Origin of the sequence: Exilibacterium tricleocarpae (assembly GCF_007004655.1) — a bacterium.
GTDB lineage: Bacteria > Pseudomonadota > Gammaproteobacteria > Pseudomonadales > Cellvibrionaceae > Exilibacterium > Exilibacterium tricleocarpae.
Genome location: NZ_ML660116.1, coordinates 1 through 57,671 on the forward strand (window position 1 = coordinate 1; position 57,671 = coordinate 57,671).

43 protein-coding genes (1 of these 43 running past the window's edge) are annotated in these 57,671 nt (G+C 55.6%); 28 read left to right on the forward strand and 15 right to left on the reverse strand.

Going from position 1 to position 57,671, the window contains the following annotated elements:
- The 7 genes from FKG94_RS26985 to FKG94_RS27015 form a co-directional block, all read left to right on the forward strand.
- Nucleotides 1-640: RHS repeat-associated core domain-containing protein (locus tag FKG94_RS26985; RefSeq protein WP_142930067.1), on the forward strand; the 640-nt coding region annotated here is incomplete at its 5' end.
- Nucleotides 641-651: 11 nt separating this feature from the next.
- Nucleotides 652-1,107 (forward strand): hypothetical protein, encoded by a 456-nt coding sequence (locus FKG94_RS26990; protein ID WP_142930068.1) that lies wholly within the window; start codon nucleotides 652-654, stop codon nucleotides 1,105-1,107.
- Nucleotides 1,108-1,622: 515 nt separating this feature from the next.
- Nucleotides 1,623-3,230: an ethylbenzene dehydrogenase-related protein gene (locus FKG94_RS26995; RefSeq protein WP_179957832.1), complete on the forward strand. Its 1,608-nt coding sequence runs from the start codon at nucleotides 1,623-1,625 to the stop codon at nucleotides 3,228-3,230.
- A 27-nt stretch (nucleotides 3,231-3,257) separates the two neighbouring features.
- Nucleotides 3,258-3,938 carry an Lcl C-terminal domain-containing protein gene (locus FKG94_RS27000; protein WP_142930070.1) on the forward strand — a complete coding sequence of 227 codons (681 nt, stop codon included), beginning with the start codon at nucleotides 3,258-3,260 and terminating at the stop codon, nucleotides 3,936-3,938.
- Nucleotides 3,939-6,215, forward strand: a complete 2,277-nt coding sequence (locus FKG94_RS27005; RefSeq protein WP_246125436.1) for a DNRLRE domain-containing protein — start codon at nucleotides 3,939-3,941, stop codon at nucleotides 6,213-6,215.
- A gap of 617 nt (nucleotides 6,216-6,832) precedes the next feature.
- Entirely contained in the window at nucleotides 6,833-7,747 is a 915-nt protein-coding gene (locus FKG94_RS27010; RefSeq protein WP_142930071.1) for a class I SAM-dependent methyltransferase, read from the forward strand.
- Nucleotides 7,748-8,418: 671 nt separating this feature from the next.
- Nucleotides 8,419-11,358 carry a ricin-type beta-trefoil lectin domain protein gene (locus FKG94_RS27015; protein ID WP_142930072.1) on the forward strand — a complete coding sequence of 980 codons (2,940 nt, stop codon included), beginning with the start codon at nucleotides 8,419-8,421 and terminating at the stop codon, nucleotides 11,356-11,358.
- A gap of 147 nt (nucleotides 11,359-11,505) precedes the next feature.
- Here the strand turns inward: FKG94_RS27015 and FKG94_RS27020 are convergent, their stop codons facing one another.
- Complete coding sequence (locus FKG94_RS27020; RefSeq protein ID WP_142930073.1) at nucleotides 11,506-11,784, reverse strand: hypothetical protein; 279 nt, start codon at nucleotides 11,782-11,784, stop codon at nucleotides 11,506-11,508.
- A 245-nt stretch (nucleotides 11,785-12,029) separates the two neighbouring features.
- Nucleotides 12,030-12,824: a type IV pili methyl-accepting chemotaxis transducer N-terminal domain-containing protein gene (locus tag FKG94_RS27025; protein ID WP_142930074.1), complete on the reverse strand. Its 795-nt coding sequence runs from the start codon at nucleotides 12,822-12,824 to the stop codon at nucleotides 12,030-12,032.
- A gap of 545 nt (nucleotides 12,825-13,369) precedes the next feature.
- Between FKG94_RS27025 and FKG94_RS27030 the strand changes: the two genes are divergently transcribed.
- The 10 genes from FKG94_RS27030 to FKG94_RS27075 all read left to right on the forward strand — a co-directional run bounded on the left by FKG94_RS27030 (nucleotide 13,370) and on the right by FKG94_RS27075 (nucleotide 21,085).
- Nucleotides 13,370-14,782, forward strand: a complete 1,413-nt coding sequence (locus FKG94_RS27030; protein ID WP_142930075.1) for a hypothetical protein — start codon at nucleotides 13,370-13,372, stop codon at nucleotides 14,780-14,782.
- 28 nt (nucleotides 14,783-14,810) lie between these two features.
- Nucleotides 14,811-15,611 carry a hypothetical protein gene (locus FKG94_RS27035; RefSeq protein ID WP_142930076.1) on the forward strand — a complete coding sequence of 267 codons (801 nt, stop codon included), beginning with the start codon at nucleotides 14,811-14,813 and terminating at the stop codon, nucleotides 15,609-15,611.
- A complete protein-coding gene (locus tag FKG94_RS27040; RefSeq protein WP_142930077.1) occupies nucleotides 15,608-16,402 on the forward strand; it encodes a lytic transglycosylase domain-containing protein in 795 nt (264 codons plus the stop codon). The genes FKG94_RS27035 and FKG94_RS27040 overlap by 4 nt, the downstream gene beginning before the upstream one ends.
- Nucleotides 16,403-16,465: 63 nt before the next feature.
- Nucleotides 16,466-17,302 carry a hypothetical protein gene (locus tag FKG94_RS27045; RefSeq protein WP_142930078.1) on the forward strand — a complete coding sequence of 279 codons (837 nt, stop codon included), beginning with the start codon at nucleotides 16,466-16,468 and terminating at the stop codon, nucleotides 17,300-17,302.
- A 13-nt stretch (nucleotides 17,303-17,315) separates the two neighbouring features.
- Nucleotides 17,316-17,894: a hypothetical protein gene (locus tag FKG94_RS27050; protein ID WP_142930079.1), complete on the forward strand. Its 579-nt coding sequence runs from the start codon at nucleotides 17,316-17,318 to the stop codon at nucleotides 17,892-17,894.
- Between the two features lie 14 nt (nucleotides 17,895-17,908).
- On the forward strand, nucleotides 17,909-18,679 hold the full coding sequence (locus FKG94_RS27055) for a hypothetical protein (RefSeq protein ID WP_142930080.1): 771 nt from the start codon (nucleotides 17,909-17,911) through the stop codon (nucleotides 18,677-18,679).
- A 1-nt stretch (nucleotide 18,680) separates the two neighbouring features.
- Nucleotides 18,681-19,628 (forward strand): hypothetical protein, encoded by a 948-nt coding sequence (locus tag FKG94_RS27060; protein ID WP_142930081.1) that lies wholly within the window; start codon nucleotides 18,681-18,683, stop codon nucleotides 19,626-19,628.
- 71 nt (nucleotides 19,629-19,699) lie between these two features.
- A complete protein-coding gene (locus FKG94_RS27065) occupies nucleotides 19,700-20,140 on the forward strand; it encodes a glycine zipper 2TM domain-containing protein (protein WP_142930082.1) in 441 nt (146 codons plus the stop codon).
- 44 nt (nucleotides 20,141-20,184) lie between these two features.
- Complete coding sequence (locus FKG94_RS27070) at nucleotides 20,185-20,505, forward strand: winged helix-turn-helix domain-containing protein (protein ID WP_179957833.1); 321 nt, start codon at nucleotides 20,185-20,187, stop codon at nucleotides 20,503-20,505.
- Between the two features lie 283 nt (nucleotides 20,506-20,788).
- Nucleotides 20,789-21,085: a hypothetical protein gene (locus tag FKG94_RS27075; RefSeq protein WP_142930084.1), complete on the forward strand. Its 297-nt coding sequence runs from the start codon at nucleotides 20,789-20,791 to the stop codon at nucleotides 21,083-21,085.
- Between the two features lie 72 nt (nucleotides 21,086-21,157).
- Here FKG94_RS27075 and FKG94_RS27080 read toward each other — a convergent pair whose 3' ends face one another.
- Entirely contained in the window at nucleotides 21,158-23,032 is a 1,875-nt protein-coding gene (locus tag FKG94_RS27080; RefSeq protein ID WP_142930085.1) for an alpha/beta hydrolase family protein, read from the reverse strand.
- Nucleotides 23,033-23,257: 225 nt separating this feature from the next.
- A complete protein-coding gene (locus FKG94_RS27085; RefSeq protein ID WP_142930086.1) occupies nucleotides 23,258-25,312 on the reverse strand; it encodes a S8 family peptidase in 2,055 nt (684 codons plus the stop codon).
- An 832-nt stretch (nucleotides 25,313-26,144) separates the two neighbouring features.
- On the opposite strand from FKG94_RS27085, the gene FKG94_RS27090 reads away from it, so the two are divergent.
- The 4 genes from FKG94_RS27090 (at nucleotide 26,145) to FKG94_RS27105 (ending at nucleotide 36,339) form a co-directional block, all read left to right on the forward strand.
- A complete protein-coding gene (locus tag FKG94_RS27090; RefSeq protein WP_142930087.1) occupies nucleotides 26,145-26,327 on the forward strand; it encodes a hypothetical protein in 183 nt (60 codons plus the stop codon).
- A 352-nt stretch (nucleotides 26,328-26,679) separates the two neighbouring features.
- Entirely contained in the window at nucleotides 26,680-28,095 is a 1,416-nt protein-coding gene (locus FKG94_RS27095) for an aminoacyl-tRNA deacylase and HDOD domain-containing protein (RefSeq protein ID WP_246125438.1), read from the forward strand.
- A 178-nt stretch (nucleotides 28,096-28,273) separates the two neighbouring features.
- Nucleotides 28,274-34,174: an alpha-2-macroglobulin family protein gene (locus FKG94_RS27100; protein WP_142930088.1), complete on the forward strand. Its 5,901-nt coding sequence runs from the start codon at nucleotides 28,274-28,276 to the stop codon at nucleotides 34,172-34,174.
- A complete protein-coding gene (locus FKG94_RS27105; protein WP_142930089.1) occupies nucleotides 34,174-36,339 on the forward strand; it encodes a transglycosylase domain-containing protein in 2,166 nt (721 codons plus the stop codon). The genes FKG94_RS27100 and FKG94_RS27105 overlap by 1 nt, the downstream gene beginning before the upstream one ends.
- Nucleotides 36,340-36,373: 34 nt before the next feature.
- Here FKG94_RS27105 and FKG94_RS27110 read toward each other — a convergent pair whose 3' ends face one another.
- The 6 genes from FKG94_RS27110 to FKG94_RS27135 form a co-directional block, all read right to left on the reverse strand.
- Nucleotides 36,374-39,670, reverse strand: coding sequence for an efflux RND transporter permease subunit (locus FKG94_RS27110; protein ID WP_179957834.1), 3,297 nt, complete (start codon nucleotides 39,668-39,670; stop codon nucleotides 36,374-36,376).
- Between the two features lie 31 nt (nucleotides 39,671-39,701).
- Nucleotides 39,702-41,441 (reverse strand): efflux RND transporter periplasmic adaptor subunit, encoded by a 1,740-nt coding sequence (locus FKG94_RS27115; protein WP_142930091.1) that lies wholly within the window; start codon nucleotides 41,439-41,441, stop codon nucleotides 39,702-39,704.
- 62 nt (nucleotides 41,442-41,503) lie between these two features.
- Nucleotides 41,504-42,565, reverse strand: a complete 1,062-nt coding sequence (locus FKG94_RS27120) for a hypothetical protein (protein WP_142930092.1) — start codon at nucleotides 42,563-42,565, stop codon at nucleotides 41,504-41,506.
- A gap of 65 nt (nucleotides 42,566-42,630) precedes the next feature.
- A complete protein-coding gene (locus tag FKG94_RS27125; protein ID WP_142930093.1) occupies nucleotides 42,631-43,731 on the reverse strand; it encodes a hypothetical protein in 1,101 nt (366 codons plus the stop codon).
- Between the two features lie 5 nt (nucleotides 43,732-43,736).
- Nucleotides 43,737-45,404: a GH3 family acyl-acid amido synthetase gene (locus FKG94_RS27130; protein WP_142930108.1), complete on the reverse strand. Its 1,668-nt coding sequence runs from the start codon at nucleotides 45,402-45,404 to the stop codon at nucleotides 43,737-43,739.
- Between the two features lie 30 nt (nucleotides 45,405-45,434).
- The gene (locus FKG94_RS27135; protein ID WP_142930094.1) at nucleotides 45,435-46,247 is read right to left on the reverse strand and encodes a hypothetical protein; all 813 of its coding nucleotides are present in this window, start codon (nucleotides 46,245-46,247) and stop codon (nucleotides 45,435-45,437) included.
- Between the two features lie 505 nt (nucleotides 46,248-46,752).
- Here FKG94_RS27135 and FKG94_RS27140 point away from each other — a divergent pair.
- The 3 genes from FKG94_RS27140 to FKG94_RS27150 all read left to right on the forward strand — a co-directional run bounded on the left by FKG94_RS27140 (nucleotide 46,753) and on the right by FKG94_RS27150 (nucleotide 49,860).
- Nucleotides 46,753-47,757: an AraC family transcriptional regulator gene (locus FKG94_RS27140; RefSeq protein WP_142930095.1), complete on the forward strand. Its 1,005-nt coding sequence runs from the start codon at nucleotides 46,753-46,755 to the stop codon at nucleotides 47,755-47,757.
- 100 nt (nucleotides 47,758-47,857) lie between these two features.
- Nucleotides 47,858-49,171, forward strand: coding sequence for a glycosyltransferase (locus FKG94_RS27145; protein ID WP_142930096.1), 1,314 nt, complete (start codon nucleotides 47,858-47,860; stop codon nucleotides 49,169-49,171).
- A gap of 350 nt (nucleotides 49,172-49,521) precedes the next feature.
- Entirely contained in the window at nucleotides 49,522-49,860 is a 339-nt protein-coding gene (locus tag FKG94_RS27150) for a hypothetical protein (RefSeq protein ID WP_142930097.1), read from the forward strand.
- Nucleotides 49,861-49,873: 13 nt separating this feature from the next.
- On the opposite strand, the gene FKG94_RS27155 is transcribed toward FKG94_RS27150, so the two are convergent.
- On the reverse strand, nucleotides 49,874-50,557 hold the full coding sequence (locus tag FKG94_RS27155; RefSeq protein ID WP_142930098.1) for an RHS repeat-associated core domain-containing protein: 684 nt from the start codon (nucleotides 50,555-50,557) through the stop codon (nucleotides 49,874-49,876).
- A 512-nt stretch (nucleotides 50,558-51,069) separates the two neighbouring features.
- Between FKG94_RS27155 and FKG94_RS27160 the strand changes: the two genes are divergently transcribed.
- From FKG94_RS27160 to FKG94_RS27170, 3 genes are all read left to right on the forward strand, one after another.
- On the forward strand, nucleotides 51,070-52,458 hold the full coding sequence (locus FKG94_RS27160; RefSeq protein WP_142930099.1) for a pyridoxal-phosphate dependent enzyme: 1,389 nt from the start codon (nucleotides 51,070-51,072) through the stop codon (nucleotides 52,456-52,458).
- A 16-nt stretch (nucleotides 52,459-52,474) separates the two neighbouring features.
- Nucleotides 52,475-53,650 (forward strand): trans-sulfuration enzyme family protein, encoded by a 1,176-nt coding sequence (locus tag FKG94_RS27165; RefSeq protein WP_142930100.1) that lies wholly within the window; start codon nucleotides 52,475-52,477, stop codon nucleotides 53,648-53,650.
- Nucleotides 53,651-53,768: 118 nt separating this feature from the next.
- Complete coding sequence (locus tag FKG94_RS27170; protein ID WP_142930101.1) at nucleotides 53,769-54,236, forward strand: GNAT family N-acetyltransferase; 468 nt, start codon at nucleotides 53,769-53,771, stop codon at nucleotides 54,234-54,236.
- 12 nt (nucleotides 54,237-54,248) lie between these two features.
- Here the strand turns inward: FKG94_RS27170 and FKG94_RS27175 are convergent, their stop codons facing one another.
- From FKG94_RS27175 to FKG94_RS27190, 4 genes are all read right to left on the reverse strand, one after another.
- The gene (locus tag FKG94_RS27175) at nucleotides 54,249-54,857 is read right to left on the reverse strand and encodes a trimeric intracellular cation channel family protein (protein WP_246125440.1); all 609 of its coding nucleotides are present in this window, start codon (nucleotides 54,855-54,857) and stop codon (nucleotides 54,249-54,251) included.
- Nucleotides 54,858-55,208: 351 nt separating this feature from the next.
- Entirely contained in the window at nucleotides 55,209-55,418 is a 210-nt protein-coding gene (locus FKG94_RS27180; RefSeq protein ID WP_142930102.1) for a type II toxin-antitoxin system antitoxin, read from the reverse strand.
- Nucleotides 55,419-55,438: 20 nt separating this feature from the next.
- Nucleotides 55,439-56,296: an SPFH domain-containing protein gene (locus tag FKG94_RS27185; protein ID WP_142930103.1), complete on the reverse strand. Its 858-nt coding sequence runs from the start codon at nucleotides 56,294-56,296 to the stop codon at nucleotides 55,439-55,441.
- A 309-nt stretch (nucleotides 56,297-56,605) separates the two neighbouring features.
- Nucleotides 56,606-56,815, reverse strand: a complete 210-nt coding sequence (locus tag FKG94_RS27190) for a cold-shock protein (RefSeq protein WP_142930104.1) — start codon at nucleotides 56,813-56,815, stop codon at nucleotides 56,606-56,608.
- Between the two features lie 647 nt (nucleotides 56,816-57,462).
- On the opposite strand from FKG94_RS27190, the gene FKG94_RS27195 reads away from it, so the two are divergent.
- Nucleotides 57,463-57,671: the 5' portion of a zinc-dependent metalloprotease gene (locus FKG94_RS27195; protein ID WP_142930105.1), read on the forward strand. The gene runs 2,188 nt beyond the window's last position; the window shows 209 of its 2,397 coding nt (coding positions 1-209); the start codon lies at nucleotides 57,463-57,465; its stop codon lies off the right edge, out of view.

Genomic DNA, 57,671 nt, shown 5'->3' on the forward strand with positions numbered 1-57,671 from the left:
GCCCTTCGGCGAGACGCTTTCAGCGCCGACAGACGAGATTGGCTATACCGGCCACAAGTTTGATGCTGATCTCGGGTTGAGTTATATGCAGGCCCGATATTATGATCCGGTGATTGGGCGGTTTTATAGTAATGATCCCGTAGGTCCTTTAGGGCACCTAGAAAATGGAAATATACAAGGTTTTAACCGTTACGCTTACGCAAACAATAACCCTTATAAGTACACTGACCCTACCGGTGAAGTTCCTGCTATTCCAATCGCTATTGCTGCTGCTAGAGCCTGTGCGTCCAATGCTGCTTGTAGAGGCGCTGTTGTAAAAGTTACAAAAAACTTAGCAGATAAAGCTCGAAAAGCTAAACAGCGAGAGCGTAGAAATGAACGACGGCAGCGTAATTCAAGAGATAATAACGACCCGAATAAACAGAATCAAACAGGAACTAATAAAGAGCGGTTTGAAGGCAAGCAAAATGCTAAAAAGCAATCGAGCGGTAAAAAAGAGAAAAGCGATAGTAGGCAAGGGAGTGATACCAAAACTCAGCGTGGGCGCAACAATCAAAAGAGAGATGACGGAAAAAAAACAAATGCGACAGAAAAACAGGCAGGCAACAGAGGGAGTCGAGATCCTGATGACAAATTTTAAAGGTATCAGAAATGCCTAAGAGACGTTCTGGTCGAGAAATTCCCAGCTCAAAAAATAAATTTATTGATGATTTTTTGCATAGCATTAAGAAGAGAGGTAAATCTTTAAAACACAAAACCTCATTTATGAGTTGTGATAAAGTTTTTACCGAAGAAGAAGGTGTTAGGCTTGAAAAAGTCGAATTGAAGCTTTCTCCTGGCCATTCAGCTAGTGCTAGTTGTACGCTGGAAATTCATGTATGGGAAGACCGATGGATAAGATTATTATTTTCAGAGTGGAAAGATAACGCTTGGGACTGGTCGTGGAATATTGAAGGTTCAATATTGCCGGTATATGACGGAAAATCAATAATTGAGGCGATTGAATCCACTCTGCTCCAATCATTTGAAATGTCAGCATCAAGCACTAACAGATTTGATCAGGTATGGAGGCCAATATTGGCGAGAGAGCCAGAATTGGTTAGGTAGAGGCCTTGAGTGACGCCTGGGAGAAAAGCAGAAAAGGGAACGGAGTTAGACTTTTTGTCAAGCTATTGAAAAAAGTACAGGGTTACATTGGGTAACATGAACCACCGATCTTGAGGGACGCCTGCAACTTAGCAACTGATTAAAATTTTCTGCGTTGTGTCAGCCTTGCGGTATTGGCTTAAGTTGCACAGTTGCAGGCGTCCCTCAAGGCGCAGGCGTCCCTCAAGGCGGGAAGCAACGCCTGTCTGCCGACCTGCCAACAGAGAAAATTATCTGTAAAACCTTACCCGATTCCACTTCTTAACCAAGCCGGATCAAATGCGGATACATACCCTTTATTCCGTGATATGCTCTCGCACCCTGTGGGCTCCTAAGATCACCTGTCACATAAAACACCATTTAAAGCCGCGAAAACTTCATGCGCCACAACTCAGTTTCTCATTGCTCTCATGTCAACACTTCCTAAAAAAGCGCCAACCAGCTCACCGGATACCATTCGAGCAGTTTGGACCATCATGCATTTGGTACTTTCAACAAGTGTAATAATCAGTCTATTAACGGGCTTTAGAATTGCAGCCCACCACCATGAATTTTTACATTGGTTAAAGCCTGTATTGCCCCAAGGCGACGTATTTTCTCTACATATGCTAGCGGCCAGCATTATGTGCTCTACCGTGCTGGCCTACGTATGTTTGCAGATTTATTGCTATCGAAAAAAAGTCACCTACCGCTTGATAAAACCGTCCAAAACCAAAGTCTGGGATTATCATCGCCCAGTACAAACGTTTGGCCTGACACTATGTGGGCTGGCCGTTGCAACCGGTATATTGATCCATCTTGTTCAAGATACCTTGCCGATTGTAAATCCAATAACATACAAAGCATACCTCGCAATGGGATTGCGTTATGCACACCTGATCGTTGCCGCGTTGTTTATCGCCTATATTTTCATGCATGCGGCCAGCTATTTTGTCCTGGGGGGAATCAGCTTTGTAAAGCGTTTTTTCATACCACAAGTAAAGCAACTTCGCTCCCTCAAGGTACTCATATTCGTCAACGCCTCTCTTGTATGCCTGGGCACCTTCATCGTACTACTGGACTACGGTTTTAATGGCGCACGCTGGTTTGCCCATAAACTGAAAGCTGCCAGAATCGACGACTCACAGTGGATCGAAATTGACGGCGTTGCGAATGACGAAGCCTGGCAAACTGCGAAGAGTATCAAGCTTTTTACCTTTGGTGGCACAGGTTTTTATGAAGGCACCACCGAGATTCAGCTCAAATCCCTGCATAATTCACAAGAGATATACTTCCATGTTACCTGGGAAGACCCCAGTGAAAGCATCGCTCACTTGCCTATTGTAAAAACCGCCAACGGCTGGACAGTCAAACACGACGGATTTCAATATTTCAATGAAACCAAGCACTACGAAGATAAACTGGCCATACTCATCTCCCGCTCCTGCAGCATTGCGGCCGCAGGAACCGCGCATCTCGGGCGAAAACCATTAAGAGCCAAACCTGCGAACTGGCATGGCAAGGGCTACCACTATAGCAAGAGCGCAATCAAACACGATTTGTGGCATTGGAAGGCCGTGCGCACCAACGGCAAAGGCCAGGCGGACGACAACTACATTGGACCGCCAGAACCGTCAACCCTGTTTTCACGCCGCTACACAGCCGGCTATCAACAGGATACCAAGCAAAGTGGCGCCTATATAATGAACTGGCAATTATTCAGGCCAGAGGGCGTGCAGCCAAAAAGATTGCCCAGGGACCATTTATTCAGACCTGAGAGTAAAAGCCAATTGTCACAACCGCCAAGTTATGGGACGTGGTTCGACTACGCGGCATATCGACAGCAACTCGATAATTTCCCGGCCGGCCTGGTAATTCCCTCCGTCCTCTACCGATCAAACCAGTTTGAAGGCGACCGCGGAGACGTGCGCGCCAGGGGTGTCTGGAGTAAAGGCTTTTGGTCGCTCGAGCTGGTGCGTAGAAAAAACACACAATCTGACAATGACGTGGCGGTAACGGATGGCACATGTATTTGGGTTTCAGCATTTGATCACGCCCAGATTGGGCACACTCGCCACTTGCGCCCGATTGAAATTAATTTTTGATGAATCAATTGTGAATATTTTCACACTATGCAAACTAATCTGACAAAAAGGCAAAAGGCACGTCTCAGCGGCGTTTTTGTGGCAGTAGTCATGGTATCGCTATTTTTACTTTGGCAGAATTATTGCGCTTATAAAAATAGTGGCGCCTGTAACGTCTGGAAAGATAAATACGCCCACAAAGACGAGCTTGAAGGAGAGCACATTGACACGGATTTATTGCCCAGATTCACAAAAATTTCAAAGACGGGTGAGAAGATTCATCCCTGGTCGGGACCCTGGGCCTGCGTATGGGACAACGTCAACCGAATCTACTGGGAAGTAAAGACCGATGACGAGACAATCCATGACGGTTACTGGAGTTTTTCATGGATGGTGAACGGTGAAGGTGTAGGCGATATGGGAGACTGCTACATATTGGAGCGCCGATGCGACACCCAGGATCTGATAGCAATCAGCAACCGCGAGCAACATTGCGGCAGAACCCATTGGCGCCTCCCCTCGGCAAAGGAGTTGCGATCCCTCTTATATCGTCCTGACAGGCTGGGAGCGGTGAAGGTAAATTCGGCACTTTTCCCCAATATCAAGCGCGGCGATTACTGGACTGTGGAGAGCACCTCACAAAAAGCAAGAGCTTATAACTTTCTACATAACCATCTGCTGGATCTACCCAAGGCCAATGCGGCCTTTACCATCCTGGTAAGCGAGTAAATGGTCCGGATAGCGCTTTTTCGCAGCATTGAGGTACCCGTACTTACACTCTCAGATACTGGAGTATCTACATTTATGAAAGAACTAAAACCCGGTGTAAAGTCAATTTGCCTACTACTCTTGCTGGGCTGCGCGACAACGGTCTTTAGTGCGACAAAGTACCATCGCCTGACCTGGGATGGTAACGCAAGCAGCGAAGCCGTGGTGGGTTTTTCACCATCGGGCGACAGCCGCTCGCCCTATGTGACGTACGGCACATCGACCGACGAATCCCAGTGGGCTCAGGTCTATGCCGATGTTCAACGAACCTTTTCTTCATCGCTTTCAAGTTATTTTGTCCGTTTAGAGAACTTACCGTCCAACTCCTCGATTTACTATCGGGTATGCGATCAAGACGGGTGCGGCCAGAGATTTTGGTTTAGAACCGCACCGGCCGACAATTCACCCTATACCGTCATAGCCGGTGGGGACACACGCTCCGGTTGGACGACACGCAGGAAAGGTAACCAGTTAGTCGCTAAAATCCGGCCGTTGTTTATCATGCATGGTGGCGACTTTACCAATGCCAACAGCGCCTATGAAATGGGGGAGTTTTTAAAAGACTGGCAACTGACATTTTCTTCCGATCAAATCGACGGCAAGAGTTACAAGCGCATTTACCCGATTGTTCCAACCCACGGCAATCACGAAGACGGCAACTTCTCGACACTGTGCCAGGTCTTTGGCGTCGACTATTATCGTGATGGGAACTGTAACGCGAGAGACACCGTCGGTGCAGTCCAAATTTCACCACTACTGCGGGTGTACACACTGAATTCGCAGTTTCGAAGAAGCGGCTGGTCTTCCTATGCCAACTGGATGAACAACTGGCTGGACGACGATTTGCGAACCGCAGGGACCTCGGTCAACTGGCGGTTCGCCCAATACCACAAGCCGATGTTTCCACACTACTCCGGCAAAAGCGAAGCGGAAATCTTGCATAGCTGGTGGGGAGACATGTTTTACGATCGCAGTGTGAATCTCGTGATTGAATCGGATACGCATATTAATAAAATAACCAAAATTGTTCGCCCTACCAGCAGTTCATTTGCAACAGCGAGCGCCGGCACTGTTTATGCGGGCGAAGGCAGTTGGGGCGCACCGGCACGTTCGGCCAATGATCCGAAATCCTGGACCCAGGACCTGGCAAGCATTCAGCAATTCAAAGTGTTACAAGTGAAAACAGACAAACTACAATTGCGCACAGCCCAGTTCAACAGCTCGGCACAGGCCCTGAGTCGGGCTGAGCGCACTAATGATCCGCTGGCGCTACCGAATGGCGTAGACTGGTGGTCGGCAAATGGCGTGGGGGAGGTTATGCAGTTGGGCCTCGACAGCAGCGCGCGAACCATCGCTTACGGCGATGGTGGTGGAGGTGGTGGCCCTGATGGTGGCTCGGGTACCACGGTAAAACTCAACGCCAATGAAGATACTTTTGTCGCGCAATCACGCCCTTCTTCTAATTACAACGGCAGCAGCGAAGGCTTGCTCGCCGACGGCAGCGACTCTACTTACGGCAGTTTAATGTCGTTGCTTAAATTCGACGTATCGAGCCTGCCCGAGTGTTCCGAGGTCACCGCAGCCACTTTGCGACTGCGTGTAACCAATCGCTCACAAGGGAATTACCTGGTGCACAACAGCACCATCAACTGGAGTGCCGACTCAGCGACATGGACCGCTGTGTCCGGTGCCGATGTCAAAGGTGAGATCGCCGCTGAATTCCTACCATCCTCCACGGGATACCGGAATATCCCATTGAACCAAACCGGTGTAGCAGCGACTAACCACTGGTTAGAGGGCAGCAACAACGGTTTCGTTATCGCCTCGGGCGGCACCGGGGACGGCCTGGATTTTTATTCCAGCGAACAGGGCTACGGACCCGAACTACAGCTCGTCTATAAACAGAGATCGAACTGCAACGGCAACCCGGATGACAACACCAGCACGACAGTTTATCAAGGTTCATTGGAGAACAGCAGCGCTTCCGATGTACAACCCGGCGGGCAGTGGTTTGAGTTCGCTGGCGGAAAGCTGCAGGCAAAACTAAGCGGCCCGATAGATAGCGACTTCGATTTGTACTTTTATCGCTGGAACGGCTCAGCCTGGATCATGGTTGCAAAATCTGAAAGTTCGAACGCCAATGAGGCCATAAATCAAACCGTCGAGCCCGGTTACTATTACTTCCGCGTCTATTCCTACTCCGGCAGCGGCGACTACCATTTCAGTCTGACGAGATAGCCGGCGAAACCAGCAGCCTTGTCAATGAGGCTGCTGCTTCCACGACCCTTGAGTTATCGCACACTAATACAGATAGACACTACCGACGTCATCCGCATCAGTGTTGTCCCGATCGCCGCCAATACCTGTGGCGTTGCTGTCTTCCGAGCTACAGGAATAAGGGTCAAATCTTGACTAATAACATTTAGGTTCGAAACAATATCTTTTTCCATACCAAATCGGCGGTGGGTCTCTTCGAGACGTAGCAGAAGCACTTGACATACCTATCACCGTGAGATGTCCACTTACGACTCTGGTTATGATTTTACGTAGTAATACGCTCTCTAATGTTTCACTCGCAACGAACGAGCCATCTTGGGAACGGCCTGCTTCAAAAAGTAGAGGAAAGAGGAATATATCTCATATTTAAGCAATTACTATTAGTCAAGATTTGACCCCCCACCCCGGCCCCCCCACCCCGGCAGGTGAAAATCCAACAGCACTCTGGTAGCATTGCGACGGCGCAATCTCCCTGTAACGCATTTGAGTTCGTTAGTTTTCACGGTTTTTCGCCACGCCTTAAGACCCTTTTGACACGCTAGCATGACTAACGACACCTTATATGGAGGTTCACAATAATGTTGAAGGTTCTAATCCCTATTCTCACCCTGACACTGGTTGCCTGCTCGCAAGAGCCGGAAACAACAACCACACCGGCACCCGCCGAACCCGCCGCTGCGGCACCGACCGCAACCCCGCCGGCACCAGAGGCCGACCCCCTGGAAGCAACGCTGGCAGCACAAAGCACCGAACACAAGGCCCGATACGCCCACCGCAACCCGCGGGAGACCCTGGAATTTTTCGGTATCGAACCGGGCATGACCGTGGTGGAGGCACTGCCCGGCGGCGGTTGGTATACAAAGATACTCTTGCCCTACCTCGGCACTGAAGGTGCGCTTGCCGGCGTCGATTACGCCCTGGATATGTGGCCGAAGTTCGGCTTCTTCAGCGACGAGCAGTTAGAAGCCAAAAAGACCTGGATTCCCACCTGGACCGCGGACGCCAATACCTGGCGCACGGAAGACAGCGCCGAAGTCAGCGCCTTTGTCTTCGGCTCCATGCCCGAGGACCTCGAGGGCAGCGCCGATGCCGTACTGTTTATTCGCGCCCTACACAACCTGAATCGCTTCGAGAACGACGGCGGCTACCTTACCACCGCCCTCGGCGATGCCTACCGCGCGCTAAAACCCGGCGGCATTGTCGGCGTGGTGCAGCATGAAGCCCCCGCGGAGATGCCCGATGACTGGGCCGACGGCTCTAAAGGCTATCTAAAGCGAGCGAATCTGATCGCCAGCATGGAAGCCGCCGGGTTCGAATATGTGGATTCAAGCGATATCAACGCCAACCCCAACGATCAGCCCACCACCGAGGATGTCGTCTGGCGCCTGCCGCCCATGCTGTTCACCAGCCGCGATAACCCGGAACTGCGGGCACAAATGCAAGCTGTCGGCGAATCCAATCGCATGACACTGAAATTTCGCAAACCCGGTTGATCGCGACAGCCGGTCGCAACCGCGACCGGCTCCTTTGCTGCCCGACAACACCACACATACTTAAGCGCCCCCTTGTTAAGCCCGACAACTTCTCGCAGCTATTCCAGCGCAACCACTCCGACTCAGCTGCCTCAGTACCTCAGTAATGTTATGTCAAACAGCGATTTAGAGAACTCTCCTAAGTCAAATAAGTTATTGAGTGCTGAAGGACGTTTTACCCGAGCAGCCGCCCCTGCCGTGCAAGAATCTGGTTACAGTAAGAAACAACCGGCAGATTCCGACCCGGCGACCCAAGTTTCATCGGCACAATCGACATTGTTGGATCGTGCAACAAGCGCTATTAGACTGCCTGTTCTTCAACAACGATTGCTTCAACACTGACGATTTATTGCAAAAAGCCGCTGGAACAGCGACGGAATTTTAAAATAAATAGGATATATCCGATAAACCCGCCTAGTATCTCGTCCGGTATTCGCTTAATGCCGTTTTGTTGCGTTCCCTTCGAAGCGAGACCGTTCGGTCAGCGAAACCGGCGTTCCCGATGAGAAGAATGCCTGCCACACGTCAACAGTCTTTGCTGTGTAGCAACAGTCTTCACTAGCGGACGGTCCCCGCCAACAACGCATCAAGCAGTAATAAAAAGTCACAATAAAACCAAATTGAGAGATGATATGAACAAAAAACTTCTTAGCGCGTTATTGGTGTACCAACTTTTTGTGGCTGTGCAGTCACATGCCATTTCGGAAAGCGAGGCCGTCGACAGTCTGGCCCAGGGGTGTTATCTGCTCAAATCCCCCGCAACCGGCCGCTACGTCAAACAGTATCATTCCGGCGGCATCGAAAACGACGGCGAGAGCTTTGCGTTTTACGCCACTACGCCAGCAGAGGCTAACCGCTTCTTTTTCAAACCCACCATGTTCAAACACTTTATGCTAACCAACCGGGCCGGCCGCTACCTGGCGTCGCGGCTGCCGGCGGAACCCACCGCCGGCACCGGCCCCGGCAAATTTTCCGAGTGGAAGTTCACCGCCGTTGCCCGGGGCAACGACCAGTTCTACTACCGCCTGCGCGGCTCGGGTCTGGGGCGGGACCTGCGCCACCATTTTGTCACCAACCGCTTCTACTTTTTTGATCTGCTCAATCCGAATAACAATGACAGCGAAGACCTATTTGAACTGGTTCCCGCAACCGACTGCGTCGGTCATCCCGAAATGGAGGTCAACGTCAGCGGCAATACCGACGTTCTAAAAGGCGATATCAACGGCCCCGTGCGCGGTTTTATCGACCCCCACACCCATATCACGTCCTATGAATTTATGGGCGGCAAATTTATGGCCGGCGAGCCCTTCCACCGCTGGGGTGTGGCCTCGGCACTGAGCGACAGCAGCGACATTCACGGACCCTGGGGCGCGCTCGATATCATCGGCAACTTCTACGCGCAGAACGATGCCAACTTCCGCTACGACACCCGCGGTTGGCCGGAATTTCCCTACTGGCCCACGCACACCGATCAAAGCCATATGGGCTACTACTACCGATGGATCGAGCGGGCTTATTTGGGCGGCCTGCGTATCATGGTCTCCCATGTAGTGGAGAACAAGGTGTTGTGCACAATCCAGTCCACCGTCAACCCCGCCAGCTGGATCAACCCCAACAGTTGCGAAACCATGGATAGCGTGCGCCTGCAATTGCAGCGGCTGCGCGAGATGCAGGACTATATCGACGCCCAGGCCGGCGGTCCCGGCGCTGGTTTTTTCCGCCTGGTATCATCGCCGCAGCAGGCCCGGGCAGTGATCGCCGACGGTAAACTGGCGGTGGTTATCGGCGTCGAGGCGTCTGAAATTTTCGATTGCGGCATCCAGACCACCTGTACCCGCCAGAGCATCGAAAACCAATTGCAGGAACTTTATGCTGCGGGCGTGCGCAGTATTTTCCCCGCCCATAAGTTCGACAACCAGCTCTCCGGTTCCCGCGTCGAGGATGGCCTGATCAACGCCGGACAGTTTTTCAGCGCCGGCTATTTCTTCGACACCGAACAGTGCGACGACCATACCCGCGGCGCGCATATGACATCGGGTTTCCCGGTAGTCGGTGAAATCCCCGTGCTCGGCGATATCGTCAACGGCATTCTCGGCAACCCCGAGTACGACGGGACCATCAAACACTGCAATCAACAGGGCCTGTCGGAGCTGGGGGTATACCTGGTCAACCGGATGATCGATATGGGCATGATTATCGAACTCGATCACGCCAGCACCAAGGCGGCCGACCAGATCATGGAGATCGTCGAAGCGCGCAACTACAGCGGTATCGTATCCGCCCACAGTTGGATGGACAGGGCGCCGGACGGCAGCCTGCACAACAACACCGTGCGCCTGGCACAAGCCGGCGGCTTTATCACACCCTACAACTGGGAAACCCCCAGGATCGCCGGCGACATCGGCGAGTACCTGGACCTGGTCGAAACAACGCCCTATCTCAACGGTGTCAGCTTCGCCACGGATATGAGCGGTCTCGGCACCCAGGCCGGACCCCGCGCCGACGCCGCGGAAAATCCGCTCAACTATCCTTTCACCACCGAGTTCGGGCTGGTTTTCGACAAGCAGAAATCCGGCAATCGTATTATCGACTACAACACCGAGGGCGTGGCCCACTTCGGCATGGTAGCCGATCACCTGCAGGACATTCGGGAACAGGCACCGGCACGTATCTATGAAGCCGTCATGAATTCGGCCGAGGCCTATCTGCAAATGTGGGAGCGGGCCGGGGCAAATACCGATACCGATTACTATGATCCGCTGGAGCTGGAAGTACGGATCGTCAATCGCGCCACCGGCAAGTGCCTGGATATCCCCGGCACTGACAACGGCGTCGTGGACGGTCAGCGGGTAAATCAATGGGACTGCGCCCACCAGGCAGCCGACCAGCGCTGGATTTTCGACAAAGCCAACGGCATGCTGCGCAACAGCGTCAATCCAAACCTGTGCCTGGATGCCCGCGCGCCATCCAACGGTAGCGATGTCAGCCTGCGCACCTGTGAAGACAGCGATAACTCCCGCTGGGTTTACGACGGCTACGTACTGCGCAGTAAAAACAATACCAACTACACGCTCGATGCCGGCACCAATACCCGCAATGGCGATCGGGCCCTGATGTGGTGGAACCACGGCGGTCACAACCAGGACTGGGAACTGCGCGCCGAGCGGGAAGCCTATGTGTGGACCAGCTTCCGCACTCACATGGGTAGCGGCTGTCTGGAGGTCGAGGGCGGCAACCTCACCAACGGCACCCACCTGAAACTCGGTCGTTGCGACAACACCGACAAGCAGAGCTGGTTCTACGAACCCGGCAGCGGCCTGTTACGCAGCGCCCTCGGTTCCAATAAGTGTATGGATATACCGAGCTTCAATACCGCAAACGATACCGATATCGTTCTCTGGGACTGCAACCATGGCGCCAATCAGCAGTGGAGTCTCGACAACGGGGTTTTCCGTTCGCGATTCGACCCGAATAAAGTCATAGACGCAAACAGCGGCTCTCACGGTGCCGATATCTCGGTCTGGGACTATCACGGCGGCGATAATCAGCGCTGGCGCGCAGTTTTGCACTGACGCAGGTTTTCAATCAGGTATTATCGAGGGACTGGCTTAGCCAGTCCCCGAACCTTATCATCAGGGGCAGTATTCGCAGGTAGTATCCACTATGCCTCCCGCCAGTTACCGCTGCCGGCAGCACCAACCAATCCTTATGCGGTGCTGTTACCCGCGTCCCAGTCGATACGGCTCGCTGCCGTTGCTGATGCTGATGCTGATGCTGATATGGTTGCGGTCGCTCGCGCTGCCATACATACGCGCCGTGCCGTTGTGATCCGAACTCCAGGGATAGAGGTAATACCAGTGAGTTTGCAGTTGGTCGTAATTATCCAGTGAATCCTTATCTATCACAATTTCCCAGCGTTCCGCCTGTGTTTGGCTGGCACCTAGAACAACACCCAATACAAGACATAACAGAAATCTATGCCATTTTCGGTATCGCATTTTCTGTCTCCTCGAATTGAGTCGCCACTGATGGCGTAAGGCCATTGACGCCGGCGACGCTTATCGGGGGAGTAGTCTACAGCCCTCGGACAAGGTTGTCAGAATTCACACTTCTGCGGAAATACTCGAATCACCGATGCCGCGCAGTCTCCAGATACCAGACGATCGGCCGCTAAGGAACTGGTACCACCGGCGGCCGCTGCCGGTAGATAGCATTCACCGCAGCCGGGCGCCTTGCCCGTATGTTACTTCAACAGTTGTGCGTACAGGCCGGTGACTTCGTTCATGCCTCGCAACATCGCATCAGTGGTACCGGTGACCACCTGGACCAGGCGTTTGCTCGACAGGCTCATAACCCCGTCAAACCCCTTGACGGCGTACCTGAGCTGCCCTTTCACCCGGTCCAGCCGGCTCCGTATCTGCTCGGTATTGACCGGGCTCTCGTAAAGGTAATCGAGCATAGTCCCGTACTCGGCCAAGTCTGCAGCAAGCGCCGACTTACTCGTATCGACATTGATCCCCCAATGACTGGCGAGGAAGTTCTTGGCAATACGCTGCGACAGCATGCGCTGGCGGCCGGCAACGTTGATCAACTCCGCCTTGGTGGTACCGGACAGGACCTGCAGTTTTCCCACATAAGCGTGGGCGGCAGCCAGTAACGTGTCACTGCGCTCAATCAACAGGGCCGCGCTTTCTTTGCTGACCTCGCCCAACGCCAGGGTTTTGTACGGCAGCCACAATTGCTCTACCGCATCCAACTCCCCGCGCACCGCAGCGCCGGGAGCAAACTGCTGCAGGGCAGCGTGATTGCGATCAAATTCATTGATGCTGCGGTTGAGCACCTTGGCACCACGACCGGACTGCGGTTGTAAGCCCATCAACAAATACGACTGCGCAATGCGCTGCGACAACATGCGTTGGCGTCCGGCTATATTGATGGCATCTCCCATGGTGATGGCGGGGTCCTGGACCCGGGCGGCACCCGCCGCCGCCAGCCCCAGCGCGGCGCTCAGCAGTAACGTCAATAGTCGAGTTATCATAGCGGAACTGTCCTCATAATGTTCATACACCCACACCTCGTAAAAGCCGGTTGCCCGGCCAGTCTTTTTTCACAAACCCGTTTCAGCACTTCTATCTTTGCGATGCTGTTTTCACATCGCAGCTTCGAGTAACAACTGCGATTCCTGGTAACGCCTTTATCAGCCTTCTATCAGCCTTCTATCAGTCTTTTGCAATTCTTTTGCCACCAGTCCACGGCATAAGTTTGTAATGACCCGAAGCCGCGCAACTGCGGGCAGGGTAGCGATACCGCGCAATCGCCGCCGCCCCCGATCGACCCAATACAGTGCGACGACCGTGCATCAGGGCATTAAAATAGCGCAACAGTCATCACATTCCCGCCCCGTTTGCGCCCGACTGCCGCCGCATCCGGTCTCCGCGCCCAGTCACAGGGCGGCGGCGCACAAAACCTCATTTGGCATCATTCAGCTTATGTTCATTTCCGCGGGCATACATTACTCGCCACTAAAGCCATTCCCGGTTGCGGGAGCGGCATGACTCTTCGGGCGATGCGGGGGCCTGGGCAATGCAGAGCATTCGTTTGCGTTACTTGACACTGTGTGTGATTTGTTTGGCACTGCTATCAGGGAACAGCCATGCCACCGAGCGCACACTGCTCAAAAGCAGCACTCTGCAACGCTGGATAACCACGGACCTACTCTCCTACCTCACCTTCGAATTCAACAATCACCCGCGCTTCAAAGGGCAAAAACTCGCGGTAAAAGCCGAAGGGGGCGACCGCCTGGCAGCAGCCCTGCACGATACCTTGCAGGACCGGTTGTTGAATGTCAGCGGCCTGCAATTGGTTTCCACATCCGCCCGCAGTAATTTCAATCCCACCGGCCCCAACAGTATCGACGACCTGACCTGCAACACTGCGCACGGTGCAGATTACTACCTGCGCCTCAGCGTCACGAACCTGGGCACCTCGAAAACTGAAGTGCGACTGCTGATCGAGGACGCCGCCAGCGGCGCTGCGGTGACAGGCTTTGGGAAACAATGGCAGGGGCGGTTGTCGCGCCACGAGCGGCGCCTGCAGCGGCAAAAACACAGCGCCCGGACACCGCTGGGCACCACCGACCAGCCCTACAGAGCCAGCCAGCCCGAATTGGCGGCACGGCACCTGGCGCTTCATATTGCCTGCGGCCTGCGACCCGAGGTCGGCACTGTGACGGCTATTTACTGGCAGGCGCCCGCGGTCTCCTCGATCAGTTTCGATAACACCCTGACAATCGCCAGACACTACCTGCACAGCTTCCGGGAGTTTACTTTGGCGCAACAACCGCAACAGGCCGACGTCACGCTGCAGCCCCAGGAGGCGCCGCTCGGACCCGGCCTGCACCAGCTTTGGCTCACCGGTGTAGCCGCCAACTCGAACACCCCGCTGCCCGGTGTCAATGCTGTGGCTTATATGGCGATAGAGGACCGCGCGGCCGGCGTGCTGCATCGCCGCCGGATCGAGCAGCCGGGAGAACTGACAGCCGGCATCCTGCCGCCGGCCATCGAGCCGGCACCGCCAACAATTACCACACCGCGCAGCGACCAGCCAAACAGTGATCCCCTGGATGCCCTACAGGTCAATGTCGTGGAGGTGGAACAAAAAACCCGCCGCGGGCAGCGCGCCGATCTCTACTTCACGTTGCGCATTCGCAATCAGTCGGACTGGCCCATCGCCTATTCGTTTACGCTCTCGGGCGGTCACTTCGACCGTTGCCGTCCCTACAACCGCGACTACCGTCACGAAAAGTTCGGCACCCTGCGCGAGACCATCGGCCCCGGTGAGACACAGGTGGAGGAACTGGTGATCCGCGACCTGCAACACAATCCCGGTCGCCTGTCCTCGCGCCACAAATGTGCCGGCGTGGTGGACCTCGACGGCTTCGAGAAATTCGCGTTGCGCGGCAACAAAGTTATCGACTATGTCAACTGGTCTCTCTAGACCCGGACACACTGTGGAGACAAGTCCCATGACACAGCTACTCGGTTTTGCAACAGGTTTTCTGATGTCGGTCGGTGTGGTTTTGTATGTTACCGGCGAGGCGCCCTGGCGCGATACGGTGTGTAAAGTGATGCCGGGGTGCGAGGCGGGTGCCGATACGGCCACAGCGCAACCGGAATCTGGCGCCATACCGAACCCCGGCGACAAATCCGGGCCCGTCGTCAAACCCAAACCTGTTGTCAAATCCGAGGCTGTTGCCAAACCGGAAACCAAAGCCAACCCAGAAACCAGAGCCAAGCCGGAGACCGAAGTCAAACCCCTCGTCAAATCGATGGCGAAAGCCGAACCGGCGACAAAATCGGTGAAAGATACCGCTGCGGCGACATCCCCCCAGGCAGCAAAGAAAGTAAAGCCGCTGCACCGGCCGGAAACAATCGTACCCCAGGAAAAAGCGCTGGTAACCGTGCCGACAGCACCGGCGCCAAAAATCTGGGATGCGCAAAGCGCGGCAACACCCGCCGGCGTATTGGCACCGCCGATCACCGGGCCCGAAACAACCGATCCGATACCGGCGGTTGCGCGAGCCGCGGCTGTGAACCAGGGTAATCAACAACACATCTTTTGGCCGGCGTTCAACAACGCAGTCTCCGCCTCCGGCTTTGCGGAGCTGATCAACGAGAAAACCGGTCTCGATATCGCCGTAATCAAAGAGAGGCCGGGAAACTATGCCGTGGCAATTGCCTACGAGAATTTGCCGCAACTGCAGCAAAATCTCGACCTGATCGAGTTGGCAGTCGGAGTAAAGCCTCTGCAAGGTAGGCTGCCATGAAAACTTATCACGCGGTATTACTGGTGTTGCTCGCCGTGGCGCAGCCGGCCCTGGCGCTTATCGACAACAGGGAACTGACCCGGGCCTGGCGCGACTACCAGAACCACTCGGCCGGCGCCGAACCGAACGCCGAGTTTCCCTATCAACGCTGTTTCGAACGGGCCGGTGCCGCCCACGATCTGCCGGTCACACTGCTGTTGGCCGTGGCGCGGGCGGAAAGTGATTTCGATCCGCGGGCGCGGTCGCACAAGAACGCGCTCGGGCTAATGCAGATTCGCTGGCCCATTACGGCAAAAGACCTGGGCATTTATCGCAAACGCGACCTCTATCAACCCTGCACCAATGTGGAGGCCGGCGCGCGCTATCTGCGGCGTCTGCTCGACCGCTACCACGGCGACCTGCACCTGGCATTGGCAGCCTATAACTACGGCCCCGGTCGCATCAGTGCGCAAAAGGTCCCCGACGGCGCCCGCTGGTACAGCAGTTATGTGTATCGGCACCTGCGCTATGTCTTGGGCAAATCCGACAACGCCTCCAAGGCGCCGGGCGCCCGGCAGCACAAACAGCGCTATCTCGACGAACGCAAGCAGGTCGTCATGACGTTTCACCAGGCTTACCTCGCCAGAAATCTGCTCGAGTACCTGGAGGAGGCGTCTCCCGATTCCCGCTTCGAGTGGTTCCGGGCACCGCTCGGGCGCCATCAGGTAGTGATTCTCTATCGCGGCCCGAAAGAACACACCCGGGCTCTGGCGACGGTTCGCGGGCTGGGTATTCCGGTGGAGCGAAGATGACGTTTTTTAAATTTCTATACAGGGATTTTTCCATGCAATCTGTTGACACAAAGGGTGGCAATCATGAGTAAACGAAAAGTGGTAGGTGTTCTGGGCAGGGCCGCGGTGGTGGCCTTGATTGTCGGCCAGGGGTCGGCCTGGGCCATGCAGCAAAGAGGTGCTGACGGCCGCCCGCAAATCAACCTGTTTCCCACCTCGGTGGTGGAAAGCCTCAGCGAGGCCTCCCAGGCTGCCAAGGATATGGAAACGGATATGTACGAAGTGGTTGCCGAGTTGGAAAAACAAAAAGAGGTCTACGACCGCACCCAGTGCCAGGGCAGCACGGACAAGGGCTGCACCCAGTTGCGCCGCAATATTCGCCAGGCCTACAAAGATATGCTGGATGTAATGAAGGAGCGCATACCCACCATGCGCGCCACGCTCAATAACACCTCCGATATGATGGGCACCCGCATTCGCTCGGAACTCGGCCGCAAGATGACGCCGGGCGACGTGCAGCGCACCCTGGCCGGACGCGCCACCAAAAGCGGCCTGCCCAGTGTGTCCAGTCGCCCCTCGGCCCGGCAGGGCAAGCTGAGCAAGATGTTCTCGCGCTACTACGACCTGGTCAGGCGCGGCGACAAGCAGGGCCAGGCCCTGCCGGTACTGGCGTCACAGATTTATATCGATTCCATGGAGTCCCTGGATTACCTGGACCTGATCGAGGCGGAAATCGGCTCGCAGAGCACGGAGCTGGTGTTGGAACTGGAATGGGGTGAACTCACCGACCAGCTCACCACCACCGTCGGCGAAGTGAAAACCCTGTTGTGGGGAGAGGGCGAGACGGCGGAAGACATTCTGGACGTGGGCCTCGCCGAAGAAACGGTGGAAGAAAGCTACAGCGACCTTTTAGTAGACTAGCGGGAGAAACGAGATGAACAAACTCAATCGACAGACAATCGTTGCGGGGATAAAAACCTGGCGCCTGTGGATTATCGCCGGGGCATTGCTGGCAGTCGGCGGCTGTGCCTCGCAGTCCAACAGCGTTGCACTGTGCCAGATCAATCCCACCAATAACGTCGACCAAGCCTTTGCGCAAGTATCCGACAAGTTGACGTCGAACGCTTGTCACTACTACTTCGACGACTATGTGCAAACGCTGTTGACAGTGGCGAAAGGATCCCCCGGCGGCGACAACCGGGAGCGGTTTGCCAACCTGATTCGCAGCAGTATCGATCGCGGCGTGATCTCGCAGCGCCAGGGCCAGGAAATCTTCGGCCAGTACTTCGACACGGAGTTCTACACCATCAAGGTCATGCAGCGTAACAATTGCGCCTCCATGCAAAACAAACCGGCGATCTACGCCAGCATGCGCCGCGAATTGACTATGAAGAAACAGGGACTGCTGGATATCGCCAACGATCCGCAGGGCTTCAGGCGCGCCCAGAACCACTATGAAAATATGCAGCATGTGTTCGACGCTGTCGCCCTGGCCTGCGGCCGTGAAGTTTAACGGAGTTCGCGGTCATGGCACGCCATAGCGTCACCTTCGCCAAAGGCGCTTTTTCCGGCGTCTTTACCGGCGCCGCGCTGTGCCTGGTATTACTGTACGCGCTCAATGCCACCGGCGTGGTGATCCTGGCGGTGCCGGCGCTGCCCGGCGTCACCGAGCTGCTCAACGCCGTCTACGCCAACCTGCAGGAGTCGCTGCTGTTTTTTATCGGCGTGCTGGTGTTGTATGTGGTGAAGCTGCGCGAGCTGCGCCGCCAACTCGCCGCGCCGCAACCGGACCTGCAACGGGTAATCAGCGCGGAAAACGCCACCGATCTCTGCGCCAACCTGTTTTTCGGCATCGGCGTGATCTGGACGGCGATCGGCATGCGCGGCGCACTGGTGGCGGCCCTGAGCCACCCGGTGGCCGCCGCCGCGGAGGGCGCCTTTGCCATCCTGCAACGCCTGGTGGACGGCGGTATTCTGCTGGCGTTGAGCACGACCATCTTCGGCGGGGTCGGCGGCTACCTGATGCGGGCCTGGAAAACACTGTCCCTGGGCGGCGCCCTGCACGCATTCTATCTGCACGAGAACCGGCGCCAGGGCGAGGATATTCACGCTGCCCTGCTGAGAATTGAGCAACGGCTGGCGCAATATCAGGAACCGGAACCGGCGCCGCATTCGGCACTGCAGCCACACCCCCAACCACACACAGGACCCCACCCGCAGCCAAGCCCCGAATTCCATTCGCAACAACAGCCTGTAACCCGTACGGCAGCGACTTCTAAAACAGAGGACACCCGCTAACATGTCCGTATTTGGCCACTATTTTCCCAATCGCCACAACGACAGCGCAGAGTTGGAAACGCTGCAAACCGACGTTATGCGCTTTCTGGCGATTATCGCCCTGTGTCTGGCCGCAATTTTCTCGCTGGTGCAGACAGTCTCCATAGCGCCGGTAAAGGATAAACTCCCGCTGGTAAACCGGGACACTCTCTCCCAACAGATCGACCAGTTGATCCAGCGCAAACTCGCCCTGGCCGAAGAACTGGCAGCCATGCAGGAACAACTGCGGAAGACTCGCGAGAGCACCGCGGAGGCGGCCAAAACACTGCAGACCGCCGGTGCCAGTGTCAACGACCTGCGCCGTCAGTTGCACGCCGTGCAGAGCGAGTTGGGCCGGTCCGGCAGACGCCTGGAAACGATGAAAAACGCCACCACCCAGCAAAAACAGACCCTGTCGGCACTGCGCCAGCAGGTGGTTACCGAAACCTTTCGCCTGGACCAGATAACAGCCAAGCTCCCGCGCTCCCGCCCGGCCAGTCCGCCGCAGCCACCCGCCGCCGCTACAGACAATGCCCGCAAGAGCACAACCAATACCAGCCGGGGGCTAACCCTGGGCTTCGCCTCGGTCGACGCACTGCGCCAGTTGATTCGCCGGGGCGACGTCGTTTTTTACGCCCGCGCCGGCAATGCCTTCTGGCGCCTGAACCGGGTTGTCCCTGCGGCCTACCGTAAATCCCCGCCGCCGCGGGCCTACTACGAAATGGTCGGCGTCACGATTCCGCCGGAGTTTGTCACAGCCTTTCACAAAGTCGTGGCCAGCGGCGCCAGCGGCAACCGCTGGGGCGTCACCCTGGCACCGGCGATCAAACGGCAGTTGGACAGCATTCTGGCGCAGGCCACGGACGGTGAGATTGTGATCCGGGCCGACGGCCAGGTGCAGGCGCCTCATTCATCGGGGGTTCAGTTTTGATGCCCTACTATCACAGACTGATTCCCCATCAAGCACTGGACAAACGCACGACAGATGAAAAGAGGTGCACGATGAAATACTTCCATTGGTTTTCAAGGGCATGGTTTTCAAGGACGCGGTTTTCAAGGGCGCGGTTTTCAAAGACGTGGTTTTCAGGTCTGGCCCTGCTGATCGTCGCCGGCGGCGCACTGGCGCAAAACGGCGACGATTTCCGCACCCAACCCGCAAGACACGGCGCAGGTGATACCTATGTGTACGCCGAGGTAGTCAACGTGGAGCCGATTTATGCCCTGGCATCCCCACCCCCGGCAGCAGAGGGCATCTGGCTGGCCGGTACTTGCGGCACCATCGGCACCCGCTGCCGGCCCGAGCGCCACACCGACAGCGCAGTACCTTTGGAATATCGGGTAACTTACAGTTTTCGCGGTCGGGAGTTTCAGACCCGCCTCGACCACGACCCGGGCCAATGGATACGCATTACCTATTCACCCACTCGCTACTGGCGGATGTAGAGAACCGCACTCGCCGGCTAGCCGCAACAGTCCGAGGAGATCAGATGACCGAGGCAATCGCTGCGGTACACAGAAAGCGCATCTTTGAAAACTTTTCCATCGACCTCTCTCGCCGGCGGGTATTTTGCGGTCACCGTGAGGTCGACCTTACCGCCTGTGAATACAAGATACTCGAATACCTGACCGGGCATCCGGGCCAGGTGGTGTCCAAAGAAGAACTGATCGATTTTCTCTACAGCGACAAACCCGGTCGCCCGAGTAACCTGGTGGAGGTTTTTATCTGCCGCCTGCGGCGCAAGCTGGACCCGTCGGGTGAGCATAACCCGGTAGTGACGGTGCGCGGGCGCGGGTATCGTATTGGGTAACGTCAACAGGCCGGCGGTACTTGCTCGCTGATCGACGGCTACCCGCAATGAGCAAGCCGGCAAACTGATTCTCGATGTCACCGGCGGCAAGCGGGCAGCGGCGCTCGATTTCGTGCGGCGGGTCATACTCGCCTATATCATCGGCAACGATGATCTACATTTGAAGAATCTCAGCGTCCAGCGCTTGCCCGGCAACACCGGACGTTACTAAGATAAGCTGACGCCGAATTATGACTGTCTGTTTTGCGAAGCCCTCAAAACAGATACGGCCGGGGTGACAGGCATGGGATTGCTGGCCCTCGGCCTGCTCCATGACCCTGACGACGGCGGTGAATACTTTACTGAAGCCTTCAAGCACTACGGCTACTACACCGGCCAGGATTTTGTCGTGCTCGGCAGTCGGCTGGGTTTACCGGAGAAACCCATTCGGGCGTTTATCCGGAAACTGGCCATCGACCAAAAGAAAATAACCGATACCATCAATCACAGCTATATGCCGGATGACATGAAGGGGCGGGCTATCCAGATGGTTAAAGATCGCATGCAGGCACTGCAGCTTTTGGGTCCGGAGGCCAGTTGATCGACCCGACGGGGCAGTCTGGCGCCAAAGCGATTAAATGCCGTGCAAACCCGGATCACTCCAATACTGATGTTATTGCTGCTCGGCGCGAGCCTGCACGCTGGAGGCGCCACCAATATGCGTCGCCAGAAAACGCTCCAGGGCGGTAAACACAATCAACTCATGGGCCTCGTTGGTGTGCCAGTGCTCACCGTCTTCCAGTTCTATGTACTCCACCGGCTTTTTCAGTTTTTTGAGTCTTTTATACATTTTGCGCGAGTGAATAGCAGGCACCACCGTATCTTTTTCACCGGCAATCAACAACACCGGCGCTTTTATACGCTTTGCCAGATGATAGGGAGAGGCATCTTCCGAATCTTTGCGATCATTCACGATTGCTCGAGGGACTGAGGAAAACACCCGGTCCCGCCCGTCATCGATCATACGCTTCAAGTTAAGTACGCCGTTAATACTGACCGCACAGCGATACAGGTTCGGCGTTTTCGCCACCCCCATGGCAGCGGCATAACCGCCGAAGCTGGCGCCGATAATACAAATGCGGTCGGGGTCGGCAACACCGCGATCAATCACCCACTTGACCCCATCGGTGATATCGTCCTGAATAGCATGACCCCATTGGCCGTAGCCGGCTTCCTGGTGTTCGATACCAAATCCGGTAGAGCCCCTGAACTGGGGCTGTAACACCGCGTAACCACGATTAGCCAGAAACTGCACGTAGTTATCCCACCCCCATTCGTCGCGGCTCCAGGGACCACCATGGGGGTAGACCACCAGCGGCAGGTTTTGCTCTTCCCGACCGACAGGCAGCGTCAAGTAGGCGGGAATCTCCAGCCCGTCCCGCGCCGTGTAGGTGATGCGCGTCATCGGGGCAAATTGCATACCCACCAGCTCCGGACGCTCGGATGCAAGGAATTCCAGCGCGTTACGATTCAAATCAAGCCGGTAGTAATCCGGTGGAGTCACGTCGGAATAGGTGCGGACAATGTAGGTTTTTTTTGCCCGGTCATGTGAAACAATGTCCACCTTCACGTCCGGCAAAGCATTTTTTAACAACTTCAGAACCTTTTTACGGCGGGTATCGACAAAAGGCCCCACCACCTCGCGCGCAGTCAGGTCGTAGCGGAAAATTTTCGCAACGGTGTTTTCATCCTTCGCCAGATTGACACTGCTTACCAAGAGAATATTGGGGTCCTGCTTATCAAAGCGGATGGGCATCAAGCGGTCGTGATGATAATGATCGATTCTCTGCAAAACCTCCCACTGAGCCTCCTCGGTTTCGCGGTAGTAAACGGTCTCTCGCAGCCCTCTGTTGGTAGGGCGTTTAACACCGACCCGCACTACGCCCCGACTATCCACTATCCAGTTGTGGATTCCCTTTTTGTTTTTCACCACACGGCGGCTCTTGCCGGTATTTACATTGACCAGGTCCACTTCCGGCGCCGCCCATAAGGTCGGTGAATTATCCAGTGCAGCCAGAATATGATCCGGGTCGTGCTCAAGCCAGTCCACGACAGTGGCGTGTTGGCGATAATACCCCCGTAAATTGGTGGTCATTGGCAACACTTTCATGGATTTGCCCTTGCGGCTCGCAGTGACCAGTCGGCTCAGACTCCACAGCGAACCTCGTGATTTTACATTGGAGCGAATACTCACTATCAAGCGCTCATCATTGGCCCAGTCGTACCAACTGAAGAAAAATTCGCCGATGCTGAAAGGCACCGGGTCCTCTTTGGTTCGATCGGTTTCGGTATACAACTTTTGCACCACCATCAGGGGCCTGCCGTCCAGCGTCAGGGTGACGGCGATACGTTTGCCATTTGGGGAGATCATCGGGTCTTTGAAACGAGGCAACTCGGCAAAGCGCTGCAGGGGAACCTCTTCCGCGCCCCTGGCGTTTGAGGCCAGCAGCAGGCTGAAGGCAATCAACAGTGTCCAGATAAGATTCATAGTAGCGCCACGTATCCAGGGTTATCGGCGGGATAGTAGACAAGTGGACGACCAACGGTGCAAGACCTCTTCCATTGCGTGCTACAGGGCCCCGTGGGATCGAAATGGTAACCCAAGTCGGTCAGTCAATACCACCACTGGCCAAACGGCAACGAATCAAAGCCGAAAAAAAAGCCCCCGCACCGAAATGCGAAGGCTTTTACTATCATCGCGACCGAGCCGCTGCTAGTTGGCTTCCAGACTGACCCCTGAGTAAGCCGCGTAACCGTACAAGCCGATATGCCAGGTACCGGCCTGGGGATTGGCAATACTGCAGGTTTCGTTATTGCCGTTTCGATAGGGGCGACAATTGTAAGCACTCAACGTCGGCGCTGCACCGGCGCGCACATACAGATCGGCATCGCCGCTACCACCGGCTATAGAGACCTCGAGTGCGGTACTGCCCGGGGCTACCTCGATGGTATAGCGGGTCCAGGAAAATCGCGCTCCGGACAGGTCGGTCTCACTGATACCGCCACCGCCGCCCTCGGTAAAACTGCCCACCAGGCTGACGCCGGAGAAGGTACTGTAAGCCCGCACCATGACGTAATAGGTCCCTGCCCGGGCCGATGAAATATCGCAGGTCTCGTTGTTGCCGCTGACAAAGGGACGGCAGTCATAGCTGCCGGTAGTGGGCGCCGAACCGAACTTCACATACAGGTCCGCATCACCGCTGCCGCCACTGAGTTGGAACGACAGATCGCCGGCACCGGCAGGCACCTCCAGGGTGAAAAACAGTTCAGTCCCGGTACTGCCGGACAACCCCGTCTCTACCACACCGTTTTCCAACACACCATCGGGCGTGCCACCGCCGCCGCCATTAGCTGCATCGACTGCAGCCGCCGCGTCGACAATACCGGCACCGCACTGGCTGCAGGTAGCGGGAAAACTGCGCGCGCTGCTTTTGAGAATGGACTCGACGGCATCGGGCGTAATACCCGGCTGCACCGCATAGAGCAGCGCCGCGGCGCCCGCCACATGGGGAGTCGCCATACTGGTACCCTGGAAAAAGGCATAGCTTTCACTGCCGGGGCCGGTAGTGCCGCTGTTGAGCGTGGACAGCACACCGTTGGCAGCCGCGAATCTGGTGTCGCCACCGGGCGCGGCCACATCCACGACACTGCCGAAGTTCGAGTACCAGGCTTTGCCGCCACTGCGATCGACGGAGGCGACGGTGACCACGCCGGCGCAGTTGGCCGGGGTGGCATTGGCGGCGTTGGCATTGGAGTTGCCGGCCGCCACCACCACGGTCGCGCCGAGGCTGCGGGCGGTGTTGATAGCCGCCTGCTGGGTGGCGCCACAACTGCCGCCACCGCCGAGTGAGAGATTGAGCACCTGGGCCGGGTTGGCGTTGGCAGGCACACCACTCACACTGCCGCCGGCAGCCCAGATCATGGCATCGGAAATATCCGAGAGCAGGCCGCCACAGCGGCCCAGCGCGCGAATCGGCACCACCTTGGCTTTATAGGCGACACCGGCGATGCCGACACCGTTATTGGTGACTGCCGCGATGGTGCCGGCGACGTGGGTACCGTGCCAGCTGCTGTTGCGGGCGGGCTCACCGGCGCCGCAGGCGCCCGCCGGCTCCCAATCGCCGGGATCACGAGCGTCGGCATCGCGCCCGCCGCCGTCCTGGGCCACGGTAGTGTCGGAAATCATATCGTAGCCGGGCAGTAGATTGGCATTTAAATCCGAATGCGGGCGATAGCCGGTGTCGATAACCGCCACCACCACACCCTCACCCTGGGTCACGTCCCAGGCGGCGGGCAGATTGAGACCGCCGGCGTTTTCAAAGTAATGCCACTGCTCGCTGTAGCGCGGGTCCGAGGGAATCGCCATGGGCCTGAGCATAATATCCCGCTCGGCATATTCCACATTGGGGTCGGCCATCAACTTGGCGATAACATCATCCACTTCTGCACCGGTCAACTGCCGTTTGAGTTTGACCAGATGCGCACCCGTGGCCAGTTTACGCATATGTTTGAGGCCGGCACCGGCCAACTGTTCGGCGCGATCGAGCGACGCCTGCGACAGCGTTGCGGACAAACTTTCCGGCGCGGTATTTTTATACTTGACGATAATGCGATCGGTAATCGCGGCTGCGGCCGCCGGTACCGGACTGGCGGCGGCGGTCGAATCCAGTTGTACGGCCTGCACCGACACTGACGTTGCCGACAATGCGACAGCGCCGCCGAGCACTAGCTTTTTTAATAAACCCACAGGCAGGGAGTTGTTTTTCATGGTGTTTTTTCTCCATTTTTTATAATCGTTTTACTTTGACGAAATATTTATATTTTTAGTTGACTGATTGGTTCCTCCGTCGGTTAGCGGGTAAATTGTCGCGTGTATTATTTTTTTGGCCGCGACTGCATTTGTGGGACAAAACTGTAACGAAGCTATCACCGTTCACCTCAAAAAACTTTTCACAAGAAAACAAAAAAAATTTCCAAAAGATAATTTTTTAAAAATAGTTAACAATTTTTTCGGTCGCACATATTTTTTAATCGACGCCTCCTTCAACAACATGAGTTCAAAAAAGACAAAAAGTATGTATAACGCGGCACAAAACGTTTTCTATTTTCTACAAAAATTATGGGCGCCATAAAACTTCATGCGTTTTTAAAGGCGAGACATCTTCATGAAAGCGTGAGACTTGCAGTGTTTTACGCCGCCAGTCTTTTGCCAAAGCGTGTGCAATTTCAAAGTTATTCACGGAAAAACAACTTGCGAAAATACGTAATTGCGCTACCCCTGAGCCACAGGTGGCAAAGACACGTTCCCTCACCGCCTGATTTGGCCGTCGAGCCCACCGCGGCAGGTGACGGCGCCACCACCTGCTCAGGTGACGCTAACGATGACCGGCTCGAGAAATGGAGACACCTGGCCCGACGGCGGCCCGCCTCCATAAGGCCGCCGACCAGTCAAATATGGCCAACGCGGTCACCAGAGGTCCACGGGTGGGACAATCCGGGCACAAACCAAAGCGGCTTGGCAGCTGAGACCACATGCGAGCAATAACGATAAGAAAGTATTACAATAGCCGCTCCCATTCAGAGGTACACGGTATCTACCCATGTCTCACCACTTCAATCAGGATGAAAACGACTACAGAGGCCCAGAACGCCGTTTCTACCAGCGACGCCAATTGAAAGACCGGCGCCAGTCCATTCGCTTTGAGTTGCTAAACGGCGATCGGCGTCAAAACAACGGCCGGCGGGGGCCTGACCTGGATCACTGGCGGCAATACGAAATATAAGGTCGCATCTGCCAAACGCCCGTGCCATGAGGGCGAGAGTGCCGTTTTTATCAAAAAATGGGACGATCTTTGCATTCTTGACGCCCCAATGACTGTATTATCCACCGGTAACTAACGTCGTACCCTGCGCCCAGAACTATAATATAGACTTAACGACTAGAGTCTTGATGGTTGCAAAGAGATCACCGACACTGGGCAATTCGGTTCAGTCAGTACCCCCAAAGGGCACAACAGTACGAACAACAGTACGAACAACAGTACGAACAACAGTACGAATAGTATTACCCTGACAAGGGCGGAACCTCGACAGTCAATCAGGAATAGCGCCCCGGACTAATACGGGGTCAATGTAATGAGTGAGGATACGGGTTTGCCGGTACCTGAGAGCGTCAAAGAACTGCTGAGCACGCGCAACGTCGCCTACAGCCTATCGCCCGCACCGAGGGACGGGGGCACTGAGCGGGTTTGGCACCAACACCATCTGCGCAGTCTCGGCGCGGCCAAATCACAGATTCTGCAGGACGAGCAGGGCCAGGTGCTGGTATTGATCCCGGCCGACTGCCTGCTGGACCTGAACGTGGTCAACCGCCGCCTGGGCCGTGACCTGCGCGCCATACCGACCGGCCAGTTGCGCCGTTTTATCGATGAGCACCAGTTGGAGTCGGTACCGGCGGTGCCCAATATGGCCGGTCTGCCCACGCTCGTGGATCGCCGCCTGCTGAAGCGCGACGACCTGCTGCTCGACTCCGGCTTCGGGGACCAGTTGCTGCGGCTCAAACAGGCCGATTTCCAGCAGATTCTCTCCGATGTCAATGTCAGCGACATTACCGTGCCCCTGGCCCAGTTGGAAACCGACACCTCCGGTCTCGATGACCATACCCAGGTGCAAAACGCTGTCCATAAATTCACCGGTATGCGCATCAAGCAGCGGCTGGAGGAAACACTGGAGTTACCGCCGCTGCCCAAGTCCGCCAATCGCATCATCAAGCTGCGGGTCGATCGCAATGCCGATGTCAGCGACCTGGCGGAAATCGTGGAGATGGATCCGAGCCTGGCCGCCCAGGTTATCAGTTGGGCCTCCTCCCCCTATTACTCGACACCGGGCAAGATCAAGTCACTGCACGACGCTATCGTGCGGGTGCTGGGCTTCGATATGGTGCTCAACCTGTCGCTGGGTCTGGCGATGGGCAAAACCCTCAAGCTGCCTGAAGACCTGCCCCAGGGCACCACGCCCTACTGGCAAATGGCGGTCTATACCGCCACCACAGTGGAGGGACTGGTGGGCGCCATTCCCCGCGCTCACCGGCCCAGTTTCGGACTGGCCTACCTGTCCGGCCTGTTGAGTAACTTCGGCTACCTGGTGCTGGCTGAGGTGTTCCCGCCCTATTTCAACGTGATCAACCGCTACACCGAGGCCAACCCCCACGTACAGCACGAGATGATCGACCGCCATATTCTCGGTATCACCCGCGAACAGTTGGCGAGTTGCCTGACCGAGCTGTGGAGTGTGCCGCCGGAAATCGTCACCGCCCTGCGCCACCAGAACACCCCGGAATACGACGGCGATCATCATGAATATGCCAAACTGGTGCATGTCGCCCAGTTGCTGTTGAGCCAGCGCGGCTTCGGCAGCGGCCCCTCGACAGAAGTGCCCGTGCACCTCTACGAGCAACTGAATTTGCAGCCCGACGCCGCCGCTGCGGTGCTCGACGACGTGATGAAATCACTGGACGAACTGGACGGTATCGCCAGACAACTGGGCGGCTGAGCGGCACCCGCCACTACGGCCGGGGTCGCGTCCGCCCCCGGTCGCCGGGATTCCCCGTCGTCCCCGCCGGCACTACTTTTACCTCGCCATACTTCATCATTTTTCCTCACCCGATGGTCACTTTTGCAGGGGATACTTATATAGTATTCAACCTCAATTCCCTTGATCAGGAACAGCAATGCGACCCCATCGACTTTTGCGTGCAAGCGGCTGCCGGCCGGATATCTGGCTAGGACTCTGGCTCGGCATCTGCAACGCAACAGCCGCCGCGCCCGCGTTTGATTCGGCCGCCCGCCCCACCGACAAAGCCCTGAAAATCCTGCGTATCACCCCGGCCGGCGACGATGTCAAAGCGGGCCGGCAGGTGGTGTTTCAGTTCGACCGCCCGGTGGTGCCGATCGGCAGGATGGAGCGCGATGCCGCCGCTATTCCCATCAGCATTGCCCCCGCACTGGCCTGCGAGTGGCGCTGGCTCAACACCAGCGCCCTGGCCTGCCAGCTGCGCGAGGAGCACAAAATGCGCCTGGCCACCCGCTACCGCATCGAGGTGGCACCCGGTATTACCGCCACCACCGGCGCCCGTCTGAGCGAAAAGATCACCCATACCTTTACCACAGCGCGGCCGAAGATCACCTATACCCGTTTCTTTAACTGGTTGTCACCGGGCACACCTCTGATCCAGGTCACCTTCAACCAACCGGTCACGAAAACCTCCGTGGAGCAGGCCCTGGCCATCAAAACCGATGCCAGCGTCCGAAAAGCCCGCGTACCCGTGCTGGCATTTCCCGACGATCTGCCGCGCACCCAACCCTGGTGGGCGACCGGCAGCGACCTTGAGCAGCAGCGGGTGAACGATCGACCGACCCAACTGGCGGGCGACAGCGCCCGCAAGGTATGGCTGGTGGAACCGCGCCAGGAACTGCCCCTCGACCGGGCGGCGCGCCTGGAGGTGGCGCCGGGGCTGGTATCCAGCGAAGGCAGCGAAGCGGGTATCGAACAGCGCACGGTGGTGAGCTTTCACACTTATCCGGAGTTTGCCGTGATCGGCCTGCGCTGCACCTTACGGGGTCAGCGCCGGGCCAGTGACCTGCTGCTGGGCGATTTGCAGCCGGACCGGCAGGACAAGCGCTGCGCGCCCCTGAGCGCCGTGGCTTTGATTTTCTCGGCGCCGGTGCTGAACTCCAGCGTGAAGAATCACATCCGTTTCAAGCCGGCGCTGGACGGCGGCCGCAAGGACTACGACCCCTGGCAAAACACCCATGACTGGACCCGCCTGACTTCGGCCCACCGCGCCAACCGGCACTACTACGTCTGGCTGCCGGAACTCCTGCAGGCCCACCGGCAGTATGCGGTCAACATCGACCGCCAGTCCTTCACCGATGAATTCGGACGCACTTTGCCCGCGCCCGCCGACTTTACTTTTTTTACCTCCCACCGCGAACCCGGCCTGCGCCTGCGCCATCGCCAGGCGGTGCTGGAAAAAGATATCGACAGCGAGGTGCCGCTCTATGTCACCAACCTGGACAAAGTCACTGTGACCTATGACAGGCTCGACGCCGCTGCCGCTGCCAGCGGCCTGGTGCGGGAGCTACCGGTAGAGAAAGCCCAGAATATCGCCTACGCCACCCCGCTGGGTGTGCGGACACTGCTCGGCGGCAACAGCGGTATGATTTACGGTCGCCTGCGCCCCGATCCCACACCGCCGGACTGGCGCGAGGACACCGAAATCCTGGCCCAGGTAACGCCCTACCAGGTCCACGCCAAAATGGGACACTTTAACTCACTGCTCTGGGTCACCGACTTTGCCGCCGGCCAACCGGTGCCGGCGGCCAGGGTCTCGCTGCTGAAAGGCAGCTACCAGGACCTGGCCGGCCTGGAAGAACTGGGCATTGAGGCCACCACCGACGGGCGGGGACTGGCAACACTGCCGGGGCTGGCGCAGCTGGACCCCGAACTCGAGTTTATCTACGGCGGCTACCGCGCCAACCAACCCGGTTTTTTCGCCCGGGTTGAAAGCGAAGGAGAGATCGCCGTCATTCCCATCAACCACCACTTTGCGGTGCGCGGCGGCGGTGTTTATTCCCACCTGCGGAAACGCCGCGGGCACAGCCACGCCTGGGGCACTACCGCGCAGGGGGTCTACAAACTGGGCGATACCATAGATTTCAAGCTCTACCTGAGAGACCAGAGCAATACCCAATGGGTAGCGCCGCCACCGGCGGGTTACAACCTGCGGGTGCTCGATCCGCAGCAGAAAGTGGTCTACGAAAAAAAGGCCATCAGCCTCAATGCCTTCGGCGCCTTTGACGACACCTTCAAGGTGCCGGAACAGGGAGCCGTGGGCTGGTATCGGTTTGAGCTGGCACCGGTCGAGCAACCGGCCAACCGCTGGGACCGTATTGCCTGGGAGCCGATGACGGTACTGGTCAGCGATTTCACCCCCTCACCGTTTAAGGTCAAAGCGGAACTCAACGGTGAGCGATTTGCCACCGGCGAGCAGGTGGCGGTAACCTCTCTGGCCACCCTGCATGCCGGCGGACCCTTTGCGGCGGCGGAAATTCGCCTCACTGCCAGGCTGCGGCCGAAAACGTTTACCAGTGCCAGTCCGCTCGCCAGGGGTTTCAGTTTCGGCGCCGGCGAGCAGCGCAGCAGCGACCAGGTGACACTGCTCGATGTGCGTGGCCAACTCGACGATCTCGGCCAGCACGAAGATAGTTTTACCCTGCCGGAAACCGAGATTTACTACGGCACTGTGGCGGTGGAAGCGGCGGTGAAAGACGAGCGCGGCAAGTTCGTCGCCGCTGCCGCCAGCGCCGACTACGCCGGCCGCACCCGCTTCGTCGGCTTGAAAAATACCCGCTGGCTCTACCAGCAGGGTAAGACCGCAAACCTGCAAACACTGGTGGTGGACGCCGCCGGCAACCCCGCGCCTGGAATCGAGGTTACAGTCGCCATCAGCCACCGCGATTACAAGGCCGCCCGGGTTAAGGGGCCCGGCAACGCCTACATCACCAAAAATATCATGAGTTGGGTGGAGGAGACCCGGTGCCGGGCAACCAGCACGAAAACGGCTGCCACCTGTAAATTCAAACCCGAGCGCGCCGGCTACTACCAGTTTGTCGCGCGTATCACCGACACCGAGGGCAAGACCCACAGCACCACCCTGCACGGCTGGGTCACCGGCCGCGGCGCCGTGGTGTGGGACCAGTCCGACGACGCCACCCTGCCGCTGGTCCCCGAGCAAAACGCCTACACTGTCGGCGACACCGCCCGCTATTTAATCAAAAACCCGTTTCCCGGCACCCGGGCACTGGTGACCGTGGAACGCTACGGCGTGCTGGACAGTTGGATCGAAACCCTGGACACCAGCACACCGGTCATCGAGGTGCCGATCAAACCCGATTATCTGCCGGGGTTTTATCTGTCAGTGGTGGCCCTCTCACCGCGGGTTGCCAAACCCCTGGGGCCCGACCGGGTCGACCTGGGCAAACCCGCCTTTCGCATGGGCTATGTGCAAACCCGCGTCAGCGATCCGTACAAAGAGTTGGCGGTCAGCATTAAAACCGATCGCACCACTTACAAACCGCGCGACAGGGTCAAGGCCACCCTGCGGGTGAAGCCCAAAGCCGGTGACAACCGCGAGCCCTACGAAATCGCCGTGGCGGTGGTGGACGAGGCGGTGCTCGCCCTCAATCGCCAGGGCAGGAGTTACTACGATCCGTACGCGGGCTTTAACCGCCTCGACTCCCTCGATGTCAACAACTACAGCCTCTTGAGCCGTCTGGTAGGACGGCAGAAGTTCGAGAAAAAAGGCGCCAATCCGGGCGGCGACGGCGGCTCCGGTTACGGGCAATTGCGCAGCCTGTTCAAATTCGTCAGCTATTGGAATCCCGCCATCAAACCGGATAAGCGCGGCCGCGCCAGTATCGAATTCGAGGTGCCGGACAATCTCACCGGTTGGCGTATCCTCGCCTTTGCCGTCACCCCCAGCGATCGCATGGGACTCGGCGACGCCAACTTCAAAGTCAACCGCCCCACCGAAATCCGCCCGGTGATGCCCAACCAGGTCACCGAGGGCGACAGCTTCAACGCCGGCTTCTCGGTGATGAATCGCACCGACAAGGCGCGCACGCTCAGTATCGATATCCGCGCCAGTGGGCCACTGGACACCGCCGCCAAAGCGACGATTAACCGGCGGGTGCAAGTGGCGCCGTTTAAACGCGTCAACGTCTGGCTGCCGGTGCAGACCGAGGGGAGCGGACAACTGCGTTTTGTCGCCCGCGGCGGCGACCGCCGCGACCGCGACGCCGTGGAACACCAGGTGCCGGTACACCCGCGGCGCTCGCTGGAAACCGCCACCACCTACGGCACCACCACGGCCGCCCGGGTTAGCGAGGAGATTCAGATACCCGAGGGCATCTATCCGGACGTGGGCAGTATCAGCGCCGTGCTCTCGCCCACGGTGATCGGCACTCTCGACGGCGCTTTCGACTACCTGAAAGACTACCCGCACCTGTGCTGGGAACAGCGCCTGACCAAGGCGGTGGCGGCGGGCGCCTATATCGAACTGGCCACTTATCTCGACGATAAAGTGGCCTGGGCGGAACCCGGCGACGACATCCGGGAGACGCTCACCGCGGCGACCAACTTCCAGGCGCCCAACGGCGGTATGACGTACTGGGTTCCCTCCAACCGCCATGTCAGTCCCTATCTGTCCGCCTATACCGCGCTGGCGTTCAACTGGCTGCGGCGCAACAACTTCGAGGTGCCGGCGCAGGTGGAGGCGCGCCTGCATACCTATCTGTTGCGGCTGCTGCGCCGCGATGAGTTGCCGTCGTTTTACAGCCAGGGCATGGCGTCCTCGGTGCGCGCCGTGGCCCTGGCGGCCCTGGCACAGAGCGGCAAGATCGGCACCGCCGACATCCAGCGCTACCGGCGCCATCTGCCGGAAATGAACCTGTTCGGCAAGGCGCATTTTCTGCAGGCGGCGCTGCAAACCGAACCGCTGGATAAGGATATTGTCAGCGACACCGTCAACACCCTGCTTGGCCAGGCCAGCCAGAGCGGCGGCAAATTCCAGTTCAACGAAGCCTGGGACGACAGCTACAAGTACCTGCTGGCCACGCCCCTGCGCGCCAACTGCGCCATTCTCTCGAGTTTCCTGCGGCCGGGTATCGACGCCGATATCGCCGCCCGTATCGGTGATATTCCCTTTAAGCTGGTGCGCAGCATTACCCAGAGCCGCGGCGCCCGCAGCCACTGGGAAAACACCCAGGAAAACATGTTCTGCCTCAACGCCCTGATCGATTACGCGAAAATTTACGAGAGTACAGACCCGGCTATGAACATCGCCGTCAACCTCGGCGCGACGCGCCTCGGCGAGGCGATTTTTACCCGCCCCACCGATGCACCGGTCACCCTGACCCGGCCACTGTCGGTCCACTCACCGGGTGAAGCCACCACCATGACCATCGATCGTGAGGGCGACGGCCGTCTCTACTACGCCGCGCGTATCGCCTACGATCTGCAGGTCGATAACGCCGCGCGCATTAACGCCGGCATTGAGGTGCGGCGCGAGTACTCGGTGGAACGCGACGGCGAGTTTGTACTGCTACAAGGTCCTACTCAAAAACGTCCCATGCAGATACGGCGCGGCGAGTTGGTCAAGGTGGATTTGTTTGTGTCGGTGCCCACTGCCCGGCACTTTGTCACGCTCTACGATCCCGTGCCCGGTGGCCTGGAACCGGTCAATACCGATTTGGCCACCGCCTCCGGCGTCGATGCGGACAAAGGCAGTTTTCAAGCGGCGGCGGGCTCCTGGTTTTTCACCGTTGCCGATTGGTCTTACTACGGCCGCTATTTTTGGAGTTTTTACCACAGGGAACTGCGCCACGATTCAGCGCGCTTCTACGCCGATTATCTGCCGGCGGGGAACTATGCGCTGTCCTACACCGCCCAGGCCATAGCCACCGGCGAGTTTTCCGTGATGCCGCTGCACGCCGAAGAGATGTACGACCCGGATATTTACGGCAAGGGGCTGCCGGCACTGCTCGAGGTGAAGGACGAGGTGCAGCAATAGTGACCGGCGGCGCCCGCAGTTACCGTTGCATCGCGCTGGGGGCGCTGGCGGTCCTGGGCTTGGGCCTCGGTCTTGGGCTCACGCTTGCCACCTCCCGGTCACTGCAGCCGCTGCCGGACAGCTTCGAGCACTTGTTCGACCACGCGGCCAGACATACCTTTCTGGATCGCCACGGACAGCCGCTGAACATCACCTATCAAAACCGCTGGAATCTCAACGACCGGGTCTATCTGCATCAGGTACCGGAGTTTCTGCAAAACGCGTTTATCGTGTCGGAAGACAAACGCTTTTTCGCCCACCGCGGGGTCGACTGGATCGCCCGCGCCCATGCGCTGGTGCAAAACCTGCTGGCCGGCGATATTGTCCGCGGCGCCAGCACCCTGTCCGAACAGGTGGTGCGTATGCTGCACCCGCGCCCGCGCACGCCCTGGTCGCGGTGGCTGGAAGGCTTCGAGGCGGCGCAACTGGAGCGGCGTTTCAGCAAACTGGATATCTTCGAGTTTTATTTGAACCAGGTCCCCTACGGCGCCAATCGCCGCGGTATCGCGCAGGCTGCGGCCCATTATTTCGACCGCGATATCAGCACCCTCAGCGAACGCGAAATGCTGGCACTGGCGGTGTTGGTGCGCGCGCCCCGCTGGCTCGATCCGCAGCGGCGCGCGGCGCATCTCGACAGCGCCATCGCCGACCTGGCCGCCCGCACGGGCACCGCGGCGATCGAGCGGCAACCACTGCAACCGGCCAGCGGCCAGTTCGGTCACAATCTCGAACACTTCCTGCAATTTGCCAGCACCCGTGTGGATGCGCCGCGCGGGCAGCCGGTCGACACCACCGTCGATATCGAGCTGCAGCAAAAAGTCCAGCGCATACTCGACACGCGCCTGCAAAACCTGGCTCCCCGGCACGTGCAAAACGGCGCCGCCTTAGTGGTCGACCACCACCGCAACCAGGTGATTGCCTGGGCGGTCGGCCACGCCGGACGCGACGACATGCCCTACAATCAACTCAATGCAGTAGTGGTACGGCGCCAACCCGGCTCGGCGCTGAAGCCGCTGTTGTATGCGGCCGCGCTGGCGCGCGGTTGGACCGCGGCCACGATGCTGGAAGACATGCCCCTGGAAGAGGGTGTCGGCCCCGGCATGCACACCTATCACAACTACAGCCGCATCCACTACGGCCCGGTCTCGCTGCGCGAGGCACTGGGCAACTCGCTGAATATTCCCGCAGTGCGCACAGTGCAATACTTAGGTGCCCAGCACTTTCTCGATTTTCTGCACCGCTTCGGGTTTACCAGCCTGGCAGGTCACCCCAATGTCTATGGCGACGGGCTGGCCCTCGGCAACGGCGAGGTGACCCTGTTTGAACTGGTGCAGGCCTATGCGGTGCTGGCGCGCATGGGTGACTTCAAACCGCTGACACTGCTGGAACACCGACACCGGCAGACCCGCGGCAGGCGGGTCCTGTCGGAGGATGTCGCCAGCCTGATCGCCGATATCCTGTCCGACCCGGGCGCGCGGGAAAAAGAATTCGGCCGCGATTCGATTCTCAATTTTCCCTACCAGACCGCGGTCAAAACCGGCACCTCCAGCGACTATCGCGACGCCTGGGCCATCGGCTACAACGACCGCTACACTGTCGGTGTCTGGATTGGCAATCTCGATTACTCGGCCATGCACAAAGTCACCGGCGCCACCGGACCCGCCCAGGTGCTGCGCTCGGTGGTTAACGAATTGAACCGCAACCGCGATGTGAGACCGCTTTATTTCAGCGAGAAACTGGTTAAAAAGTCGGTGTGTGTCGCCACCGGCGCACCGGCACAGGAAGATTGCCGCACCCGCGAAGAATGGTTTGTGCCCGGCACCTCTGCGCAGCCGGCGGCCACCACCGCAGTAACCCTGCGCCTGCGCAAACCCAGCCCGGGGCTGCTGCTGGCCATGGACCCGCGTATTCCCGACAGCCACGAATACTTTGAATTCGCCGTTACCGAAGCCGACGATATTCGCCGGGTCGACTGGTTTGTCAACGATACGCTGGTCGCCACCACTGCCGGCCCCCGCTATGCCTGGCCGCTGCGGCGCGGCCAATTTACGGCGCGCGCCGAGGTGATAACCGGGGCTGGCGCCGAACCGGTGAAAACCGCGGCGGTCAGCTACCGGGTTCACTGAGTCCGCGTGCTCGTCAGGTTGGCGTCTAAAAAATTCAACCGCTATGCAACTCATACTCACTGCTGCCATCCGCCCATCCAGCCTCCCAACTGGCGGTAAGCACCTCGTTGGTAAAATGATGGCTGTCGAAAGGCTTGCGGTTGAAACCCTGGCGGAAGCCTTCTTGGTAGGCTTGCTCAATATCCACCTCCCACTCTTTGCGCAGGCTAAACCAAGCACGCAGTTTTCCAAGCAGCCTGCTCGCCCAACCATTAACCTGATTGAGTGTCAGGTAAGCCGCAGGCACCAGTATCAAGCTGATAAAGGTCGCAAAGAGCACGCCAAAAGAAAGCGACACCGCCATCGGTATTAAGAACTGTGCCTGTACGCTGGTTTCAAGAATGATTGGCATTAACCCGACAAATGTGGTTAACGACGTCAAAATAATCGGCCGGAATTTGGCTACACCCGCGTCCCTGATCGCATCGACGAGCGGCACCCCCTCGCGGCGCTTAACGTTGATAAAATCAACCAGCACCAGATTGTCGTTAATGACAATGCCACTTACTGCGATAACGCCTACAAACGACCATAGCGTAATATCCACACCGGTAATCCAATGGCCCAGCAATGATCCGATGACACCGAAAGGTATGGCGTACATCACCATTAAAGGCTGTGAGTATGAACCGAACAAAACCGCCATTAGTAAATACATAATAATCAGGGCAAACAGATAGCTTTTTCCCATCATGTGAAAAAATTCCTGGGTGGTTTTTTGTTTTCCGGTGATACCCCAGCGGATGTCAGGGTACTTAAGCGCCAGGTCTTTGAGTACGGACTGCTCCAGTTCCGTCATCACCTTTGCCACCGAAGCTTCATTATTGTCCACAAATGCGGTGACGGTAACGACCCTTTTGCGATCAATTCTCTTAATCGTCGGAGCACCCGTACCATCCTCTATTTCAGCAACGTGTAATAACGGTGTCGTAGAACCATCGGCAAGCCGAATATGCATATTTTCCAAATGCCACAGAGAATCCCGCGCTCTATCGGGATAACGCACCATCACCTTGACCTCGTCCTCGTTACGGTAGAAGCTCTGCACTTCAATGCCGTGAAACGCCTGCTGCACCTGCTGGCCCACGTCACTTAGTGTCAATCCCAGATCACGGGCGGCCGGGCGCATTTGTATAGCAACCTGCTTGCGACCAGACTGTAGTGAGTCCCGAATTTCGTAGACGCCGCGATACTCAATGAGCTGCTTTTTGACGTCTTCAGTCACTGATTTCAATGTGCTTAGGCTGGCGCCATAAAAATTAATGGCGAAATCGGGAACCGGGCTATTTAGGTTGGACTCAAAACGCAACTCCAGTGCTCCCTGAATGTCGCCAACTTTTTCACGCCAACGTGAAAGCACTGCTTTTCCATTAACCTTGCGGTTTTTACTGGCGACAAACTCAATAGACACATTGCCTCTGTGTTCCTGGTTTTGCGAATCGGCATTAGATACCTTTTGTCTCGGCGCGACGACGGCCAGCACCTGGCCGATTTGTGGTGTTCCAACTTCCTGTTCAAGCTCTTTTGATAACTGCAAAGCGGCTTGCTCAATTCTGTCCACCGCTTTGCGCGTTACTCCGCTCGGTGTACCTTCTGAAAAAGCCACTGAAGCAACTGCAACGTCGCCTTCTATCTCCGAAAACAGGACCATTTTCAACCAGCCACCTGACAGCAGCGAACCAGCAACGATAAAAACAGCGATAAAAGCCAGCAGCGAAGCGAGGTTCCAGCGTAAAATAAACGACAGAAACGGCCGATAAAAACGCTCGATAAAGCGCTCGAGACCGCGTGCAAACTTTTGTTGAAAACCGGATTGATGGTCTCTTTCAGTGATGCTGCTTTGCGCTAAATGGGCAGGCAATATCAGTAGTGACTCAACCAGGGAAAATACCAGCGTTGAGATCACGACAATGGGAATCACCTGCATCAGTTTACCCTCGGGCCCCGGTAGATATAACAAAGGAACAAAGGCAATGATCGTCGTCAACACCGCAAAAACTATCGGTTTTGATACATTCTTTACACCGGCGACGGAAGCGGCAACACCAATCAGCCCTTGCCGTTGCTGTGAATAAATACTTTCGCCAACAATAATGGCATCATCCACTACGATTCCCAATACCAAAATGAAGGCAAACAACGAAATAACATTGATGGAGCCACCCATAACAGGCAATAACCAAAAAGCGCCCATAAAGGCGATGGGGATACCAACGCTTACCCAGAGCGATATTCGCCAGTGCAAAAAGAGCATCAGGGCTACAAACAGTAGCGCCAGACCCTGTGCTGCATTGGTAAGCAGTAGACTGATGCGACTGGCGAAGTGCTTGGAGTCGTCCTGCCAAATATAGAGGGAAATTCCCGGCGGGATATAACTGGTCGGTTGCGCTACATATTCCTTTACCACCTCCGCCACATCTACAATATTTTGCTTGCCAACGCGATAGACTTCGAGCGAAACCGCCGGCTCTCCGTTGAAAGTCGCGCGCGTATTACCGTATTGGAAGCCATCTACCACTACGGCCAAATCTGACAAGCGCAGTCGGCCGCCATCGGGCTTGGCACGTAAAATAATAGAGTCGAATCCGTCAGTGGTTTCTACTTTACCCTCTGTCTGCAACAGCACATCACCCGATGCTGTATTTAAGGTGCCTCCCGGCATATTTTGCGAGGTGTCCCTGACAATGGAGGCCACCTCTGCCAGGCTTAAACCGTACTGCTGTAGCGAGGACTCCGAGACCTGAACCGAGACTTCATAGGGTCTGACGTTTTCCAAATCCACCACAGATACCAGCGGGTTAGTGAGTAAATCATCGCGAATGCGTGTCGCTATTTTTTTTAACACCCACTCTTCTGTCTCGCCGCTGATCACCAGCGTAGCGACGCGGTTTCGAACTTTCAGCTCTTTCACAACAGGCCGCTGCACTTCTGGCGGAAAACCACTGATACCACCCACCCGTGACTTTACCTCTTCGAGCATCACCCGGGTGTCATAACCAAAATCGACATCCAGTTGTACCGAACAATTGCCTTTACTGGCATGACTAATCAGGTCCACCATGCCTTCGATATCGTAAACAGCGGACTCAATACGCTTACAAACTGCCTCTTCCACTTCAAAGGGCGAAGCGCCCGGATAAGCGGCTTGAATCGCTATGCGTTCGAGGGACACATTGGGGATCAACTCTTTACGGGTATCGGGAATAGACAGATATCCCATTACCAGAATAAAGATCATCAGCACATTTGCTGCAACTGAATTATGAGCGAACCATGTAAGCAATCGATTCATACCAAATAAATTCTGAATCCCTTCAGACTTGCTAATGCAGAGAAAATGATTGACTGGACTGACGGCCTTCCTCCAAAGTCCCTCCAGCTTCCTCGCCAATACGCACTTCCATGCCGTTAACCACATAGTCCAGCGCGGTAATCACTATCTGTTCACCGTCGCTCAGGCCACGATCAACATATATCATTTCCGGCCCGCGATAAACTACATTGACCTGTTTAGCATGCAGGCGGTTTTTCTCGTCCACCGTCCAGACTTTATTGCCGCCGTGGAGTGCCTGTCGGGGAACTTCATAGACCGCATCAAAGTGCCTGCCTTGTATCTCGGCTTCGACAAACAGGCCGGGCTCCAGCGGTGGACGCTCCGGGTCTTGGAGACTCCTTTGGTAAGGTCGGCCTATTTCACCAACCAGGTACATTATCTGGTTTTCGTCCAGTCCGCCTTCTGCGTATTCTATTTTTCCCTGCCAGGTATACTTGCTGCCGCCAAAAAATCCGGAGACTTTCAACTGTGGTAGATTTTGCCGTAGAGAGTTATTCTCCGCGGCATCGCTTCGGGTTTCGTCACTATTGTCCAAATCGTGATCGGGGCTCGGGGCGGGGGCAATACTGTCTGAATAAAACCAGGGCAAATCAATCAACTTGAGCTGTTTGTTTGACACCGGGAGCCTTATTATCGCCATATCCAGGGCATAGATATCAGCCACCAGTGCCCCGGCGTTGATATATTGTCCCACGTTTATGTCGCTGACTTTTACCCGACCGGTAAAAGGCGCTTTGAGCTGTGTATTGGCCAGTTGCAGTTGAGCCACCTGAAGATCCGCCTTAGCGGCTGCAAGTTTGGCTTTTGCCTCGTTTAATTGAGGAATATGTAGCGCATAGGCCGAGGCGTTACGCTTGGCGCCTCTACGCGCGACCTTGGCGGTGGCAGTGGCTTTCTCCAGAAATAGCTCCGCGCTGGCAACTGCACTTTGTGCCTTAGTCACTTCAAGCTCGTAGCGAGAGGCGTCGATTTGCAATAGCAGTTCACCTTCTTTGAACACGCCGCCGTTTTTTAGGTTGACGGAAACATAGGTAGCCTTGCCTTCAACCTCAGCAATGAGATTAATCTGGGTTTTTGGTTGTACCGTACCGCGGCTGAATACCGGGATTCTTCTCGCCACCTGATTAACCTGCACCACCTCTATCAGGGGAGTGCGTTGGATGACCGGTTGTTTCACCGCCGCAGGGGCCATTTCTATCAGCGCCCAACCAGCGAGGATGCCGGCTGCCAATATGCTGCCTGCAACAAAAAACTGGAGCTTGCCGATCTTATGTTCCGGCTCAGCCTGTGATTCATTGGCGTATTTTTTGTCGGATTCCCCGGGCCCCGCTGTCGGGTTACGTCCATTGATCCCCGTGACTGCCCATTTCAGCAGCTTGGCAAAGCCGAGAAACAGTTTGACCACGTTACCTAAGGCCGTGTTGGTTTGCAGAACACCGCTATCGTCATATAGCTTCTCCCGGCCGTGCTTTTTCTTGTTGCCGGAAGTTTTCCTTCTTGCCGCCAACAGCTTTTTTCTCAATGCTTGTCGCGCTTCGGGCGTCAGTTGCTTCGGATCGCGCTTCCCGATGGTGCCGCTAGTTTTGATTTGATTTTGGCGCTGCCCATGCGTGCGAAGTTCAGCGCGCCCTGCATGGCCCGGTTCGGCTTGGGAGCTGCGCTTTGATCCTGTTCTGTGGTTGACAGTGCCACGGCTGGTAGCATGTGCTTTATCAGTCGTTTTTTTCATAGTCTACTTAGCGTCTGTCAACAGGCCCTGGCTGACCATGCAATACCTGCTAACAGATCGGGTTACTGAGTATCGAGAGCCTTCTCGCGATCAGTCGGACTTATCTGTACCACTTTCCTGCCTGCACTACTTTCCGGTAAAAGATACCTTTTCCACTGCGCTAAACAACGGCGGGTAAGCGCAATGTCGTCACAGATACTAGGGTGTAGTTTGATGCCAAGCGATAAACGGTCATACCACACGAGTATACCCGTGGATACAGGATAATTCCGTGTTCCAATTCCGCAGGCAACCCACATTTCATTGAGGTTTTTTTTGGGATTTTCCGCATCGGGTAATGGCCAGCTACCTAAAAAGCTAAATGAGCCGGCATAAAACTGGCGCTTGCTGATATATTGGTAGACCCACTTGACGCCAGACTTGCCTATCAGTTTGCCGATATTACCTAAGTACCAGTTAACCCAGTACGCCTTGGCTTTTAGTTGCTCTTTTACTCTTTCTTGCAACTTGCGCGGTTCTATACGATTGGTCACACACAGGTTAATGGAGGAGGAATAGTTAAACATATCCGTGTTAAAATCCAGTGGCCCCCGCAAATTGACAGGGTACAACCAATAGTAGTGTTGTTCGCCGTCAATGAGTAGTTCCGCAACCGCGCGGTTGAGCGCCCAGAGTATATAGTGGCTAAAGGTAACCCTGTTTTTTCTGGCAAGCTTTTTAACAATAGCGGTCTCCTCTTCTGTCAGAAAGTCATAGGCGATTTCTCCGTCGACAGAGCTGTCAATATCCCGCGGGTATTTCCACTTTATCGTCTTCTTGGCGATAGGCTTTGGTTGCTTGAACATCAAGCCTAAAAAACGCCAAAACGATGGCACTGCCGTTTCCGTCGACTGAGGCAAGTTGCGCGATGGATACCCGGCACTGCGCATGGTGGTCGCCATACCACCCAATCCGTCCATTTTGCTGTGGGGAAAGGTTTTCCAGTGAGTCTGGGCAGTGGCTAAATCCAACCGGGCTACACGCATCGCATCACTGATGCCAAATTCCCTCCTCGCCTCGAACCACATGGCAATGTAGTCACGCTGTCTGGCAGCAGAATTTTCCTTATCTATATTCTCTCTCATGGCAACTTTCTTTAAGCCTTACCAGACCGCGCTTGATATCGTTCGGTTACAATGATGCAGATTTGCTACAGACGCGCTACTTCAATATACAGGGGCCTGCTTTTATCGAGCTGTTTGCCGGGGTCATCTCCATAGCTCACCAGAAAATGCCTGCTGCGCAGCGACTCTTTTCTGTAGTCACGGTAAGCATCGTGAAGGGGGTCCTGATCGTATAAGCCACTGACGATGACGCCATCGGGTTTATTGACATAACCGTTATAAACATATCGCAACAGCGCGCGAAAGATGTCTACTTGATTTTCCTTGACCAAAATACTGTGTAGTAAAACGTAGTCAAGTGTTTCACCGGGTCTGGGTAACTGTATCCCCCCAAAGCACCTCGAATAGCCGTTGTTAAAGTAGCGTAGCCAACGCATTTTTCCTTTGTAGGCCAAGAAACGTGTTTGTTTGAACTCTTTTTGATTCCAGGTGCCGCAGATACCTACCAGGTCTTTGTTGTCAAAGGCTAAAAAATAGTCTTCTATAGAAAGATTTTTATAATAAGCATTACCTTCGACCATTGCCGAGAAATCATAATGGGGGTATAGCTGTTTTTTGGGGGCTTCGCCTTCAAAAAAAGTTTGCATCTGCTGCAAGTCACCGGATCCGGCCTGACGAATGGTGAGACCCATATCTAAAGCGGGCTTGCTACTTTTGATGTATATCATATGAGTATTAATCTCACCGAAAGGATGGTAGGCGGGCATACCAGCCCGACTACTGCCAATCGTTGACAGCGAGGCGTGATTGTCGGAGAGTATCACGGTCTGCATCCATTCACGCTCGCCAAGGCGCTTTTTGACTTGGTTGGCGATACGCAACAAGCCCCTTGAGCCTCGATAATCGCTGTGTATTCTTAAATCATTTGCGTATCGTATACGCCGTTTTTTGCCGTTGACGTAAACCGGTCGGGTACCTATGCTGAAAGCGCCAGCCAGGCGCTGCTTTTTAGTATCGCAATAGAGCCAGACTTCCGGCGAAGAGGTGACAACCTGAGTACCATCAAAGAAATTCGCTCCTCGCTCGAAGTTAATCACCATATCACTTCCTTGGGGCGTGGCGTCAACCAAGCCTTTTAGCAGCGCAACGTCAGTGGTTGTAGCGAGGCGTAAGTCGAAGTTGGCCATCACGACTATGCTATTTTTGCTGTCGGTTGACGGATCGGCTCGACTGATGCGGAGTCAGAATCAAACTCATCGGGCAATTGATCATCCCAGCACACCAACGGCTCTACCTTAATGTTCCCTATAACCATTCCCCGTCGCCGGCACCGTTCCTGGTAGAGTTCCCACGCATTTTCGGTAACCACACACTGGGCCGGACCAAGCTGAGTCAGATCTCGCGCTAACTTGTAGTGAAAATGTTGACTCAGGCCTTCCTCAAGCATCGCGGCAACTCTATCCCTCTCATCGGACCCGCGAGAAGTGCCTTCACAGAGCAGCAGATAAAAGGGGGGCCGGTTTGATGCAGCCGGTATAGCTACCAGACTAATAGGCTTAAACGCCTGAGACTGCGGCTCAACCTGGCTGAGTAATTGAGCGGCGAGTTCATTACTCATTTTTTCGCCTACCATATCTGTCCCGTCCATGCGCCCTAAAAATTCAAAGCAGGGACACTCATTCATAAAATCTACAACCTGCATTTTATCTTTCATGGCGTAACGCATCAGGCCGCTGCCCGTTGTCAAGAGAGGCTTGACGATCTGGTTCTTTCTAAGTTGCCAGGCGCTATAGATGTTATTGTCTTGTAAATCCATGAATTCATAAAAGTGACTATTTACCGCAAGCGGATACTTTCCGGAAAAAGGAATTGTGATAACGCCCTCTGTCGCCCACAGCCCTTTGCCTTGGAAATCTGGCCGTTGAAACAATCCTCGAAGTTGTTTTGCCCAACGCGCCGACGTCGAGGTATCCCATGAACTCACCAGGGCGAGATTGGGCCAGAGTGCAGCAACAAATTCCGGATCGGGCTTGCCATTCCACGCCGCTAATAGCTGTGCAGCCCGACTCGATTTAGGTGGACCCATTGCCTGTAGCTCACCGGCGAAGTGATTCCACTCCCCTGTGGCGAGGGTTTCGGCAACTGCATTGCGATAGCGGCCCATATTTTCCAACAGATTAATGGCAAACGTCGGACTCCAGACAGAAATCATTGACAGTGAGCGATCTGCCGCCAAATAGCACAGCGTTGAAAATAGCGACTGTTCGGAGGTATTGGTTTGTGACACCTCATCGGTCACCGCCATGATGGCCGACATAAACAAGCGCTTCCATAACGGCAATAGCTTCATATCATCGTTCACATTGCCGCTTATTTGCTTGCGCAGTGAGGTGGGAACCCAGGATAAAGACCAGTAATGGCTGCCTTTACTGATACCCGGGTAACGACAATACATATCCCACATCCAGGGTGAAATCGCCGCATCAAGCTCGTCGAGAAACACGTTTGTATAAGGTATCCACTTAATAGCGGAGGTCGAGCCGCTGGTCGGCTGGTAACGGTCGCACTGGGCATTGGTAACTGCCGTAAGCCCGGTGCTGCGCTGCCGTTCAATACAAGAGGACCAGTCGCTGTAGTCGGTGACCGGGACCTGATCTCTGAAGCTCTGTAGTGAATCAACTGTATGCAGATGGTACCGTTGTGCGATCTCTGTCGCTTGGGAAAAATGCAGAATTGACTTTAAACGGCCTTGCTGTGTCGCTTCAAGTTGTTGTGTGCCTCTTATGAATTTCCTACAACCGTTGTAACTGGCAAGTTTTGCAAGTTTATGGGCAATTTTGCTGGTCTGATGATTAAGCATCACTTACTTCTCTGTATCAAGGTGCTTAAATTATGTCGCCGCCACCTCTTTTCCAGCCGGCACTTGCGTATTGACATCGGCCTTCTTCACCGACTTGCCTTTGCACAGCTTGAGAAAATAGGCGGCAAATAACTTAAAGGAGACCTCTCCGGCACAAGGCAACTCTACACCTTTGTGCCACTCAGGGTTCTTTTCGACAAAGAAGTCGATTTTCGCGTGTTTGGAGCGCATTTCATCAGTGATCTCTGCAACATTTTCCTTTAGCCTTTGGCTATCTTCGCCGAACTCCAGAAGCATTTTTTCTTTATTAAAGGACTTCTCAAACAATGTTTCACAGTAATTTCTAACGACCAACTCCAGATTTTTGCACTGACTTTTAGATTTTTTGTCAACAGGCGTATCGACTCTTGGATAATACGACAAGAAATTGTTTGCCAGCAGCAAATAGGTTTTATATCCCTTGGAGATTAGCAACCAATAGATGGGAGTCACTGGGTTGGATAGCTTTAAACCAAAAAGGTAAGTTGAAAACCTTTTATGCAATGAACGATCCCCCCAATATTGACGTTCAAGTATTGTGTCACCACTGAATACGCCGATAGACTTGCGGCCGCCGAGATTCATTTCAAATGTTTTTAACGTGCTAAACCCAACTATTCTTTTTGTCGTCTTTTCCATAAGGATGATTACGCCGTCTTTCGCAATCATATCTTGAATAAATACATCTTGTTCAACACAGTTGTAATATTTTATAAATACTGCATACATACCCAAAACTTGTTGCAGCGAGAGTTTTTCGATTAATACATATTTGGCTTCAAGACTGCTTTGCTGTTTTGCCATTGGTAGTACCTTCGCTAATTTCCTGTGATGCTGTTGACTCGAAACGACACCGGAGCATGACCCGAGTTTCAATTGAAACGAAATTTGGTGACAAAAAAATAAGATTAGTTGGCTTGGAAACGAAGTTTTCTTGAGTTGAAAAATATAGACGGAGTGTGCGCAAGGCATTGGATTGCGAAAAGGTTTAAAGGGGTCACCAAGAGGTCTTTAGCGGTCATGGTTTTGTTCAAAATCACGTTTTGTGATTGGCCTAGCAATACCGGTGCGCAGCAAACCGCATTCTCTGGAAATTGCGAAAATGGCTGCATTATGATATTCCACAACAGTGATACGATACTGGCGATGTGCTGTGGTAGACGTTTTTCTGAAGCCGAAGCAGCGGCATAGCATAAGTCGGGCTGAAACACCAAAAATACTACCGTATTTCATAATATGTTCTGTCCAAAGCTTCGGATAGATCCGAAAAATTTCACTATGTTTAGAAAAGGTATTGTGTAAACACAATATGAAAACAGGCCCTTTAGAGTTTGATTCTCCAACCATTCCTATCCTTTATGCTGCAAAATTGGTCACACTGGTTGAGGAGGAGGGCTGCAAAGTTGATGTCATTTTAAAGGACTGTGACATTAAACGCCGCTCTTTTCTTGAGCCGGAATCTAAAGTTACAACGTCTCAATTAAAAAAACTTATCCTGAAACTACAGAAAGTTTCAAACAATGAATTTCTTGCACTGGATTTAGGCAGTCACCTGAATTTTTCCTCCCATGGTCTCTCGTGCCCGAATGCGTTTCAGGGTTTGAGTATAGGGTTCATTCTCTCCGCCGGCATTGAGTATCTCAAGATTCGCTTTCCGCCGGTGAAGCTTGAACTGGATGTTACCGAAAAGTATGCCGCTATCACTATCGACGTTGTCAGGGCACTGGATGTTATCCGGATTTTTATCATCGAAGTGATTCTAAGCAGCTTTAAGCTAATGTGTGATAGATACATACAAATAGAAGAGATTGTGCTGGATTACCCTATGCCTACTTATGCCGGCAACAAGTATAACGAGAGGTTTACTACGAATATCCGTTACGATTGTGACTCGACACAAATACGATTTGAGAAAAAGTCGCTCGAGCGGCTTTATGTGCCAATTGGCCAGAAACATGAAAAGCCGGTCGGTAAACACAGTCCATCCGGGCATATTGTAAACCAGATCAGAGCAATGGTTGGTCGCGAGAAAGATGTGTTTATAAGCTTAGAACAGGTCTCCGATAAACTGGATTTGTCACCGAGAACCTGCCGGCGTCAACTCAATGCCCATGGATACTCTTTCAAACAACTGCGGGACGAAGTACTTTACTCCAAAGCCCTTCGGTATTTGCAGGAAACCGATATGCCGATGGAAGACATTGCGTTTAGTCTGGGCTACAGCGACAAAGCCAATTTTCGCAGGGCATTTCGTCGCTGGTCTGGCAAGCCGCCGAGTGCGTTTCGGAAATCAACCAAAGCTGAGGCGACCTAGCGTCAATAGGACCTGGCTCTTACCTAATACCGATATATCGGTGAACCTTCATTTTGTAAGTTGTTCGGATGCTTGTGCGGATAGTTTTTAAGAGGTGATAATGAGATTTATACTGGTTACAGCCGGCAGCTTTGGTGATGTTGTACCTTTTGTCAATATTGGCGCAGAACTGCAACGCCGGGGGCATGAGGTTAAAATTGTTGCCAGTGGCTATTTCCAGGCGCTATGTGATAGAAACGCATTGACGCTGTGTGCTTATTCAAACAAAGAAGACTACCAAAATGTTTTAGACGATCCCCGATTAGTCGATGGCCGCAAAAGTGCAAAAACCTTCGCACAGAAAGTCCTCCTGCCCGCAATTCGCCCGGTTTATGAGATTATCTTGCAGCACTATATTCCCGGCGAAACAGTCCTCTTGTCCACGGGTTTTTGTTTCGGCGCCCGCATAGCTTCTGAAAAATTCAATATCCCCCTAGCTACTGTTAAATTGGCACCCGTTCAGTTTCGATCCCTTAGCGACTTGCCTAAACACCCTTTATTTAAAAGCTGGCTGCCCGACTGGTGGCCCCGCAGTATATGGTATCTCTACGACAAGCTGATGGTCGATCCACTTATTAAATCCGCGATTAATGAAGTTAGGAGCAGCATTGGCCTATCGCCGGCACACCGCATACTGCATAAATGGTATGAATCTCCCGAGAAGGTGTTCGGCCTCGTGCCGGAGTGGTTTATGAGAATGGATAAGCACTGGCCGGCACACAGCGAACTGGTTGGATTTCCATTGCCTGCGCTAAATCAGCAGGTTTTGGACAGTGATATAGAATCTTTTTTAGACCGCCACCCCAATCCGATGATATTTACCGGAGGCACTGCTAATAAAAAGGCAAAGTCTTTTTTTTATGAGGCAGTTACAATCGCAGAACAGCTGGAAAAGCCTGCTATACTGCTCACGTTACACAAGGATATGTTACCGAAAACCCTGCCGGCATACGTAAGACATGTAGATTTTTCGCCCTTGGGTGTACTACTTGCCCGAGCCTCTATTTTGATACACCCGGGCGGTATCGGCACAATTAGCGAAGCGATAAGGGCTGGAATACCGCAGGTTATTGTACCCGTGGCCAATGATCAGTTTGATAACGGCAATCGAATAGAAGCGTTTGGACTAGGCGTCTGTATCAAACGCAAACACTTTCTGGCAGACGCTATGGTGCCAAAAGTAAAAACCGCCCTGCAGTCATTGGAAATAAGAAACCTTTGTGCTCACCGCAGCCGTATGTTGCAAAGCAATAACCTCGTATATATAGGTGATCGCATCGAAGCTTATGTTAAGAACATAGAATGCATCGCAAAATGTGCCGACTCTCCTGACGCCGGCGATGCAACGTCTGCGACCATTGCGGCAGCTAATTGAAATACAGTGCCTGTTCATGGCTTATCACCACCTATCGCCAAGAGAGATAAAATGCAATCAATACCCTACCTAAAACGGAAGTTGACGCCGGTGGAACGCTACTATGTCTGCTTTGACAGTTTTGATAAACCCAGGCATTCACCTTGCATGAACCAGATGACAATTGAAGGGGAGGGTCAGTTCTGTGAACAGGCTTGGAGGGATGCAGTCGCCATTGCCTCCAAGGCAAACAGTTCCAGCCGACTGCGGATGGTCGGAAAATTAGGGATGACGCGGTGGGTGGTTCAAGGCGACACCGCACCGATAAGAGTTATCGACGGCTCGCAGTGGAATGGGCTTGGCAGCGATGGTTGCCACTTCGAACCATGCGGAAGATTAATGATAAAGCCAATAGAAAACGTTTAAATAATGGCCGCTTTCGCTTCAATGACCTGATATCCAACCTCGGGTTGTTACCCCTGGACAGCTATGCGGGCGGTGGTTTTACAGCAAAGACCTGCTTCTTTATACCGGCCGAGGAGAGCGCCATACCGATGTTTTTCACCTTGGCCGGCTCTGCCCAGGGTGTGGATCTTGCGCTGCGAATGCCTGCAAGTTTAGCGACTGAAAACCGTGCGGCGCAGGCTCTGGATTTCGTGGCTGATTTTGTCAGGTGTAGCCAGTCCGGTCGAGCCAGTCAGATACCGTAGTGCTCGCACTTCTCTATAGCTTCTCGCCATCTACATCGTCGATCACCCCTTCAATAGCCTGGATATCATCCATGATGCCGCGGGCGGCATCCATGGCATCCATGCGCCCGATATTCTCTGTTATGGCGTCTTGTAGCGCATCCCGTGCCTCATCAAATTTTCCCTCCTCTTGCAATCTGTCAGACTCCTCTAAGGCGTCCTCATAGGCCTGCTCGTGTTGCTGCACCTGGTCGCGCAGGTCTTGCAAACTTTCCTCCAGGCCATCAAGCACCGTCTCCGCCTCATCCAAGAAGTCGTTAATAGCCTGGGCTGCGGCAAAACCGGCATCGGCATCCCCGCCATCCGCCTCGCTGCCGTCTTCACCGAGATCACTGTCGGAGGGTTCTGACAGCCCCCTGCCACGGTCACCTTCACCCCCCTCGCCCGAGGCGGCAAGCCCGGTCGGGTCTTTGAGAGACACAGGATTATTGAATCCATACGTGTAGCGATTAAGCCCAACGCCATCCGCCAGGGGGGCTGACGGGTCCGCCGATATAAAGCGGGCCAGCACCGGGTCGTAATACCGCGTATTTAACAACATCGACCCGCCCCCCTGCGGACGCTCGCCGATAAAGCGGTGGGACTCCATTGTTTCGCCAGCCAACACCGTGTTAAATCCATAGACATCCAGCACCAGAATCAGCGCAAGTATACGCATCTGTTTTAATCCTTGATTGAGTAGTGTTAGACAGGGAACTGTAGGGCTTGCCGGTGGCTACGTCGTCTCACTCGATCGAGAAAAACACCCTATTTCCGGTTTTTTTGACACAGTTGACACACTGGCCTGTATTTCATTTCACCGAAGTAAACCTGTTGCCCTTCGCGCCAGTCAGAAAATACTTTCACCTCGGTGGCACTTAGGTCTCAATCCGGGCATAGTCCTTCGGGACCTTCGCCAGCAAGGATGCAGGCGCAGAGCCTACAGGGGTGGAGCGGGCATCAGCGAAGCACTGCTTCGCTCCGCGGAACGACCGAAATCCATGATTTCGGGCCGGGCCCGCTTGCGGGTATAAATCGGGGGGCGCCTAGCCCGTGTCCCGAAGGACTATGCCCGGGTTGAGAGCGGGCTGGTTAAGGGAACCAAAACCCGTTTTGAGGTAAAAGATTTACTGGTCAGAGCACTAGACTCCAACATAGCGTAATATTGCCCAAAAGATGAGAGGACTCCCCATGTTGAACGTGAATCCACCGGCCGACTCGGTACTGGACCTGATTGGCAACACCCCGATGGTGCGGGTCAACCGCCTGGATACCGGTCCCTGCGCACTCTACCTGAAACTGGAAAGCCAAAACCCCGGCGGCTCCATCAAAGACCGTATCGGCCTGTCCATGATCAATGCCGCCGAAGCCGAGGGCCTGATCAAACCGGGCGGCACCCTGGTAGAGGCGACCGCCGGCAACACCGGCCTGGGGCTGGCCCTGGTGGCCTACCAAAAAGGCTACAAGCTGAAGCTGGTCATCCCCGATAAGATGAGCCGCGACAAAATCATGCACCTGCAGGCCATGGGGGTGGAAGTGGTGCTCACCCGCTCCGACGTCGGCAAGGGCCACCCGGAGTACTACCAGGATATGGCCGAGCGCATCGCCGCAGAAACCCCCAACGCTTTCTTTATCAACCAGTTCGGCAATCCGGCCAACGTACTGGCGCATGAAACCACCACCGGCCCGGAAATCTGGGCACAGATGCAAGCCGATGTGGACGCCTTTGTGGCCGGCGTGGGCTCCGGCGGCACCGTGACCGGCAACGGTCGCTTCCTGAAACAGAAGAACCCGGACATCGATATCATTCTCGCCGACCCCGAGGGTTCGGTACTGGCCGAGGCGGTGGCGACCGGCACTCCCGCCAAAGAGGTGGGCAGTTGGGTGGTGGAGGGCATCGGCGAAGACTTCGTGCCGGATATTCTCGACCTGTCACTGGTGGACAAAGCCTACAGCATTCCCGATCGCGAAGCGCTGGCGGTGGTGCGCGAACTGCTGTTGAAAGAGGGTATTCTCGCCGGCACCAGCTCCGGCACCCTGATTGCCGCAGCGCTGCGCTACTGCCGCGCCCAGACCACCCCCAAGCGGGTAGTGACCTTTGTCTGCGACACCGGCAATAAATATCTCTCCAAGGCCTACAACGACTATTGGATGAAAGATCACGGCTTTCTGCAAAAGGAAACGTTCGGCGACCTGCGGGACTTTATCTCTCACCACTACGCCAGTCACGACGTTGTCACTTTACGCCCCAACGACACACTGATGGCCGCCTACGGCAAAATGAAACTCTACGAAGTTTCGCAATTGCCGGTGGTCGCGGAGGACGGCAGACTGGCCGGTATTCTCGACGAGACCGATGTGCTGCTGGCGGTAAAGTCGCAGGAGGATCACTTCGGCGACCCGGTGGCGGGCACCATGAGCCAAAACCTGAAAACCGTACCGCCCACGGCCAAACTGGACGACTTGATTCCGCTGTTCGACAAGGGCATGGTACCGATTATCGCCGACGACCAACAATTCTACGGTCTGATCACCCGCATCGATGTCATCAACCACCTGCGCGAAGAGCTGGGCCATTAATCCCTGAGGAACCACCATGTCAGACAGCAGTAAGCGGCGCGGTTTCGCCACCCGCGCCATCCACGCGGGCCAGGCCCCGGACCCGTCCACCGGCGCCATCATGACCCCCATTTATGCCACCTCCACCTACGTGCAGGACAGTCCCGGCGTGCACAAGGGGTATGAATATTCCCGCTCTCACAACCCGACCCGCTTCGCCTACGAACGCTGTCTTGCCGATCTGGAAAACGGCGTCGCCGGCTTTGCCTTCGCCTCGGGTCTGGCGGCGGAGAACACCGCGCTCGATTTACTCGCCAGCCATTTGCCCCCGCACCGAAACCAGGTGATCGCCATGGACGATCTCTACGGCGGCACCTACCGGTTGTTTAAACAAGTGCGGGAGAAAAACTCGAACCTGACGTTTGAGTTTGTCGACCTGAGCCAACCCGACAAGCTGGCAGCGGCCATTACCGACAACACCGGTATGATCTGGGTGGAATCGCCCACCAATCCGTTGCTGAAGCTGGCGGACTTGGCGGCCGTTGCGGAACTTGCCAGGCCGCGGGGTATCTTGACGCTGTGCGACAACACTTTCGCCTCGCCCTACTTCCAGCGGCCTCTGGATCACGGCTTCGATCTGGTGCTGCACTCCGCCACCAAGTATCTCAACGGCCACTCCGATATGGTCGGCGGCGCCCTGGTGACGGCCGATGCGGCACTGGCGGAACAGCTCGCGTTCCTGCAAAACGCCACCGGTGCCGTGGCCGGTCCGTTCGACAGTTTTATGGTGCTGCGCAGCCTGAAAACCCTGCCGCTGCGCATGCAGCGCCACGCCGAAAATGCCTTGGCGCTGGCGCAATGGCTCGAATCCCATCCGCAAGTGGAAAAGGTGATTTACCCCGGGCTGCCCAGCCATCCGCAGCACAACCTGGCGCGGCGGCAGATGAGCGGCTTTTCGGGTATGGTGACGCTGCTGCTGAAGGGCGGCTTGGACACCTCGCGGGCCTTTCTCGAAAAGCTGGAGCTGTTCGCCCTGGCCGAGAGCCTCGGCGGTGTCGAAAGCCTGGTGGACCACCCCGCCATTATGACCCACGCCTCAGTTCCCGAGGCCCAGCGCCGGGCCCTGGGGATTATGGACAACCTGGTGCGCTTGAGCGTCGGGGTGGAAGACCTGGAGGATTTGCGCCGGGACCTGGCCCAGGCGTTAGGTTAAAGGTCTGGGGCGTCCCCTTTTCACGTTATTGCCGGACGGCACTGCGCGGTCGCGGCTGTTATTTGCAACTAGAACCGGGTATCGCACCCGGCCAATACCACCGGCGGAAGCTACTGATATGAATCCGATATTTCGCACTGCCACCGCTGCCGACAAGGCCGCACTGATGGATTTGATGCCGCGGCTGGCAGACTTCGACGTGCCCGCCCACCGCAACCCTAAAGACCTCTGGCGCGGCGACGCCGACATGCTGGCAGCGCATCTGGCGGGGACGAGAGACGATTGCTTTTGTCGCCTGGCCACTGACAGCAACGGCCAGCTATTGGGTTTTATCCTGGTCAGCCTCTGCGAAGAGCTGCTGAGCCATGAGCCCAGCGCTCACGTCGAGGCGCTGGCCGTGACCCGCGATGCCCAGGGCCGCGGTATCGGCCGGCAGTTGCTGGAAGACGCCGAGCGTTGCGCGCAGGAGCGAGGCGCGCTGAGCATGTCACTGCATGTCTTCGGCAACAATACCCGCGCCCGCGGGCTCTACGCGCGCCAGGGCTATGACGAAGAGCTGATCCGCTGCAGTAAGCCGCTGGAGTAATCCCGGCGCCACTCAGGCAAATTTCGGCAGCCGTAAATCCCAGATAATTGCCGCGCCGCGCAGCCCCAGGGCACAGCCCATCGCCACCAGCAGCGCGGTGGTCTCGGCAATGCCCAGGCTGTGCAAACCGAGGTAGACAAGAGCCCCCAGGGCACAGGCGGTGACGTAGATCTCCGGCCCCAGCAACACCGGGTTTTGATTGAGAATGACATCGCGCAGCAGCGAACCAAACGTGGGGGTGATCACGCCCATGGTAACGGCAACGATCGGCGGCACCCCGAGGCTGAGGGCCTTGGCGGTGCCGGCCACACAAAACAGCGCCATGCCGACCGCATCCATCCATACCAGCAAACTGTGCCTGGCGGCGATAAAGCGGTTGAAGAAGTAAGTGGCTACGGACCCCAGCAGACAGCCCCACAGATACAGCGTATCGCCGATCCAGAACACAGGGGCGTCCAGAATAAGGTCACGCAGGGTGCCGCCGCCAATACCGGTGACCGTGCCGATCAACATAAACGAGACGATATCCAGGTTGCGCTCGGCCGCTGCCAGGGCACCGCTGATGGCGAAGACCAGGCCCGCCGACAGGCCCACCAGGTACATAAGTTGTTCTATTGCCAACGACTGAAATTCCCCCGTCTTTGTCGCCGCTGTCCCGATGCGGTTAGCGCCCTATATCCATTGCGCCCATGATACCGCTTACTCAAGCACAATTTATCGGCCCCCGTATTTCTATGGAACTTGATTAAGAATACCGGGGGTAGGTCTGCCGCTGGGTGGGGCTCTCAGAAACTCTCGACAGCAGGGATGCTGTCGAGACCAACAGTAGGCGCTTTAGGCGAGTCCCCAGGGAGGGGTTCACGACGTGTTTCTGAGAGCCCCACCCAGCGGCAGGCCGTTCAATTGGCACCGTCTCTACTTAGGCGCCTCTCTTTAGTGCGCGCTATTCCATCCTCAAAAGCACAGCGTAAATTAAATATCTTGTTCTCTCTCCGGCGCATCGGCGGCGATAATTTCAGTTGTCACCTGCTGCACCACTTTTACCCGCCCCGCCTGCACCAGGGCGTCGCGCAGGACATACTCGATCTGCGCATTGACGCTGCGCAGCTCATCGTCGGCCCAGCGTTGCATAGCCGCCAGCACATCGGCGTGAATTCGCAAAGGATAGGCTTTTTTTGCCACCGTTGAATACCCGAAGCTGTTTAGTTGTATAGCGTTCCCGCATTTACAACCGGTTGTGTGTTTTGGTCGCCGCAGAGCACCACCATCAGGTTGCTGACCATCGCCGCCTTGCGCTCCTCGTCCAGTTCAACCACGTTTTGCTGCTTCAACTTCTCCAGCGCCAGTTCCACCATACCCACGGCGCCCTCGACGATCTTATGCCGGGCCGCCACTATGGCGCCGGCCTGCTGCCGCTGCAGCATGGCCTGGGCGATTTCCGGGGCGTAGGCGAGGTGACTGATGCGCGCCTCGATCACATCGACGCCGGCCTTGTCGAGGCGGGCCCGGATTTCCTTACGGGCCAGTTCGGCAATATCCTTGGCGTTGCCGCGCAGGCAAATCTCCTCGGCCTCGTGATTGTCGTAGGGGTAGCGGGTAGCGAGATTGCGGATGGCGGCCTCACTCTGGATGGTGACGAATTCCTCGTAGTCATCCACCTCGAATACCGCCTCGGCGGTATCCACCACCCGCCACACCACCACGGCGGCAATCTCAATGGGATTGCCGTTCTTGTCGTTGACCTTGAGCTTGCCGCTCTCGAAATTGCGCACCCGCAGCGATACTTTGGTTTTACTGTACAGCGGATTGGCCCAGCGCAGACCGGCGCTGCGGTCGGTGCCGGCATACTTGCCGAACAATTGCATCACCTTGCCCTGGTTGGGGTGCACCATATACAACCCGAACCAGCAGATAAGCACAATGATGGTCACTACGACGGCGACCAGGTTCCAAAACGCCGGCATGGTCACAATTGCCCATACTGAAGCCACCTGCAGTACCAACAGCACAACAATCATGCTGTAGCCAGAGGTGCTGGAAGCCTTTTTTTCTTTTATCATGACGGATCTCCTTTGCATCTCAATGATATCAATTTGATATCATTGAGATGCATTCAAGCATACTGCGACAAAAAAGGCAATAACAGGAGCGGCATGATGCAAGAGAGGCAGATGAGAGGGCGGGCAGACAAAGAAACCGGCACAGTCGCAGAAAAGAAAACCGCAAAGTGAACGCCCATAAAAAAAGCAAGGCCCCTGGCCTTGCTTTCGATATTCTGCGCGTACGCGGGAATACAGTGGGCGATCCACCCGGATCAACCCGCCCCTAACAATCCCGGGGCCAATCCTTATCTTTCTAAAGGTACGATCTTATAACGGTACGATATTTTCCGCTTGCGGGCCCTTTTGGCCTTGGGTAACGGTGAACTGGACCTTTTGGCCTTCGGCCAAGGTTTTGAAACCGCTGCCTTGGATGGCGCTGAAGTGGGCGAATACGTCAGGACCATTTTCCTGCTCAATGAAACCGAAGCCTTTGCTGTCGTTGAACCATTTAACGGTTCCAGTAGTAGTGTCAGACATAGTTATATCCATTCAAATCAATAGTCAGATAGCCTCTCGCGAGACCGGTTTTAGCTGAGAAGAGTTGGGATTACTTATGAAGAACTAGGACGATGTACTACATATGGAACGTCGTAATGGTAGAACATAAATATAGGCCGTACTTTCTAGCTGCGACTATTGTTATACCCAGCGGCTATAAAGTCAAAGCCTGATTGCACTTTTCAAATTTATTTCATCGCTGCATTCGGGTAACCACCCCAAAATTGCCGCCGGTAAGTACGGTGAGTGAGCGTTTGCCAGGGCCCGGAGCCGCTAACCGCCGGGTGTATAGCCGTGCCAGCCGCCGGCAGCCAACAAAGTCCATCCCGGCCACCACAGGCGACGGGCGATACGCCCAGCCGGTGAGCCGTGGGCAATATTCGGCTCCGTCAGCCGAGCCGGCGGGCGGCCGCTTTGCACTCGCGCCTGCGATTGGCCCGGAGTATCCGCACTACAGATGAGGGAAATACCAGGCAATGCCGACCGACCCGGTAAGGTAAACGGACACCACGGGCCCGCCCCCAGGCAGTTTGCAGCAACGGCAAAATAGGGTGTATGGCCCCCTGAAAACACTTAGAATCGGCGGGCAGATATTCTCTCGATAAACCCGCCAGACAGAGGCATCTATGGTCCGTTTGTTACTCGCGCTCCTCAGTATCAGTTTTCTTTCTCCGATCTACGCCAGTACAGCATCCATTGCGGATTTCACCCGCGACATGATCCATCGACCCGGATTATTTGATCTCTACTATCACCGGACCACCGGCAAGGTCTATCTTACGGTCCGCGACACGCGCCAGCCGTTCCTGTTTCAAAGCAGTCTTCCCCAGGGCGT

Bases quoted from the DNA above. Each gene is read 5' to 3' on its own strand.
- FKG94_RS27040 (WP_142930077.1), top strand. From the start codon at position 15,608: ATGAAAACTTATCACGCGGTATTACTGGTGTTGCTCGCCGTGGCGCAG.
- FKG94_RS27160 (WP_142930099.1), top strand. From the start codon at position 51,070: ATGTTGAACGTGAATCCACCGGCCGACTCGGTACTGGACCTGATTGGC.
- FKG94_RS27065 (WP_142930082.1), top strand. From the start codon at position 19,700: ATGAAATACTTCCATTGGTTTTCAAGGGCATGGTTTTCAAGGACGCGG.
- FKG94_RS27005 (WP_246125436.1), top strand. From the start codon at position 3,939: ATGGTCCGGATAGCGCTTTTTCGCAGCATTGAGGTACCCGTACTTACA.
- FKG94_RS27155 (WP_142930098.1), bottom strand. From the start codon at position 50,557: ATGCGTATACTTGCGCTGATTCTGGTGCTGGATGTCTATGGATTTAAC.
- FKG94_RS27035 (WP_142930076.1), top strand. From the start codon at position 14,811: ATGACACAGCTACTCGGTTTTGCAACAGGTTTTCTGATGTCGGTCGGT.
- FKG94_RS27140 (WP_142930095.1), top strand. From the start codon at position 46,753: ATGAAAACAGGCCCTTTAGAGTTTGATTCTCCAACCATTCCTATCCTT.
- FKG94_RS26990 (WP_142930068.1), top strand. From the start codon at position 652: ATGCCTAAGAGACGTTCTGGTCGAGAAATTCCCAGCTCAAAAAATAAA.
- FKG94_RS27145 (WP_142930096.1), top strand. From the start codon at position 47,858: ATGAGATTTATACTGGTTACAGCCGGCAGCTTTGGTGATGTTGTACCT.
- FKG94_RS27030 (WP_142930075.1), top strand. From the start codon at position 13,370: ATGCAGAGCATTCGTTTGCGTTACTTGACACTGTGTGTGATTTGTTTG.
- FKG94_RS27025 (WP_142930074.1), bottom strand. From the start codon at position 12,824: ATGATAACTCGACTATTGACGTTACTGCTGAGCGCCGCGCTGGGGCTG.
- FKG94_RS27085 (WP_142930086.1), bottom strand. From the start codon at position 25,312: ATGAAAAACAACTCCCTGCCTGTGGGTTTATTAAAAAAGCTAGTGCTC.
- FKG94_RS27095 (WP_246125438.1), top strand. From the start codon at position 26,680: ATGAGTGAGGATACGGGTTTGCCGGTACCTGAGAGCGTCAAAGAACTG.
- FKG94_RS27075 (WP_142930084.1), top strand. From the start codon at position 20,789: ATGGGATTGCTGGCCCTCGGCCTGCTCCATGACCCTGACGACGGCGGT.
- FKG94_RS27120 (WP_142930092.1), bottom strand. From the start codon at position 42,565: ATGAGAGAGAATATAGATAAGGAAAATTCTGCTGCCAGACAGCGTGAC.
- FKG94_RS27015 (WP_142930072.1), top strand. From the start codon at position 8,419: ATGAACAAAAAACTTCTTAGCGCGTTATTGGTGTACCAACTTTTTGTG.
- FKG94_RS27185 (WP_142930103.1), bottom strand. From the start codon at position 56,296: ATGATAAAAGAAAAAAAGGCTTCCAGCACCTCTGGCTACAGCATGATT.
- FKG94_RS27070 (WP_179957833.1), top strand. From the start codon at position 20,185: ATGACCGAGGCAATCGCTGCGGTACACAGAAAGCGCATCTTTGAAAAC.
- FKG94_RS27010 (WP_142930071.1), top strand. From the start codon at position 6,833: ATGTTGAAGGTTCTAATCCCTATTCTCACCCTGACACTGGTTGCCTGC.
- FKG94_RS27060 (WP_142930081.1), top strand. From the start codon at position 18,681: ATGTCCGTATTTGGCCACTATTTTCCCAATCGCCACAACGACAGCGCA.
- FKG94_RS27165 (WP_142930100.1), top strand. From the start codon at position 52,475: ATGTCAGACAGCAGTAAGCGGCGCGGTTTCGCCACCCGCGCCATCCAC.
- FKG94_RS27000 (WP_142930070.1), top strand. From the start codon at position 3,258: ATGCAAACTAATCTGACAAAAAGGCAAAAGGCACGTCTCAGCGGCGTT.
- FKG94_RS27190 (WP_142930104.1), bottom strand. From the start codon at position 56,815: ATGTCTGACACTACTACTGGAACCGTTAAATGGTTCAACGACAGCAAA.
- FKG94_RS27110 (WP_179957834.1), bottom strand. From the start codon at position 39,670: ATGAATCGATTGCTTACATGGTTCGCTCATAATTCAGTTGCAGCAAAT.
- FKG94_RS27020 (WP_142930073.1), bottom strand. From the start codon at position 11,784: ATGCGATACCGAAAATGGCATAGATTTCTGTTATGTCTTGTATTGGGT.
- FKG94_RS27090 (WP_142930087.1), top strand. From the start codon at position 26,145: ATGTCTCACCACTTCAATCAGGATGAAAACGACTACAGAGGCCCAGAA.
- FKG94_RS27045 (WP_142930078.1), top strand. From the start codon at position 16,466: ATGAGTAAACGAAAAGTGGTAGGTGTTCTGGGCAGGGCCGCGGTGGTG.
- FKG94_RS27125 (WP_142930093.1), bottom strand. From the start codon at position 43,731: ATGGCCAACTTCGACTTACGCCTCGCTACAACCACTGACGTTGCGCTG.
- FKG94_RS27100 (WP_142930088.1), top strand. From the start codon at position 28,274: ATGCGACCCCATCGACTTTTGCGTGCAAGCGGCTGCCGGCCGGATATC.
- FKG94_RS27080 (WP_142930085.1), bottom strand. From the start codon at position 23,032: ATGAATCTTATCTGGACACTGTTGATTGCCTTCAGCCTGCTGCTGGCC.
- FKG94_RS27170 (WP_142930101.1), top strand. From the start codon at position 53,769: ATGAATCCGATATTTCGCACTGCCACCGCTGCCGACAAGGCCGCACTG.
- FKG94_RS27050 (WP_142930079.1), top strand. From the start codon at position 17,316: ATGAACAAACTCAATCGACAGACAATCGTTGCGGGGATAAAAACCTGG.
- FKG94_RS27135 (WP_142930094.1), bottom strand. From the start codon at position 46,247: ATGGCAAAACAGCAAAGCAGTCTTGAAGCCAAATATGTATTAATCGAA.
- FKG94_RS27115 (WP_142930091.1), bottom strand. From the start codon at position 41,441: ATGAAAAAAACGACTGATAAAGCACATGCTACCAGCCGTGGCACTGTC.
- FKG94_RS27130 (WP_142930108.1), bottom strand. From the start codon at position 45,404: ATGCTTAATCATCAGACCAGCAAAATTGCCCATAAACTTGCAAAACTT.
- FKG94_RS26995 (WP_179957832.1), top strand. From the start codon at position 1,623: ATGCATTTGGTACTTTCAACAAGTGTAATAATCAGTCTATTAACGGGC.
- FKG94_RS27055 (WP_142930080.1), top strand. From the start codon at position 17,909: ATGGCACGCCATAGCGTCACCTTCGCCAAAGGCGCTTTTTCCGGCGTC.